Source organism: Proteus sp. G2300, from assembly GCF_009915965.1.
In the GTDB taxonomy this organism is placed as follows: Bacteria; Pseudomonadota; Gammaproteobacteria; order Enterobacterales; family Enterobacteriaceae; genus Proteus; species Proteus vulgaris.
The window spans coordinates 288,358-346,028 of the sequence record NZ_JAABNK010000023.1 but is presented as its reverse complement, the minus strand read 5'-3'; the positions used below and the strand labels follow the sequence as shown (position 1 = coordinate 346,028).

Here is a 57,671-nt window from a genome sequence, read left to right as displayed (position 1 = left end):
GTAATTTCGAAAGCTACGGACACTTGATTGGTGAATTGACTGAGATGCAACGCAAATTACTTTGCGATCCACAAACTTCAGGTGGTTTATTATTAGCGGTATTACCTGAGGCTGTGCAACAAGTGAAAGATGTCGCTGCTCGTTTTGATATTGAACTAACCTCTATCGGTCAGTTAACTGAGCCAGTGGCAGGAAAAGCGTTGATTGAAGTGATTAACTAACGTAATGAGATTATTTATTGCAGAAAAACCCAGCCTTGCTCGGGCTATTGCCGATGTATTGCCAAAACCGCATAAACGGGGGGATGGTTTTATTCTTTGTGGTGATAACCAGTATGTGACATGGTGTGTTGGTCACTTGCTTGAACAAGCTGAGCCGGATGCATACGACCCGCGGTACGCCCGCTGGTCGTTAGATGATTTGCCTATTATTCCTGAAAAATGGCAACTCAAGCCCCGAGCGGATGTAAAAAAGCAGTTGGAAACAATCAAAACGCTGCTTAAGCAGGCTAAAGAAGTGATCCACGCAGGTGACCCTGATCGTGAAGGGCAGTTATTAGTTGATGAAGTGCTTAACTATTTAAATATCAGCGAAGACCAAAGAAAACAGGCACGTCGTTGCTTAATTAATGACTTAAATCCAGCAGCAGTGACGCGTGCTATTGATAAGCTACGTTATAACCATGAATTTATTCCATTATGTGTATCTGCTTTAGCAAGAGCAAGAGCTGACTGGCTTTATGGTATAAATATGACTCGAGCGTATACACTCTTAGGTCAGCGTAATGGTTATCAAGGTGTGTTATCTGTTGGGCGAGTGCAAACACCTGTGCTTGGTTTAGTCGTTCGCCGTGATGAAGAAATTGAAAATTTTGTTCCCAAAGATTTTTTTGAAGTAAGAGCACATGTTATAACACCAGCTGATGAACGTTTTACCGCAATTTGGCAACCTAGTGAACATTGTGAGCCTTGGCAAGACGAAGAAGGGCGATTATTAAACCGTAAACTTGCAGAGCATGTTGTTAATAGAATTAAAAACAAGCCAGCCAATGTGACGGATTATCAAGATAAACAAGAATCTGAAGTCGCGCCATTACCGTTTTCGCTATCGGCATTACAAATTGAAGCGGCAAAACGCTTTGGTTTAAGCGCACAACAAGTCTTAGATACTTGCCAGCGATTATATGAAACACATAAATTAATCACATATCCTCGTTCAGATAGTCGTTATCTCCCGGATGAGCATTTTGCCGGTCGTCATGCTGTAATTAATGCTATTAGTGTGCATGATGGTAGCCTATTACCGCAAGAAACCTTAGATGTTGATAAAAAAAACCGTTGTTGGGATGACAAAAAAGTAGATGCACACCATGCTATTATTCCGACAGCAAAAACAGGTAATATTTCGTTAAATGAAAATGAAAAAAATATCTATTATCTCGTTGCTCGCCAATATTTAATGCAATTTATGCCTGATGCCGTTTATCGTAAATGCGTGATTGAACTTGATATTGAAAATGGCAAATTTATTGCTAAAGCACGATTTTTAGCTCAAGCAGGTTGGCGTGTATTATTAGGCGCCAAAGAACAAGATTCGGAAAATGATGGTTCTGCCTTGCCTATAGTAAAAAAAGGTGATGAGCTGTTGTGTGAAAAAGGTGAAATTGTTGAAAAGCAAACACAACCACCAAGACCTTTTACTGACGCAACATTGCTTTCAGCAATGACAGGCATTGCACGATTCGTCCAAGACAAAGAATTAAAAAAAATTCTAAGAGCGACAGATGGATTAGGTACTGAAGCGACAAGGGCAGGTATTATTGAATTACTGTTTAAACGCGGTTTCTTGCAAAAGAAAGGGCGTACTATTAATTCAACGCCAGCAGGTAGAGCATTGATCCATGTATTACCCGATATGGCAACTTTGCCAGATATGACAGCACATTGGGAATCGATACTCACACAAATTAGTGAGAAGCAGTTTAAATATCAAGATTTCATGATGCCATTAAATAATACATTGGTAGAGCTAATTACTCAGGCAAAACGTCGTCCGAATATTCAAGCTTTCAGAAATCTTCCTGCGCCAGCGCATAATAAAAAGCGCAAGACAGCAACTAAAGGAAGCAACAAAGCAAGCGTCACAAAAAATAAAGTGCAGAGTAAAGAAGTAACGACTGACAATTAAGTCATTAATAAAAAGCACTTCCTTTATTATTTAAGGAAGTGCTTTTTTGAATAATGATTAAATACGATTAGAGTTTAAATTCAGCCCATACTGGTGCGTGATCGGACGGTTTTTCCATTCCACGAATATCATAATCAATTCCTGTTGAAATACAATTATCTGCTAAACAACGGCTTGCTAAGAGTAAATCGATACGTAATCCACGATTGTCATCAAATCCTTTAGAACGATAATCAAACCACGAGAATTTATCCTCTGCTTCAGGATGTTGTTGGCGGAAAGTATCTGTTAATCCCCAGCCCATCAATGTTGCCAGCCATTCACGCTCTTCAGGTAGAAAAGAACATTTTCCTGTTTTTAACCAGCGTTTCATATTATTTTCGCCGATACCAATATCTTTGTCTGTTGGGCTAATATTCAAATCACCCATAATAAGGACTGGAGATGCAGGATTTAAGCGGGTGGTCAGATAATTTTGCAGGTCTGCATAAAACTTTTCTTTTGCCGGAAATTTTATTTCATGATCACGGCTTTCACCTTGAGGAAAGTATCCATTCATTACGGTGAGTAATCCTGCTGGTGTTTCAATATCAGCCATGATCATTCGGCGTTGTGCATCATCGTCGTCGTCAGGGAAGCCTTTACGTACAGCAATGGGTTTTGCTTTTGTTAATAAGGCAACGCCATAGTGCCCTTTTTGACCATGATAAAAAACATGGTAACCCAAAGCTCCCACCGTTTCTAATGGGAACATATCATCATGAACTTTTGTTTCTTGAAGTCCGATAACATCAGGTTGGTGTTTTTCTATGATAGCTTCAAGTTGGTGAGGGCGAGCACGTAATCCATTAATATTGAAAGAGACAAATTTCATGTGACTGTAACCATTTATATATTGAATAATAGGATGCTTTATACTATCAGGATCATAAAATAAATGTAAGTAATTCACTTAAGTCATCCCATCGCTTATCAATAGAAAAATAAAAACCAAATAAAATAAAGATGGGTTAAAGAAAATACGATAAATTAATAAAAACAGTTAATGGTATAACAAAAAATATTAATTAAATAAAGTGGAAACATAAACTAATCTTTGATAGAAGAATGTAATTATTATTATTCTTTATATGTGAAGGATAATGACATAATAAAAATAACATTATAGTTATAAATTGTATTCATTAAAAGGAGGTAAGAGAATATTTATATAAAGCTATTTTTATAAAAAATTAATTTTTAAATTAATTAATTTATATTTTATTTACATTAAATGAATTAATGAAATTATTTTGTTCAACACAGCAAAGGAATGGTGAATTATGTTTTTTTCTCGTAAATTAGAAGCCTTTATGGCCGTGGTTGAAAATGGTTCATTAAGTAAAGCGGCTCGCGTAATGAATCGAACGACACCTCCAGTTGCTAAGTCTATAAAAGACTTTGAGGCAGTATTGGGAAAGCGTTTGTTCAAACGCGAGAAGTTTGGTATGAGCTTAACGCAAGAAGGGCTCGAGCTTTATAATGATTTAAAATCACTGTATCTTCAGGAAAAAGAGATAACTAAAAAACATATCTCAGGTATTATTAATAATAGTATTCATGTTTATTATGATTGGGGAAAAAGCCAGTATTTAACACAGTTTTATCAGGCCGCTAATAAAAATTATTCCCATATAAATATAGTGCGATTCTCAAAAGAAAATTTTGATGAAATACCTGATTATGATGGAAATACATTAATATTAAGCTCCGAAAAAATTATTAGTGAAAAATTTAGTCTTATTCATAAAATAGACAATAAATATTTAGGTATTTGTTGTCAGAAAGCGCTTGCTGATAGCGTTAATAATAATCTTGATAGACTCTTAAGTAAAAATATTTGGTTATGTGATCCTGCATTATACAAAACAGCAAAAATAAAAAAATTAGAGAATGAAATAAGAGAGGAGGGAAAATCCGTTTGTGTTAGAATAATGGATGATCTTAATTGTTGTTTACGTTTTATTCAGACGCACCATTCTCTTTTATTCACAGATGAAAATCCATTGAAAGATGAGTATGACGGAGAACTCTGTTTTATTCCCTTAACTCAGCCTGCAATACTGTACAGCTGTTATATTTATAAATCTAAGTATCATTCAAGTGTATTGAATCGTTTTATTGATCTGATTGAGAAAATGGTATAGAGAAGATTTTAGAAGATGAAGCAAAGAAGAGATGGTGGTGGGAGAAGGATTCGAACCTTCGAAGTCTGTGACGGCAGATTTACAGTCTGCTCCCTTTGGCCGCTTGGGTATCCCACCAACATTAAATTGTTCTGCTGTCCGTGACAGCGGGCGCAATAATACCAAATACCGAAGATCTGTAAAGCGCTATTTTACTAAAAACAGACTGACTGCTGTAAAAATGTGCGCATTGTTCAGGTTTTATGCTCTATCATGTTGATTTTAAGTAAAAACGTGAAAATTAAGAGAAGATAAAATAAACCGCGATATGTTTTGTATCGCGGTTTATTTTTAGATAACCATGATATCTTCAATATTAATGGTTTGAAGACTTATAAAATAATTGTTCTGTTACCATACACGAAGACACGTTGTGAAAGCACCCAATATAAAGCATGGCTAAGGACATTTTTCTCAACATCACGACCTGCTCTCATCATATCTTCTGCTGAGAAGGTGTGGTCAACGTTAATCACGTTCTGTGTGATGATTGGGCCTTCATCTAAATTATCATTTACATAGTGAGCGGTAGCACCAATAATCTTCACACCACGCTCATAGGCTTGATGATAAGGGCGAGCACCAATAAAGGCAGGTAAGAATGAATGGTGGATATTAATAATTTGATTTGGAAAATTTTGTACAAATGCAGGTGTTAATACACGCATATATTTTGCAAGCACGACATAATCTGGTTTGTATTGATTGATTTGTGCAATTAATTTCTCATCGTGCTGGTCGCGGGTTAAACCTTCATGACTGACTAGATGGAAAGGAATATCAAATTGTTCGACTAGATGTTTTAAAGTGTCATGATTACCAATAACCGCGGCAATTTCTACATCCAGATCACCAAATGCGCTCTTCATTAATAAATCGCCAAGGCAATGTGCTTCTTTGGTCACCATAACCACAATGCGACGACGACCTGCGGTATTTAATTCACGCTGGGAACCTTGTGGTAATGCATCATCTAAATCAGCAAGAAAAGTCTCATCATTAAAGATGCCTTCAAGCTCAGTTCGCATAAAAAAGCGACCCGTGCGATGATCAACAAACTCACTATTTTGAACAATATTTAATTGATGTTTATAACAAATATTGGTGATTTTTGCGATTAGGCCTTTTGCATCAGGGCAAATAGTACGGAGTATTTTTTTTTGAGTATTTTGGTGTTGCATGTATGGATAAATCCTTTCATTTACTTCAATGTTTGCAGTTATCTGATGTTATTTTCACAACATTTTTTGTATTTACGTCCTGAGCCACAAAGGCAAGGATCGTTTCGTTCTACTTTGGGTTTTATGCCGTCAATATAAAACCAACAGTCGTCTATTTTTAAAAAACGTGAGCGTTCGTGTAGGTATTGTTTATCATCGGCATTTCTTTCAATAAAGCAAGCCGAGAATTCAACATAAGCTTCATTTTTTGTAAGATCTTCTTGAGTAGAAATAACATTCAGGCCAAGCCACTGCGTATTTGGAAAGCCGGCAACTAATTCATCGTGTAAAGAAGCTACTCGACAAGAGGGATGCCATGTCTTTATTAAGTACTCAGCCTTATGTTTAACAAAAGCACTGTAACGTGAACGCATTAAGGCCTCAGCTGTAGGGGCATTTTTTTGATCTTGGTGATAAGGTTCGCAGCAATCACGATAGAATAATTGACTATTACAGGGGCATAAACTTGACAAAATAATGTCCTAACTCTGGTTATCTGTATGACGGTTTCCCATTGATAGAAAAAAGTAACGATTGGGAATAATTAACGTCAATGTTGAACTAAACTAGTAATGTATCGCTAATTAATCGGCATGTGAAACGATAGTTGCTGGAGTAACCAATGAATAAAGCTTTAGTGGGTAAAAAAATCTTGATAATTGATGATGAGGTTGTTTTTCGCACTATGCTGACGGAATATTTCTCACATGAGAAAGCCTGTGTCTATACAACAGATAATGGTAGCCAAGCACTATCTTTATTAGATAAGGGATTATTACCTGATCTTATTTTATGTGATATTCGCATGCCAGTTATGAATGGCCCTACTTTTTTATGTCACCTTGAACAGCGTAAACTTGCTATTCCTGTTATTGCTATTTCATGTACAGATAATATGGCTGAAGTCGATGATATGTTGCGCTTAGGGGCACAAGAAATTTTTCTTAAGCCAATAACACATCTTGATAAATTAAAACAAAAAGTTATTGAAGTATTATGTCCTGGCTTTTTTGAATCGGTATTAATAGAAGGCATACATTTAGAACCTCTTTGGAATAGCTTACGAAAAGAGACACATTATATTCAGTCATTCATAAAACAGATGCAACCTCAGGTTAAGCAAATTGTGGCAGGATATTGTGTTAATTATCGTCAGTTAAATGATATTGCTAAAATGGGATTGTTATTTGATATTGCAGCCTTATCAGAAGATCAACTTATTTTTTATTGTGTTGATATATCACGAGACGATGAAAATGGGCTTTTAGTCGCTTTACTTTTAAGAGTGGTATTTAATGATGTATTAAAATCATCAGAAAAAAATCGCGCACTTCCAAGTATGTATAACATGCTGAATAAACTTAATAAAATGCTGAATGAAATAGGTGTGAAAGGGCAATTTCCTATCGCTTTAGGGTATTATCATACGCAGAAAAAAATATATTATTGGCATCAGCAGGATTACGAGCTGAAATAAAAACAGAAAGTAAAAAATTCGAATTGAATAGCGGTGTTCCCTTAGGTACTTTGCAACTTTTATATATTAATCAAATAAAATGTGAAGGAACAAATTGGCAATGTAAAATTTGGGATAACACAAATCAGATTAAATTAATGTTTTCCCCTATCTATAAAAGTTAAATTTAGATTAAATAAATACAGAATATCGTGCATATATTAAACATAAATGAAGAACTATCTCAATTAAGCGGTAGGGCTCTGTTTATCATTAGATATTAGCTGGTATACTCTGGCGATTATTTTTAATGTACCCATTCATATATGAAAATAGAACGGTACGAATTGCAGGAGAAGTATCATGTCATCAGCAGTGCGTAAAGTAAGAAAAGCGGTGATCCCTGTTGCTGGTTTAGGGACAAGAATGTTACCTGCAACTAAGGCAATTCCAAAAGAGATGTTGCCTGTGGTTGATAAACCACTTATTCAATATGTGGTTAATGAATGTATTGCTGCAGGTATTAATGAAATTGTTCTTGTCACACATTCTTCTAAAAACTCTATTGAAAACCACTTTGATACCAGTTTTGAATTAGAAGCTATTTTAGAAAAACGGGTTAAACGTCAGCTACTAGAAGAAGTACAAAGCATTTGTCCAAGCCATGTTACTATCATGCAAACTCGTCAAGGGATAGCAAAAGGATTAGGCCACGCTATTTTATGTGCCAAACCTTTAATTGGTGATGAGCCTTTTGCAGTTATCCTGCCCGATGTCATTTTAGATAGATACAGCGCAGATTTAACCAAGGTTAACCTTAAAGAGATGCTTTCTCACTTTGAGCATTCCGGTGCCAGTCAAATTTTAGTTGAGCCAGTGCCTGAAGATGAAGTGTCTAATTATGGTATTGTGGATTGCATGGGAGAACATTTATGCCCAGGTGATAGCAAACCAATTACGCGTGTTGTCGAAAAACCGAAAAAAGAAGATGCGCCTTCGAATTTATCTATTGTGGGGCGTTATGTGTTATCTGAAAGTATTTGGCCATTATTAGCAAAAACTGCGCCAGGTGCTGGCGATGAAATTCAGTTAACAGATGCAATTGCGATGCTGATTGAAAAAGAAGCCGTTGAGGCTTATCACCTACAAGGGAAAAGCCACGATTGTGGTAATAAATTAGGGTATATGAAAGCATTCGTAGAATACGGAATACAGCACGAAGAGTTTGGTGAAGATTTCGCACAATGGTTAAAATCATTAAATGAGGCTAAGTAATCATCATTTTGTAAGGTGTTTTTTATCGTCTGGTTATTGTGAAAGTATTGTGTGCCATCGATAGATGATCTTGTGAGAAGTGCTAGATAAAGTGATAGTAAGAGATTAAGGTATGGCTCAATGCATTAAGTATTGAGCCATACTGATTTTTGTAAAGTATGATGATGTTAAGCGTTATGATGTTTAATCAAGGTGATATTAAGCATGATAACGTTGACGTGAATAATAATTAATTGGGTTATTTGAGTGATAATATGAAAATATTAGTAACAGGTGCTGCGGGGTTTATTGGCTCTCATTTAAGTCAGCGTTTAATTGAAATGGGTTATCATGTTGTTGGAATAGATAATCTTAATGATTATTATGATGTACGCTTAAAAGAAGCTCGATTAGCTAAATTACAACAGTTAGAAAAATTTGAATTTGAGAAAGTTGATATCGTTGATTCAACAAAAGTGGCTCAATTATTTGCTACTCATCAGTTTGATCGTGTTATTCACCTAGCTGCTCAGCCTGGCGTTCGTTATTCGATTGAAAATCCAATGGCCTATATTGATGCAAATATTGTTGGTCATATTAATATATTAGAAGGGTGTCGCCATAATAAAGTCGGACATCTTATCTATTCTTCTTCAAGCTCTGTATATGGTTTGAATCAAAAGCAACCGTTCTCAACGGAAGATAGTGTTGATCATCCTGTCTCATTATATGCAGCGACCAAAAAAGCCAATGAGCTAATGTCTCATAGTTATTCACATTTATACCAATTACCCACAACTGGATTACGTTTCTTTACCGTATATGGACCTTGGGGACGTCCAGATATGGCATTATTTAAATTCACAAAGGCAATGCTTGCTGGTGAACATATTGATGTTTATAACGGTGGAAATATGACACGTGATTTCACTTATGTAAGTGATATCGTAGAGTCCGTCGTTCGTTTAATTGATATTGTTCCTAAAGCGGATGAAAACTGGACGGTGGAAAAAGGCGAAACATCGTCCAGTTCAGCACCTTATAAAATTTATAATGTAGGTAATGGGCAACCAACAAAACTAATGGATTTTATTAAGGCAATTGAAAAGTCATTAAATATTAAAGCAAAATTGAATTTAATGCCGATGCAAGATGGTGATGTACTTTCTACCTGTGCCGATTGCCAAGACTTATCACAGGCTACCGGTTTCTCACCCAATACAAATGTAGAATACGGTGTGAAACAGTTTGTTGATTGGTATTTAAGCTATTATAAAAATTAATGTTGTTGGTTTAATTGAACCCAATAAAAAAAGGAGTTATAAAAAGCTCCTTTTCTCATTATAAATGAAAGTCAATAACGTAGTTATCTCACCCTCTATTTTTTGTTCCTGCTTTATATAAAAACAACATCAGCACATATTAAAATTAAACGCTTGTTTAATATAAGCGGTCAAACACGAAAATACCCTTTTAAATATTTAAAAGGGTATTTCAAATAGAGTATTGACTTAAATTAGATAAGGAAATCGTCTAATGATTTGCCTTCTTCGTCAATTGCACGTTTGATTACAGCTGGTGTACGACCTTGGCCTGTCCAAGTTTTAGTTTCACCATTTTCATCAACATAAGAATATTTAGCTGGGCGAGCGGCACGTTTAGCGCGTCCAGTTTTATTAACAGCACTTGCTTCAAGTAAATCTGTTGGATCAATACCGGCTTCTTCTAACATTTCACGGTATTTTTGTAATTTCTGAATACGCTCTTCTTCAGCTGCTTTTTCTAATGAGAATTCTTCACGACGCTCATTAACGACAACTTCGAGTTTTTCCAGCATTTCTTCTAAAGTTTCTAAAGAAGTTTCTCTTGCTTGTGCGCGGAGAGTACGGATGTTATTTAATATTTTTAAAGATTCGCTCATTTTCCTGGTCTCAAATAAATGTTGTTGGCTGATGTAATACTAATAATAGATTGCTATTTAAATTTCTGCAATACCTAAATACAAACCTTACGTAAAATTTCTTTTTTTTTAAACTATTATCTCGACGAAAAAAATAATAAATGTTGAGGTATCTTTAGTCAATAAAGGAAATATGAGTAAGTAGATGCATCTTTTAACTGATGATAGCGCTAATGTAAAAGAATAGAAAGCTTTGTTCATTTTTTTATAATAACGGACTTTTTTCTAAAAATGAGTTGGGGTTAACTTTCATACTTTAATAAATGTATATCAAGACGTGTTTTAATATGTTAAGTACTTATTAAAGCTATTTATTTTTTAAGCAAAAATTAGCATTAACAATGACTCTCATCTTTGAATGGTATATCTAGAATAAAAATAAAGGCAATAAATACTTGTTATTGATAACTTGTAGATTGTTTATGTTAGACTGTCGCCCGTGAAAATAAACGCTATTTAAGGAGAGAGCTGATGGCTCAGCTTTACTTTTATTATTCAGCTATGAATGCTGGAAAATCAACATCTTTATTGCAATCCTCTTATAACTATAATGAGCGAGGAATGCGTACATTGATTTTCACGGCAGCGATTGATACACGTTTTGCAAAGGGGAAAGTGAGCTCAAGAATCGGTTTAAGTGCAGATGCATTGCTTTTCAGTGATGATATGAATATTCGCGATGTTATCGTTGCTGAGCATAACAAACAAACTATTCATTGTGTATTGATTGATGAATGCCAATTTTTAAGTAAGGCTCATGTAGAACAACTTTGTGAAATAACAGACAGCTATGATATTCCAGTTCTTACTTATGGCTTAAGAACCGATTTTAGAGGCGAATTATTTACAGGTAGTGCTTATTTATTAGCTTGGGCAGATAAGCTCGTGGAGCTTAAAACGGTGTGTTACTGCGGTAGAAAAGCAAATAAAGTATTACGCTTAGATGATAAAGGAAATGTGTTGAGTGATGGTGCTCAAGTTGAAATTGGCGGAAATGAAAAATATGTTTCAGTTTGTCGTAAGCATTATACTCAAGCAACGCTAAAAGGAAGTATCGAGCAAAAGTAACCTTTCTCTTCACCCTCTTTTGCGTATTTATAATGATAAAAGAGGGATTAAAATAAGTATTCAAATAAAACTTTATATTACGAAATACTAAAAAATGTTTATCTGTTTTTTAAATTTAGCCAAATTATTGGCTTTTTTTATATCAAACGAGGGGCAGCTTGATTTCCTTATGTAAAGAAATATCCTTTTTTTAAGAGGAGATTTATTTATTTCATAGATTTCATTATCATTAATCAAAAAAAACATAATCAAATATACGTAGGTTGCCTATTTTGTGATGCTGATATTGTTTTTGACAAATGATAAGACGTAAAAACATTTGATACTCTAGTGTTATTCATAGTTTAATAAAATTGAATAAAGATAGTTATAGTAGGAGGTGAATCTATTTCTTTTATCTATGGTTAACAGAGTGAAACATTTATACTGTGTCTTATTGATACTGCTTATTGGTTTGGTTGAATCATTATCTAATAAATAAGCTGCCTTTCTCTCTGGATTTTAATACCAGAAAGGATCTGCATTTTTTATACTCCATAAGGAGTATGTTTCCTAGTGTAATGTACAAATAGCGACCTTTTATCAGGTTATTACTTTAATCAAAACACATACAATATTTTGATAATATTTTATTGAAATTATGTACATTATAAAATGAATATTATTAATGTCGTTGATGTGGGAATATTTTATATCAATATTTTTTTATCGTTATTTAAAAGCTAAACGGATCAAAATGATTCACCTTTCTCCTTTTCTAAAGAGAATAAAACTTACTATGAACGAAAAAACGATAATCTTGGTTTTAAAAACCGTTGTTTATATTTACCTGATTAAGACAAATTAGTTTGAAATGAAATAATTATGCTAACTAATGAAGAGGGTGAGGAGTTAGACGGGCGCTGTAATCCACATAGAGCGTTTTTTTTGAAGGTAAGTAATGTAAATGGGTGAATGAAAGAGAAAAGGGCTTAGCGTCTCAATGAAGGCCATATAGGGTTAAATAAAGTAAGCTCCATTCTTTATTAAAAGATAATACCCACTTTTTAGGCGTAAATACGTATATTTCGTGATTAAAAAACCACCAGTGCATATCTGATTACAAAAGCTAAGATGATAGAAAAGTGAGCAGATATAAAGAGAAAATAATAGCAATAAAAAAACCCAGCATTTAGGCTGGGTTTCTATTAACAATAAATAATCGATAATTTGAGGATCAAACTAACACAGTGTATCTCGATTATTTTTTACTGCTTTTTTTAGCAGGTTTTGATGCTTCTTTTACTTCCACAACAGGATGTTCATTAAATTCACGACCGTAATAAGAATCTAATAACAGTTGTTTCAGTTCAGAAATCAGTGGATAGCGTGGGTTAGCACCAGTACATTGATCATCAAATGCATCTTCAGATAACTTATCAACTCTTGCTAAGAAATCACTCTCTTGGACACCGGCTTCACGAATAGAAGCCGGTATGCCTAATGAAGATTTCATTTCTTCTAACCATGCTAATAGTTTTTCAATCTTAGCCGCAGTACGATCGCCAGGTGCTGAAAGTTCTAAGTGGTCAGCAATTTCTGCATAGCGACGGCGTGCTTGAGGACGGTCATATTGGCTAAATGCAGTCTGTTTTGTTGGGTTGTCATTTGCGTTATAACGAATCACGTTTGAGATTAATAACGCATTAGCTAAACCATGAGGAATATGGAACTCAGAGCCTAATTTATGCGCCATTGAGTGACAAACACCTAAGAATGCGTTAGCAAAAGCAATACCAGCAATAGTTGCAGCATTATGCACTCGTTCACGAGCTACTGGGTTTTTAGCCCCTTCATGATAACTTGCTGGCAGATATTCTTTCAGTAATTTCAATGCTTGTAGTGCTTGTCCGTCAGAATACTCGTTCGCTAATACAGAAACATAAGCTTCTAATGCGTGAGTCACGGCATCTAAACCACCAAATGCACACAATGATTTCGGCATATTCATAACAAGGTTTGCGTCAACAATGGCCATATCTGGTGTTAATGCATAGTCTGCTAATGGGTATTTTTGGCCAGTTTCATCATCCGTTACTACTGCAAAAGGTGTGACTTCAGAGCCTGTACCCGATGTTGTGGTAATAGCGACCATTTGTGCTTTGACACCCATTTTCGGGAATTTATAGATACGTTTACGGATATCCATAAAGCGTAATGCTAATTCTTCAAAGTGTGTTTCTGGATGCTCATACATAACCCACATGATTTTAGCCGCATCCATTGGTGAACCACCACCTAATGCGATGATCACGTCAGGTTTAAAGCTGTTCATCTGCTCTGCGCCTTTACGCACAACGCTTAATGTTGGATCTGCTTCAACTTCAAAGAAGACTTCTGTTTCAACACCAAATTTTTTCAGTACACGAGTAACTTCATCAACATAACCGTTATTGAATAAGAAACCGTCAGTGACGATAAAAGCACGTTTCTTACCGTCAGTCGCGATCTCTTCCAGTGCGATAGGTAAACAACCACGGCGGAAGTAAATAGATTTAGGAAGTTTATGCCACAACATATTTTCTGCTCTTTTCGCCACGGTTTTAGTGTTGATAAGGTGTTTTGGTCCTACGTTTTCAGAAATGGAGTTACCACCCCATGAACCACAACCTAATGTTAGAGAAGGAGCAAGTTTAAAGTTGTATAAGTCACCAATACCACCTTGAGATGCTGGAGTATTGATTAAAATACGAGATGTTTTCATCTTGTCGCCGAAGTAGGCAACATGTTCAGGGCAGTTATCTTGGTCTGTGTATAAGCAAGAAGTATGACCGATACCACCCATCTCAACTAATTTTTCAGCTTTTAGTACTGCATCTTCAAATGATTGAGCATGATACATTGCTAATAGTGGAGATAATTTCTCGTGAGCAAACGGCTCTGCTTCTGTTGTTTCTTTTACTTCACCAATTAAAATTTTGGTGTTTACTGGTACTTCAATGCCGGCCATTTCAGCAATTTTTGTTGCAGGTTGACCCACAATAGCTGCGTTTAAGTTACCGTCTTTTAAGATGATATCTTGAACTGCTTTTAATTCTTTACCTGTCAGCATATAACCGCCGTGAGTAGAGAAACGCTCACGAACTTGTTTATAAATGCTGTCAACAACGATAACAGATTGCTCTGATGCACAAATTACGCCGTTATCGAAAGTTTTAGACATTAAGATTGAAGCTACGGCACGTTTGATATCCGCAGAGTCATCAATAACAACTGGCGTATTACCTGCACCAACACCGATAGCTGGTTTACCAGAACTATACGCTGCTTTAACCATGCCTGGACCACCTGTCGCTAAGATCAGGTTAATATCATCATGGTGCATTAATGCGTTAGATAGAGCGACTGAAGGCTCATCAATCCAACCGATAATATCTTTTGGTGCGCCTGCTGCGATAGCCGCATTTAAAACGATTTCTGCAGCGCGATTTGTCGCTTCTTTAGCGCGTGGATGTGGCGAGAAAATAATACCGTTACGTGTTTTTAAGCTAATTAATGCTTTAAAAATTGCAGTAGAAGTCGGGTTAGTTGTTGGTACGATACCACAGATGATCCCAATAGGTTCAGCGATGGTCATTGTGCCGTAAGTCAGATCTTCTGATAAGATCCCGCAGGTTTTTTCGTCTTTATACGCATTATAGATATACTCAGAAGCAAAGTGGTTTTTAATCACTTTATCTTCGACGATACCCATACCAGACTCTTTCACAGCTAATTTTGCTAGAGGGATACGGGCGTCAGCGGCCGCTAATGCAGCAGCGCGGAAAATTGCATCAACTTGTTCTTGAGAGAAGTTAGCAAATTCACGTTGAGCTTTTTTTACACGAGCAACCAAATCATTGAGTTCAGTAACGTTAGTTACAGACATAAAGAGACTCCTGATAAAATGTTAAATTTTTTAAGCAAATTAGCCGTTTTGATCATCATTAATAAGAATAGTCTAGATAGATGACAATGTACTTATTTCAGTAATAATAATTAGAAGCCTTAATTTGCTTAAAAAACTTAAAAAAAACAATAATAAACGTAAATATATTTTCGAAGACACTCTCTTTTTCGAATGATAACAGCTTACCATCTTTCTAATTAATTAACGTGATTTAAATCACAAAATTGACAAGCTGACACCTTTCAGCAAGCCACTTAATGAGAATGATAATCATATGCAAAAAATCATCAACGATTTTTTTGTTGTATTCAATATTTCGATATAAAATTAAACCACTAGGTTTTTCTCAGTTTACAAGAGAATATTTTAGGTAAAAACTTGTTAACTAATAGAATTAACTGGTTTATTGATTTAAAGTAACGCGGATTTTTTAGGGTTACTCTATCTTTTATAGAATAATTCGCATGTTTATTAGCCAAGAAGGGGCTTTTCATGGGGTCACTGCTGGATTTATCCGGTTATATTAAATTTTTTGTTGGTCTTTTTGCGATTGTAAACCCGATTGGTATTTTACCTGTCTTTATTAGTATGACGAGTTATCAAACTGATGCAGGGCGAAACAAAACAAACTTAATTGCAAATGGCTCCGTTGCAATTATTTTGGTTTCTTCTCTATTAATCGGTGATTCTATACTGAGTATTTTCGGTATTTCTATCGATTCGTTTCGTATCGCGGGAGGTATGCTGATTGTTACTATTGCGATGACGATGATAAATGGGCGTTTAGGGGAAGATAAACAAAACAATCAAGAACGAAATGAATCTGCAGTACGTAGTAGTGTTGCTGTTGTGCCTTTAGCATTACCCTTAATGGCAGGGCCTGGAGCTATTAGTTCTTGTATTGTGTGGAGTTCTCGCTGGGAAGGTTTTACTAACTTTTTAGGATTAGCTGCAACCAGTATCTTTTTTGCATTCTGTTGTTGGTTGCTTTTTCGTAGTGCAACATTATTAGTGAAATACTTAGGGCAAACGGGAATTAACGTGGTAACCCGTATAATGGGATTATTATTAATGTCCTTAGGTATTGAATTTATTGTGACCGGCTTGCGTTCTATTTTTCCAGGCTTGTTAGTTTAAATATTGTCAACACAGTCGTATTTTTAAAAATCGCAGTATTTTATTGAATACTGCGATTTTTTATGTTTATAAAATCACTTTTTTCATGTTAATCAAGACGATGAATGCCTTTTGATAACGCTTCTCTATCATAGTGTTGCGTTAATTCGCCATTTTCCATTAATGCGGCTCTATCAGACATATGAGCGATAACATCCGCATCATGACTTACTAATAAATAAGTCATATTATGTTGTTTTTTTAGTGTATTAAGAAGATTTAAGATCTCGGCTTGTACTGACATATCTAGTGCTGAAGTCGGCTCATCTAAAAGCAATAACTGAGGTTGGAGTAAAAGGGCTCTCGCAATAGCGACTCGCTGACGCTGTCCGCCAGAAAGTTGATGAGGATAGCGATTTATCACATCAGCAGATAAACCGACTTGGGCTAATGCTTGTTCAATTGTACTGTTATCAAAAGGAATGTGATGAATTTTCAATGGCTCAGAAAAAGCGCGCTTAATACGGTGTTGAGGGTGTAAGGATGCGTAGGGATCTTGAAATACCATCTGTACATTACGGCGCAAAGCACCTTGAAAATGCTGTTGTGGTTTAATTATTTGCCCTAAAAGTGACATGTTACCTTGCCAATGAGTTAATAATCCGGCAATCACACGTAAAACGGTCGATTTTCCACAGCCAGAACGACCTATTAAGCTAAAGGTTTCACCTTGTTGGACATGTAAGTTGATCCCTTTCACCACCTGTTTTGCTCGTTTGCCTTGCTCAAACTGAACGTGTAAATCATGGATATCAATTAGCATGATGTAGCCCCTTGAAACTAAGCGTTCTATCTAATACTGGCAATTGCGAGCCATAAGTGCTCGCATTGGGTCTACATGTCCAAAGTGTGCGTGTATAAGGGTGCGTAGCTGTAGGCAAGGCTTTTGCACTGAGCTCATCCACTTGTTCTCCTTGGTACATCACCATAACGCGTTCGCAGTATTCCGCAACAAGAGGCAAATCATGACTAATGAGCAGTAAGCCCATCTTACGTTGTTCACATTGAGTGGTAATGAGTTCAAGAATTTGATGACGTAATTGAGCATCAAGTGCAGATGTCGGTTCATCGGCGATTAAAATCGTTGGATTATTAATTAGTGCAATAGCAATCATAGCCCGTTGCCCCATTCCTCCTGATAATTCACCTGGATAGCGGTAAATACTTTGTTCCGGTAAGCCAACAGATAATAGTGTTTCGATAATCAATTGACGTCTATCTTGACGTGAAAGCGCTTGATGGCGTTTTACCGTTTCTTCTACTTGCTGATAAATCGTTTTTACAGGATTTAATGCGTAACGGGGATCTTGCAATACCATTGATAGGGTATTACCTCGAATGTTATTCCATTGGCGAGATGAAAAATTCAATAAATTATTTCCCTGCAAGTTGAGCTTTTCGGCACTGACTTTTCCTGGCTGACGAACAAGTCCCATTAATGCGCGTGCGGTCATTGATTTTCCTGAACCGGATTCACCCACCAAAGCTAAACGTTCTTGACCTAAAGTGAAAGAGACATGATTAACAACTCTCGCAGTCGGATAATCAATACAGAGTTTTTTCACTTCGATTAAAGGCGTCTTATTCATGGGTATCTCCTAATACATCCCGAAGCCCATCACCTAATAAATTAAAGGTGAGACTACTAATTAAAATTGCAGTACCTGGAATAGCGGCTACCCACCATTGGTCAAAAATAACAGGCATACCTTCCGCAATCATCGCCCCCCATTCAGCCATAGGTGGTCGAGCGCCTAATCCAAGAAAACCCAAACCTGCAGCGGCAAGAATAATGACGGCCAAATTAAGTGCTAAACGTACAATGGCAGACGGTAAGCACAGGGGTAAAATATGTCCCCATAAAAGCCGAACACCTTTAATACCCATCATTTCAGCTGCAGCCAGGTAATCGCTATTGCGCAAGTGTTGAATTTCACTACGAGATTGTCGCGCATAAGCAGGCCATGCAGTTAAAGCCAGCGCTAAAGCACCATTTAATAAGCCTGGGCCTAACATTGCCACAAACGCAAAAGCTAAGATCAATGAGGGCATAGACATCACAACGTCAGTGAATCGCATTAAAATACGTTCAGTCCATCCACCGTAATACCCCGATAAAATTCCGACCAATAATCCTAATGGTAAGGTGATAAGTGCTACAAGACCCACTAAACCTAGCATCGGGCGCGTGCCATAAATAATACGAGAAAGAATATCTCGCCCATAATTATCTGTACCTAACCAGTGTTCAGCATTAGGTGCTAATAAGCGTTGAGCTGCATGTTGCCAATTTGGATCATAAGGGGCTAACCAAGGGGCAAACAGGGCGATAATTAACAATAATATGAGTAACGATAAACCTATAAAAGCTGAAGGCGATCGCACTATTTTTCTTAAAAATGGGGAAGACATTAGCGAAGCCTCGGATCAGTCAAACGAATAACAATATCTGTCATATTATTAATAAAGACAAAACATAAACCTATAACTAACGTTCCACCCATAATGGCAGTAGTATCGCCAGCAAAAAGTGCAGTGGTAAGATATCGACCAATACCCGGCCAAGAGAATACGGTTTCTGTTAGTACCGCACCTTCTAACATGCCAGTGTAAGACAGGGCGATAATCGTCATTAACACACCGCGAATATTAGGCAGTACGTGATAAAAAAGAATACGTAACTCACCAATACCTTTTGCTCTCGCTAAGGTGACATACTCTTTATTCATTTCGTTTAAACAGGCCGAGCGTGTTAATCGAGTAATCGAGGCTAAAGCAAAATAGGCTAATAAAGAGACGGGCAAAATAAGATGCGACAATGCATTTAAAAAGGCGTCTTTATCACCTGCTAATAAAGTGTCGATTAATGCAAAGCCCGTTACAGGCTCAATCGTAAATTGATAGATATCGTCTAAGCGCCCAGGACCTGCAGTCCATTGTAATGTGGCATAGAAAATAAGTAGCAAAATCAAACCTAGCCAGAAAATAGGAACTGAGCTACCTAATAGCGTCAAAATGCGTAAAACAAAATCGAGAGGTGTACCGACAAAACGAGCACATAATACGCCAAATAAAATGCCCAAACTGGCACCAATGATCAATGCAACGGTTGCTAATTCCAGTGTGGCGGGGAAAGTCGCTAATAAGTCATCAAACACAGGTTGTCCTGTCGAGGTTGCAGTTCCTAAATCCCCTTGCAATAGTGCTTCAACATAATGAAAAAACTGCATGTAGAGCGGTAAATCTAACCCTAACTCATGTTTGACTTGGTTATAGGTTTCAAGGCTTGCATGATCACCAACAATTTGCAGAACAGGATCAACCGGAGAAAGTGCAGAAAGCGTGAAAGTAATCACAAGAAGCCCAAGAAGCGTGAGTACTAATGTCAATATTCCTTGAGCAAAAGTCATTAACTGACCTTTTAGACGAATAGGTAACGTCATAGCAGTATTCATACAACAATAGCCTAGTGAAATGGCAAAAAATAGACCATCCACAGTAACATGACTGTGGATGGTTTCAGGAAGAAATATTATTTGGTCACTTTATCGTAATAGACCATATCTGCATTTAGACCTTGAGCATAACCTTTAACATTATCGCGCATCACAATTTGGTTTTTACCTTGATCGATAAAAACATAAGGTGAGCTACGTTGTAACTCTTTTTGCATTTCAGTATAGAGTGATTGACGTTTTGTCTTATCAGCTTCATTAAGTGCCACCAACGTTTGTTGGCTTAATTCAGGAATTTTCCAGCCATTTAGCCAAGCAACGGTATTGGATTGTCCATCGTTATAAGCAAAGGCGCTCGCATTAGAGTGCGCATCAAAATAATCAGGGATCCAAAAACGAATGGCCGCTTGGTGCTGTTTAGCGCGTACACGGCTATACACTTGGCTGCCTGCTGCAGGTAATAAATCAACTTGTACACCCGCTTGAGCAAAGCTTGCTTGAATGGATTGCGCCACAGTAATGTAAGGAACTTTGTTCTCAACATCTAACGTAAAACGTGCATTAGTAATGCCAGCTTTGGCTAAAATTGCTTTGGCTTTTTCGGGATCAAAAGTAAAAGGATTATCTTTTAATGCACCAGGCAAACCTACAGGCAAGAAGCTTTGGTGAATAAAATACTGACCACGCATTAAATCTTCAGTAATGCCTTTGTAGTCAATTAAGTAGCGGGAGGCTTCCCAAAATGCTGGGTTACTGAGAGCTGGATTGCCACTGGCGGTATTAAAAGCCATATAGACTTGTTCAGCAGAAGGGATATCTAAGATTTTGATACCCGATTTTCCTGCTAGTGCGGCGGTTTGGTCTGTTCCCAGTCCTCGAGCAATATCTGCATCGCCTTTTTCAATCAGTAAACGGCGGGATGCTGGGTCAGGGACATTTTTAATAATGATATTTGCCATTTTAGGCGCGCCCGTTGGAGAAAGGGGATTAGCTTCTAATACAATGGCTTGACGTGGTTGGTAAGCTCGCATCTTATATGCGCCACTTCCTGCTGAGTTCATTTTCAGCCAGCTATTACCAAAGTCATTATTTTTAACATGAGCAGAAACCAGCTTTTCATCAACAATAGAAGCAATTGGGGTTGAGAGGATATTGAGCACAACATCAGGGCTGACATCGGCGGTCCAACGCACTTCTAATTCATTATCACTGACTTTTTTCAGTAATGAATTAATGTTATCTGCTTTCCAACCTAAGACATTTAGAATAAAGGCAGGTGATTTATTCATTGTGATTGCACGCTGATAAGAGAAGATAATATCTTCAGGGCGCACCGGATTACCAGACGCGAATTTTGCATCGGGTTTAATTTTAAATATGATCGTTTTTTGTTCAGGGGTCGCTTGCCAACTTTCAACTAAAATCGGCTCATTAATTTCGGGGTTATCACGATTAGGCTGAACAATACGCTGATATAAACTTGGTACAGTCTGAATGCTAGAGAGTTCATTACTTTCAGCGGGGTCTAGGCTGACAATATCATCAAGTCCTTGTACCACAATTAATGTATTGGCTGGTGTGGCTGCAAATGCTGGTATGGAAAGGGCACCCACAACGAATAATGATAATAATTTTGCTTTCATAAGACGCTCCCTGAAACGGTGTCGCTAAAATCGTTATGTCAATAACTTATTAGTTATTACTTTGTGAAATTAACTTAGGCAAAACGTGACCGATGCGCAAAGTTTTAATTACGCTTACATATAACGCTTCGTTATAAGCAATCAAGATTAATTATGGTGGAAGAATAATTAACCGCAAGAATATGAGAGCGGAATACTCCTTTAGTAGTAACTGATTGACTATTAAGTTGTAGTAGCTGAATTGATTAAGCTGTATTTGATATTCATCAATATCCCTTATGAGTAGTTTCGTATTTTAGCTTTAGAAATCTTTAAATCTGAGGCAAAAATGAGCAAGAAAACACTCGCAATCATCGGTAACGGTATGGTGGGGCACCGTTATATCGAAGAGTTGATTGATAAAGGTGGCAATGAAGAATTTAATATTGTTGTCTTTTGTGAAGAACCTCGCGTTGCATATGATAGAGTCCATCTCTCCTCTTATTTTTCACATCACACCGCTGAAGAGCTCTCCTTAGTTAAACAAGGTTATTATGAAAAACACCAAATAGAAGTATTAATTGGTGAGCGCGTGATAACCATTAATCGTGACGAAAAAGTGGTACACACTAATACCGGACGTTGTGTCAGTTACGATAAATTAGTGATGGCAACAGGCTCTTATCCGTGGGTTCCTCCAATTAAGGGAAATAACTCGCCGGACTGTTTTGTCTATCGAACTATTGAAGATTTAAACGCTATTGAATCTTGCGCACGTATTAGTCGTAAAGGGGCGGTGATTGGTGGTGGGTTGTTAGGTTTAGAAGCAGCCGGTGCGTTAAAAAGCTTAGGTATTGAAACTCACGTTATCGAGTTTGCTCCAACCTTAATGGCAGAGCAGCTGGATACATTAGGTGGTGAGCAACTTAAGCGAAAAATAGAGCGTATGGGGGTAAAAGTGCATACCTCTAAAAACACCCAAGAAATATTATCAACTGGGGAAAGCGCGCGTAAAACACTGCAATTTGCAGATGGTACTTCTCTTGAAGTTGATTTTATTGTGTTTTCCACAGGTATTCGCCCGAAAGATAAATTAGCTCGTCAGTGTGATTTAGATATTGCACCACGAGGTGGCATAGTTATTAATGATTATTGCCAAACAACAGATCCTGATATTTATGCTATTGGTGAATGTGCATCTTGGCAAAATAAAACCTTCGGTTTAGTGGCGCCTGGCTACAAAATGGCGCAAGTTGCGGTCGATAATTTATTAGGCCATCACTCTGTTTTTCAGGGTGCTGATTTAAGTGCAAAATTAAAACTTCTCGGTGTCGATGTCGGCGGTATTGGTGATGCTCATGGGCAACAAGCAGGGTGTCGTAGCTATATTTATCTGGACGAAGGTAAAGAAATTTATAAACGCCTGATTGTTAGTGAAGATAATAAATATCTATTAGGTGCTGTATTAGTGGGTGATACCGAAGATTATGGCAATCTTTTACAACTATCACTCAATACCATTGAATTGCCAGAGCATCCAGACTCTTTGATTTTACCTGCACATGCTGGAAGTAAGCCGGCAATAGGTGTTGATTCATTACCTGAAACAGCGCAAATCTGCTCTTGTTTTGATGTAACAAAAGGCGACATTATTCAAGCAATTGAACAAGGTTGTCATACAGTCGCTGCCATTAAAGCGGAAACCAAAGCGGGTACAGGATGTGGTGGCTGTATTCCTCTTGTGACTCAAGTCTTAAATGCAGAATTAGCCAAACAAGGTATCGAAGTTAATCATCATCTTTGTGAACATTTTCACTATTCACGCCAAGAGCTTTATCACCTAATTCGTGTTGAAGGACTGAAAAGCTTTGATGAGTTATTGAAAAAACACGGTCAAGGCTATGGTTGTGAAGTGTGTAAACCAACCGTCGGTTCATTGCTTGCTTCATGTTGGAATGATTATATCTTGCGTGACGATTTAGTCTCTCTGCAAGATACTAATGATAACTTTCTCGCCAATATGCAAAAAGATGGGACTTATTCCATTATTCCACGCTCCCCTGGGGGGGAAATTACCCCCGCCGGCATTATTGCTATTGGGCAAATCGCTCAAGAATACAATTTGTATACCAAAATTACTGGATCGCAACGAATGGCGATGTTTGGTGCGCACAAACAGGATTTACCCGCTATTTGGGAAAAACTGATAGCGGCGGGTTTTGAAACCGGCCACGCGTATGCGAAAGCACTGCGAATGGTAAAAACATGTGTAGGCAGTAGTTGGTGTCGTTTCGGTGTTGGTGACAGTGTCGGTTTGGGCGTTGCACTAGAGCATCGTTATAAAGGCATTAGAACACCTCATAAGATGAAATTTGGTGTGTCAGGTTGTACTCGTGAATGTTCTGAAGCACAAGGAAAAGATGTCGGTATTATCGCCACAGATAAAGGCTGGAACCTCTATTTTGGTGGAAATGGTGGTATGAAACCTCGTCATGGAGATCTTTTTGCTTCTGATCTCGATGAAGAAACCTTAGTGCATTATATCGACCGTTTTATGATGTTTTATATTCGCACTGCCGATAAGCTGCAACGTACCTCTGTGTGGTTAGATAATTTAGAGGGCGGTATTGAATATTTACGTGATGTCATTATTAACGATAAATTAGGCTTAAATGCGCAGTTAGAAAAAGAACTTAACGCTTTACAAGAACGTGTTGCTTGTGAATGGAAAGAAACCGTTGATTCCCCAAAAGCATTAAAACGTTTTGCCCACTTTATTAATAACCCAATGCCTGATCCAACAGTGCAAACAGTAAAAGAACGATTTCAGCATCGTCCCGCACGTTTACATGAACGTATTGATATCAAACTGATAACTGAGGAGGCGCAATCATGAGCCAATGGATAGCTGTTTGCCAATTAGATGATATTACTCCGGGAACGGGTGTTTGTGCGCTGGTGGAACAAGATCACGTTGCTATCTTTCGCCCTTATTCTGATGCGCGTTTATATGCATTAAGCAATATTGATCCCTTTGCACATTCCAGTGTTTTATCTCGAGGATTAATTGCTGAACATGAAAACGAGTTGTATATCGTTAGTCCGCTAAAAAAACAGCATTTTCGTTTAGTTGATGGTTTTTGTCTTGAAGATGCGTCGTTTTCAATTGCGCATTTCGAAGTCAAGGTTGAAGACAATACAGTAAGCGTTCGTACTCGCCAGTAATTTAATAAATAGGGGAGTGAATATGGATTATTTTCCAATATTCTGTCAGCTCAAAGATAAACCGTGTTTATTAGTGGGTGGCGGTGAGATTGCTGAGCGTAAAGCCAGGTTGCTTATGGCAGCGGGGGCGATTATTTCTGTTGTCGCGCCTTCGTTTACTGAGCAGTTTATGCAATGGCACGCGGAGCAAAAACTAAACTGTATCACAGGGGGATTTGTTGCTGATTATTTGTTGGATAAATGGCTTGTTATTGCCGCAACAGATAGCGAGAAAGTGAATCAACAGGTTTTTCAAACGGCGACAGAAAAACAGATATTTTGTAATGTGGTTGATTCACCAGAGCAAGCCAGCTTTATTATGCCGTCTGTCATAGATCGTTCCCCTATTGTGGTGGCAATTTCATCGGGCGGAAAAGCACCTGTATTAGCCCGCATTTTGCGAGAAAAAATTGAGCAACTCCTCCCACATTATCTTGGCGCGCTAGCACAACTTGCCGGAAAATTACGCAATCAAATAAAACAGCGTTTTTCATCGATGAGTGCAAGACGTTATTTTTGGGAGCAGTTTTTTGCGGATAAATCATTACAAGCTGAAATAGAAGCACAAAGAAACGACGGTATCCAGCAACGTATTAGCGCACTATTATCTGAAAATCAGCAACCTCAAGGCAGTGTTGTTTTAGTCGGCGCTGGACCAGGTGATGCAGGCTTAATGACCATTAAAGGATTACAGCAGTGTCAACAAGCTGATGTGGTGGTTTACGATAGATTAGTGTCTGATGAAGTAATGGCATTAGTTCGTCGAGATGCACAACGTATTTATGTGGGTAAGCAAGCCGGTTTCCATTGTGTTCCTCAAGATGAAATAAATCAAACTTTGATAAAAGAAGCGACGGCGGGCAAACGAGTTGTGAGATTAAAAGGCGGAGATCCTTTTATTTTTGGTCGAGGGAGTGAAGAATTAGAAGCCTTGATTGAACATCATATCCCATTTTCAGTGATCCCAGGTATTACGGCAGCATCAGGTTGTACGACTTATGCAGGTATTCCTCTAACCCATCGAGATTATGCTCAAAGTGTTCGCTTTATTACGGGGCATGGAAAAGGCTTAAATGAAGCAGAGTGGCAATGTATTGCGCAAGAGAATCAGACATTGGTGTTTTATATGGGATTAAGCAAAGCCTATTATATTCAGCAAATGTTACTTAGCCAAAACGTGTGCACGACGATGCCTGTCGCTATTATTGAAAAAGGGACATTGACAACACAAAAAGTGATAATTGGTCAATTATGTCAATTGGCAGAGATGGCGGAAACAATGGAAAGCCCGGCACTCATTATCGTGGGGGAAGTTGTTAAATTGCATGAGAAGCTACAATGGTTTCAATCGAAATTGGCTAAATAGCTGAAAAAAATTGAAGTTATCATTTAAAAATTAAAAACCTCTTTAATATTTGATATGTATATTAAAGAGGTTTTTTTTATCTAATGCATAGAAATATAAATGAAAATATTTTTTAATTTCATTTCAATTAAACAATTAGATTAAAATTTAAAAATAAATAATAAAAGTGAATATTTAATAATCTATGGTAATTTTTAGGTTGGAATTATTATTCAATTTAAAGCTCAATTTACCGCTATTTTTAATTAATTTCGAACTGAAACTCTTTACTTATAAAGCATCATAAAGTTCTGCGAGTTGGATAAAATCCTTCCTGATTATATTAATTCTGTGAGCTACGTAGGTTTTCTATCTATAAAACTTGCGTGATGTTAATTAAATGTTTATTTGTTGTTTTACCTCTTGTGATATTTATTTTTTATTTTTCTAAGATAGAACCTTTGAGGGCTAAATAAAGTTAAGTGATAAGAATACCGCATTAATTGACAAAATTTACGATAAGTGTAAAAAAGAAGCGTGTTGTTATCACTTTTTATCTTGTCTATATCTTAAAACACATAAGGGTAGTCATTATTACAATCAAAATTTAACAACGACGCAAATCGTTAATTGAGCGGCCCCGCTATAAATTACTGTTTATTAGGAGAGGTATCCATGAAAAATAAAGCTGTGTTAGCGACGATGTTTCCGATTAGTATTATATCACTTGCCTTAACCTCTTTTTTTTCTCATGCAGTGACTCTTCCTGAAGGCACTATTCTGGCAAAACAACAACATATTGTTATTAATAATGGTACAGAGGTTTCGTCGCTTGATCCGCACAAAGTAGAAGGCGCACCTGAAGGTAATATTATTTTAAATTTATTAGAAGGGCTGACTTATGTTGGGCCTAATGGTGAGAGCATACCTGGTGTTGCACAGCGTTGGGAAACGAATGACAACAAGGCGTGGAAATTTTATTTGCGAGAAGATGCCAAGTGGAGTGATGGCACACCAGTGACAGCCGAGGACTTTGTTTACAGTTGGCGTCGCTTGGTTGATCCTAACACGGGGTCACCTTATGCCAGTTACCTTGAATATGCTTATGTTGAAAATGTTGCAGATATTCTTAGTGGTAAAAAATCCCCTGATACATTAGGTGTGAAAGCAATAAATCCTCATACCTTACAAGTGAATTTAACACAGCCAATCCCTTATTTGATTGATATGTTGAGTCACACGTCATTAAAACCTGTTAAAAAAGAAATTGTTGAAAAATATGGTGTGAATTGGACTCGACCAGAGAACTTTGTCGGTAATGGTGCTTATGTCATTGATAATTGGGTTGTGAATGAAAAGGTCACTTTAAAACGAAATCCGCTTTATTGGGATAATAAAAATACCATTATTGACCAAGCGATCTTTTTACCAATAAATTCAGAAACTAGTGATATTAATCGTTATCGTAGTGGTGAAATTGATATTACCAACAGCGCGATCCCGCCTGTTCTTTATAAAAAAATGAAACAAGAACAGCCTGAGAATTTACACGTTACACCTTATCTCTGTACTTTCTATTATGAACTCAATAATAAAAAAGCCCCTTTTGATGATGCACGAGTTAGGGAAGCCGTGAAATTAACGCTTGATAGACAAGTGATTGCCGAGAAAATAATGGGACAAGGGCAAATACCTGCTTACTCTTTTACACCATCGTTTATCGGGAATGGCAATTTTAAGCCACCTAAATGGGCATATTGGACACAACAACAACGTAATGAAAGGGCGCGCGAGTTATTAAAAGAGGCTGGGTTTGACAGCAAAAATCCGCTGACTTTCACACTGCTTTACAACACATCTGATCAAAATAAACAACAAGCGATTGCAGCTGCATCCATGTGGAAGAAAAGTATTGGCGCCAATGTTACGTTACAAAATCAAGAATGGAAAACAGCGCTTGAAAATCGTAATCAGGGTAATTACCAGGTCGCGAGAGCGACATGGTGTGCGGATTATAATGAACCAACCTCATTTTTAAACTCATTTCTTTCAAAAAGTAGCCTAAATACTGTTTTTTATGAAAACAAAGCGTATGACGACACATTAAATAATGCGTTGAATGCTGTTGATAAAAGTGCTCGCCATCAACTCTATCAACACGCTGAAGCCTTGCTAGATAAGGATTCTGCGATAGTGCCTGTTTATTATCGGGTCAGTGTTAGGTTAGTTAGTCCAAAAGTAGGTGGTTTTACAGGTAAAGACCCCTTTGATTATACGGACTTAAAGCGCTATTTTATAAAGGCAGATAACTAAAACTGGTAAGTTATGGGTATTCTATAGCAATATCTGATTTTAATTATCGAAAAGCAATTTTAATAAAGTACGACCCAAAAGTACTACACAAAAATATTACGGCATAAAAAATTATAATGTTATCAAACAAATATGTATTGATAGCAAATAAGCAATATTGATTTATTTTTTGTAAAAACAATAAATTGTGCGAAACGTTCCAAAAGCACAATGTAGCATCACAGAACGGTTGTTATACAACCCGCTCACTAACTGGGAGTAATTTATAAGATGAGAAGTTTAACTAAAAAGAGTGCGTTGGCGATTGCAATTGGTGCAATTTTTGGATTATCAACGCTAGCAGCACAAGCTGCTGTTGTGCCTGATGGGGTGAAATTAGCTGAAAAACAAGTGCTGGTACGTAATAACGGCTCTGAACCACAGTCACTTGATCCACATAAAATTGAAGGTGTACCAGAATCTGCATTAGCGCGTGATCTTTTCGAAGGGGTAACTATTGTTGGCCCTGATGGCGAAATTTTACCAGGCTCTGCGACTAGCTGGGAAAATAAAGATTTTACTGTTTGGACATTTAAAATTCGTGAAGGCGCTAAATGGTCAAATGGTGAGCCCGTTACAGCACAAGACTTTGTGTATAGTTGGCAACGTTTAGCGGATCCTAATACAGCTTCTCCTTATGAAAGTTATCTGCAATATGCGCATATTGTCAATATTGACGATATTATTGCAGGTAAGAAAAAGGCCACAGAATTAGGTGTTAAGGCATTAGATAACAATACATTAGAAGTGACATTATCAGAAGCGGTGCCTTATTTACCAAAATTATTAGCTCACTCCTCCATGTCACCCGTTAACCAAAGAGTGATTGAAAAATTTGGTGAAAAATGGACACAACCTGCTAATTTCGTCGGCAACGGCGCTTATAATTTAAAAGACTGGACAGTCAACGAACGTATTGTTTTAGAACGTAGCCCAACATACTGGGATAACAAAAATACCGTTATTGATAAAGTTACGTTCTTACCTATCTCATCAGAAGTGACTGATGTAAACCGCTACCGTGCGGGCGAAATCGATATGACATATAGCAATTTGCCGATTGAATTTTTCCAAAAACTGAAAAAAGAGATCCCCGATGAATTGCGTATAAGTCCGTATTTATGCACGTATTATTATGAAATTAATAATGAGAAAGCACCGTTTGACGATCCGCGTGTTCGAGAAGCACTTAAGCTCTCAATGGACAGAGATATCATCACTTATAAAGTGAAAAACCAAGGTGATATCCCTGCTTACGGTTTTACCCCACCATTTACTGATGGCATAAAAGAGAATAAACCTGAGTGGTTTGCTACTTGGACCCAAGAGCAACGCAATGAGAAAGCTCGTCAATTGTTAGAAGAGGCGGGCTATAACAAAGCCAATCCGCTGAAATTTAAGCTTTTGTATAACACGTCTGATCTTCACAAAAAAGTGGCGATTGCCGCATCTTCAATTTGGAAGAAAAACTTAGGTGCAGAAGTGTCTCTTGAAAACCAAGAGTGGAAAACTTTCTTAGATACGCGTCACCAAGGCACTTATGATGTTGCTCGTGCCGGTTGGTGCGCAGATTATAACGAACCTTCTTCATTCCTGAACATGATGCTGTCTTACAGCAGTAACAATACTGTTCACTATAAAAACACAGAATTTGACGCATTGATCAAAGAGTCTTTACGTGTGAAATCTGATGATGAACGTGCTGCTATTTATCAAAAAGCAGAAGGCGTATTAGATAAAGATTCCGCTATCGTTCCACTTTACTACTATGTAAACACCCGCTTAGTGAAACCTTATGTGGGGGGATATTCAGGTAAAGATCCATTAGATAATTTACATACTAAAGACTTGTACATTATTGCTAAGTAATCGGGCGAGGCCTTGTCTTTTTAAGGCAAGGTCTTTTTATCGTCACGCCTGAATAGGTTTGTGTTATAGGAACGGGCAATGCTCAAATTTATTTTTCGTCGCTTTTTAGAAGCGATACCGACTCTATTTATTCTAATAACGATTTCGTTTTTTATGATGCGCTTAGCGCCGGGTAGCCCGTTTACGGGTGAAAGAAAACTCCCGCCTGAGGTAATGGCAAATATTGAAGCGAAATACCATTTAAACGATCCCATTTATAAGCAATATTTCGATTATTTAATTCAGTTATCGAAAGGGGATTTAGGGCCTTCTTTTAAATATAAAGACTACAGTGTAAACACCTTAGTCGGTAAAGCATTCCCTGTATCAGCTAAATTAGGGTTGTCGGCATTTATTTTTGCCGTGATTTTAGGCGTGGGGGCAGGCGTGATAGCCGCACTGAATCAAAACACCAAATGGGATTATACCGTCATGACTTTTGCCATGACGGGGGTTGTCATACCGAGTTTTGTTGTTGCGCCACTGCTTGTGCTTATTTTTGCCATTACCTTAAGGTGGTTGCCTGCAGGGGGCTGGAATGGTGGTGCGGTGCAATACATGTTGTTACCAATGATTGCATTATCACTCTCTTACATTGCCAGTATCTCGCGTATTACCCGTAGTTCAATGATTGAAGTGTTACACTCAAACTTTATCAGAACGGCAAAAGCGAAAGGCTTGCCGATGAAAAGAATTGTACTGCGTCATGCTTTAAAACCTGCATTGCTACCTGTTATCTCTTATATGGGGCCGGCATTCGTCGGGATTATTACGGGCTCTATGGTGATTGAAACTATCTTTGGATTACCGGGTATTGGACAACTTTTCGTTAATGGTGCTTTAAACCGTGATTATTCATTGGTATTAAGTCTAACAATTATCGTAGGGGCATTAACGATTTTCTTTAATGCGATTGTCGATATTTTATATGCCGTTATTGATCCGAAAATTCGTTATTAATAGACACTGGAGCGCGTTATGTTATCACTGAAGGAAAACAGCGAAGCTCTGGGGAATTTCTCGGAGCAGCTAGATATTGAAGGTCGTAGTTTATGGCAAGATGCTCGCCGTCGTTTTATGCACAATAAAGCCGCGATCACGAGCCTTGTGTTACTTTTCTTTATTTTATTATTTGTTATTTTTGCCCCGATGCTATCGCCCTTTGTTTATGACGATACTGATTGGGAAATGATGTCAATGGCACCTGACTTTGCTTCTTCTCACTATTTTGGTACTGACTCATCTGGGCGTGATTTATTAGTACGTGTTGCGATTGGTGGTCGTATCTCATTAATGGTTGGTATTGCGGCTGCTTTTGTTGCGGTTATTGTCGGCACACTTTATGGCGCAATGGCAGGTTATATTGGTGGGCGTGTTGATTCAATCATGATGCGTTTACTCGAAATCTTAAACTCATTCCCATTTATGTTCTTTGTTATCTTATTGGTGACATTTTTTGGTCAAAATATCTTACTGATTTTTGTTGCGATTGGTATGGTCTCTTGGCTAGACATGGCACGTATTGTAAGGGGACAAACTTTAAGTCTAAAACGTAAAGAGTTTATTGAAGCGGCATTAGTTTGTGGTGTGTCATCACGTAATATCGTGTTAAAACATATTGTACCTAACGTGTTGGGCGTGGTTGTGGTTTATGCCTCGTTATTAGTGCCTAGCATGATTTTATTTGAATCCTTCTTAAGCTTCTTAGGATTAGGTACACAAGAGCCGTTAAGTAGTTGGGGGGCACTATTAAGTGATGGTGCAAACTCAATGGAAGTTTCTCCTTGGCTGTTACTTTTCCCAGCTTCGTTCTTAGTTGTCACCCTGTTTTGCTTTAACTTTATCGGTGATGGCTTACGTGACGCATTAGATCCGAAAGATCGTTAAGGAGAACAAAATGACAAATACAACAAACAAGTCGTTATTAAGTGTTAAAGATCTCAGCGTCACTTTCGGTACCGCAGATGGTGACGTCACCGCAGTTAATAAACTAAATTTTGAATTATCAGCAGGTGAAACCTTAGGTATTGTTGGTGAATCGGGTTCAGGTAAATCACAAACGGCTTTCGCCTTAATGGGATTATTAGCAAAAAATGGTCGCACAGCGGGTAGTGCTAACTTTAATGGGCGTGAGATCTTAAATCTTCGTCAAAGCGAATTAAATAAAATGCGCGCTGAAGAGATATCCATGATATTTCAAGATCCCATGACATCACTTAACCCGTATATGAAAGTTGGCGCACAGCTTATTGAAGTGTTGATGTTACATAAAGGCATGAGTAAAAATGATGCTTATGCAGAATCAGTGCGTATGCTAGATGCAGTAAAAATGCCTGAAGCCCATAAACGAATGAGTATGTATCCTCATGAATTCTCAGGTGGGATGCGCCAACGTGTTATGATTGCTATGGCATTACTGTGTAAGCCAAAACTTTTAATTGCTGATGAACCGACAACTGCACTGGATGTGACAGTCCAAGCGCAGATCATGACACTACTAAATGAGCTTAAAAATGATTTAAACACTGCAATTATTATGATCACCCATGACTTAGGGGTTGTTGCGGGAATTTGCGATAAAGTATTGGTGATGTATGCAGGACGCACCATGGAGTATGGAAATGCGCGTGATATTTTCTATCAACCTTCACATCCTTATTCTATCGGGTTGCTACAAGCTGTTCCGCGTTTAGATGGCGAAGATGAGCGCCTAGCGACCATTCCAGGTAATCCACCTAATTTATTACGCTTGCCAAAAGGTTGTCCGTTCCAACCACGCTGTCAGTATGCAACAGAGCAATGTTTGACGAATGAGCCTGAATTAGCGCAATTTGCACAAGGGCGATTACGTGCCTGTTTTAAAGCGGTGGAGGAATTGGTATGACGCAAGCCACATTACAAGATAGAAAAGTTATCCTTGAAGTGAATGATTTAAAAGTCTATTTCGATGTTCAAGATAATAAACAGTGGTTTTGGAAGGCGAAAAAAAGCTTAAAAGCCGTCGACGGTGTCACACTACGTTTATATGAAGGTGAAACTCTCGGTGTTGTTGGTGAATCAGGTTGCGGTAAATCGACTTTTGCACGAGCTATTATTGGTTTAGTCAAAGCTTCAGGTGGGACGGTCTCTTGGCTAGGTAATGATTTGCTAGGAATGGGCAATAAGCAATGGCGAGATATTCGCCAAGATATCCAGATGATTTTCCAAGATCCACTGGCTTCCTTAAATCCAAGAATGACGATTGGGGATATTATTGCTGAACCTCTTAAAACTTATCACCCTAAAATGAAACAGGCGCAGGTAGTTGAAAAAGTCAAAGCAATGATGATGCGAGTTGGATTATTGCCAAACTTAATCAACCGTTATCCTCATGAATTCTCAGGTGGGCAATGCCAGCGTATTGGTATTGCGCGTGCATTAATTCTAGAGCCTAAATTAGTGATTTGTGATGAGCCTGTTTCTGCATTAGACGTATCAATTCAAGCACAGGTTGTTAACTTACTTAAAGATATTCAAAAAGAGATGGGATTATCTTTGATTTTTATTGCGCACGATCTTGCTGTAGTAAAACACATTTCAGATCGTGTCTTAGTGATGTATTTAGGGCATGCAGTGGAATTAGGCACCTATGATGAGGTTTATCATCATCCATTACATCCTTATACCAAAGCATTAATGTCAGCAGTACCTATCCCTGATCCTGATAAAGAACGCAATAAGCATATTGATTTATTAGAAGGGGAGTTACCTTCTCCAATTAATCCGCCATCAGGTTGCATCTTTCGTACACGTTGCCCAATGGCTGATGAAGAATGTGCCAAAACACGCCCTTTATTAGAAGGGAGTTTCCGCCATGCCGTCTCTTGCTTAAAAGTGGATCCGCTTTAAGATTTCACTTATTTAAATTTGGCTACCACTACCAATGCCTGATATTTATCAGGCATTTTTCTATTAATAAAAAATTAAAATTTAATATTAGGATCATTTTTTGTATATCGAAATAACTATGTGAATTATATCACTGAGTCATATTTTCAATGTAATAGCTTATTGTTGACTATTTCATTGATATTCTGTTTTTTTTAGGAAAATTATGAAAAAAGTGCATAAAAACGCCCTTGATAGTATTTTCAAGCGCGTTATTTTCATCAACTGCTAATTAATCATTAAATCAGACTAAATCCAACCTTTAGTTCTAAAGGCTTTTAATGTAGTGACGAAATATCTCATCTCTTCGGGTGTGCCTAACGTTAAACGGCTCCAACCCAAAGCGGGTGGAAATTCACGTCCAACCATTATGTTCGCGTCTTTCATTCTATTTTGATAGGTTTTCACATCACCTTTAACTTTATGGAATATAAAATTGGCATGAGAAGGTGCGTATTCAATATCCAGCTCTTTTAAGACATCAACTACCATTTGGCGTGAAACATCAATCGACTTACGGCTATATTCCACATAGGCTTTATCTTTTAATGAGGCTAATGCGGCAACGGCACCTGCAGTATTAGTATTATCAATGGAAACAAACACATCAACATCCGCAACAACGTCAGGAACAGCAACACCATAACCCACACGAAGTCCTGCTAATGCATAAATTTTTGAGAAAGTACGAGCGACAATCAGATTTTTATATCCTGCTTCAACTAACGTAATTGCACTGGTAAATTCAGGTGTTGAAACAAACTCAGCGTATGCTTCATCAATGATAAAAAAGACATTCTCTTTTGCTGATTTTATCCAATGGGTTAAAGCTGCAGTTGGCGTCAACATTGCTGTTGGATTATTCGGATTACACAGATATACCATGCTGATGCCATCAAATTCTTGAGCTTTTTTTTGCATGGTTTCTAAATCAAAAGCTAATGTTTTATCAACAGGGATTTTAACGATTTTTACCCCTAAAGGTTCTGCATAAAGCTCTGCATAGTTAAACGTGGGATCAGGAACAATCAGTTGAATTGCTTTACCTTCTTTTTGTGCTTTGTTCGCAACATATTGCACTGCTGCTTGAATTGTCTCAGATGAGCCATTTCCTAAAGAAATATGCTTGTCTGAAAGTTTAAATTCTTTTCCTAACTTATTAATTAACTTGCTACGAGCATCATCTGGATATCTAAATGCATTAGGTAAGGCATTAATAATGGCCTGTTTAGCTTTTTGTGACATACCTAATGAGTTTTCATTGAAATTAAGCAGTAACGGATTTTCTGCATTAAAAACCAATTTATTTTTTAGTGTTTCATTGGCATAAACTGAACTCACAAAAGGACTTAATGATAATCCGCTAATAACTAGGCTTGATGATGTTAAAAATGACCGACGATTCATGTTATGTTTCCCAAGTAAATTATTCTATGTTTTATTAGTTCACATAGATTACTAAAAAAAAGAAAGAAGTAAATAAATATGATAAAATTATAATTATTTATTCATCTTATTTTTTGGGAACAAACAAATAGTTGAATGACTTTGAGATAAAATTACGATTACCTTTGCAATTCTTCAGTCTCTATTGCACATTTTTCCGCTTCAGCAATGATCCAGTTTTTAAATTTATCTTGCTTTGAGTTAGGCATAATTTCACTGGGTGAGAGTAAGTAATAGCTTGAACCATCATTAACAAAGCCGTGTGTGGCGATAAGCTGTTGATCTTTTAATTCATCTTGTACCATAAGAAAAGAGGCTATCGTCGTACCTAATCCCGCTAGAGCCGCCTGAATAGCCAGATAAAAATGTTCATACTGACTGGTACTGGTATAAGCAAATGTCATACCCGAATATTGATACCAATCTTGCCAAGCTTGAGGGCGCGATAGAGTCGTTAATTGGTTATTTACATGATGGATATTATTAGGCTTTATGACAGCTCCAATTTTTTCATCACACACTTTTTCTGCATAAATATTCTTATTCCATAAAAAATCATCCCGTCGAAAGGCCAAATCAACTCCTTCTTTATTAAAATCAATTGCACCTCCCGCGGCAACTAGGTGCAACGTGATTTCAGGATGTAATGCATAAAAGTGAGAAAGGCGAGGAATAAGCCATTTCATGGCAATAGTCGGTTCACATGAAACCACTAATACGGGATTATTTAAAGGTGAACGAAGATGTGTAACCGCGTCTTCAAGCTGTTCAAATATTGAAGAAGTTGTTTTATATAAATATCGTCCTGCTTCATTTAAATAAACTGCGCGATTACGGCGTTCAAATAAAGGAATACCTAATTCATCTTCTAATAATCGGACTTGTCGGCTTACCGCACTGTGTGTGACATGAAGTTGCTCTGCGGCACTGACAAAACTGCCCGTTTGTGCGGCACTATTAAAAAAACGTAAGGATGTTAAAGAGGGCATTTTCATAAAAGTAAGCCATAAAGTAAGTAATAAAATAGACGATGAAAACTTACAGATATATTGCAAGATAAATCGCTTTTTATTTTTAGTCAAATTAGCAAAATAGATTGTCTTATGGTGGATTAAATAGATTTTTTATTAAAATAAGAACCTATTTTATGTCACTTTTTATTACTTATAATTAACTCGAAAGTGAGAATAAGGAAAACAATGAGTGAGCTAATTGCTGTAGCGGTGATCACAATATTGGCAGTTATTAGTCCTGGGCCTGATTTTGCTATGGTGACAAAAAATAGTTATTCCTATGGTGTGAAAGTTGGACTTGTTACGGCGATTGGTATTGCGATTGGTGTTCAGATTCATGTTTTTTATACTGTATTTGGTGTTTCTTTTATTATTACAGGATCCCCAATACTCTTTTTTATGATGAAGTTATTCGGTGTGGGGTATTTAATTTATTTAGGCTTTAAATCATTAACCAATAAAACGCAATTAACGATTGAAAATGCGATAAATTCAGCCCCTAGTGCGTATCAGGCATTATGCAGTGGTTTTCTCACTAATGCACTAAATCCTAAAACAATGCTATTTGTTATTGCGCTTTATACACAAGTGGCTAATTTAAGTCACCCGCTCTGGATAAACCTTTCTTATGGCATGTTTATCTCTGTTGCACATTGGGTTTGGTTTAGCTGTGTTGCGTTATTTTTCTCTACGCCTTTATTACGAACAAAGATACTTTCGCATCAAAAAATCGCAGATAAAATGATTGGCGTATTACTCATTCTTTTGGGCGTTGGATTGCTGTTTATTTCAGTGAAATAAAAATATATCTAATAAAAAAAGGAGATCACATAATGATCTCCTTTTCTTTATTTTCAGTTACTATTTAGTTTGATTCAGGGAAAGTTAGTGTTGTTCCCGGTGCTTCACGACTAAGATGAATAAAATTTAAGTGTTTTTCATATTGGTCTAAAATATCCGTGATCACCTGCTCTTTGGTGTAATCCATTAAGTCATTACCTTGTGTACCTTCCCATAAATAGGTTTCTAAACGGTAATAATCTGATTTACCTCGGCGAGCACGATAGGTAAATGCGGGTACTGAATATTTTTGTGGCCAAATTTGATAAATAAAATTCTGTTCTTGATCGAGATCGACCACAAGCTCCAAATGATGTAAGCGTTCATTATCTTCAATTGGGTAAGAATTGAATTCGACTTTAGCTCCACGTAATAAAAGCTCTTTAGCAACATCTTGCATTGCTGGCATACAGGTTAAATCTAACATGCGTTGTGTATAGGTTGTTCCTGGGAAGTTCATAACCCGCCCTAAACGCTGTTTCCAATTCATCGTGGTATTACCATAAAGTGGCGCAGGTGCATTGGTGTTTAGAGAACTAACACGTCTAAAATCTTCGACTTTTAATGATTTATAAAGCCCTGCCATAATAAAAAAAATAACAAAACTGAAGGGCAATCCCATGATAATTGTTGTGTTTTGTAATGCCGAAATACCATCGGCCATTAACATACCTAATGTTAACAATCCAATGGCAATAGACCAAAAAATACGAAGCCAGTTGGGTGCATCGTTATTAACATGACTTAATTGAGAGGTGAAATTACCTAATACTAATGAACCGGAATCGGCTGAGGTGACATAAAATAATAGCCCCGTAATTGTAGCGACAGAAGCCGTTAAACCAAAACCGGGGTAAAGTTCTAATAAGGAATAAAATCCTTTTTCAGGTGCTTCTAATACTGTTTGTGCTAGTTCTTTATTGCCGTGGATCACTTCATATAATGCGCTGTTACCAAAAATAGATAACCATAACAGTGTAAAAACAAAGGGAATAATTAATGTGCCTATGACAAACTGTCGAATAGTTCGTCCTCTTGAGATCCGTGCTAAAAATAGACCAACAAAAGGTGACCATGCAACCCACCAAGCCCAGAAAAATAGTGTCCAGCTATTCATCCAATCTGTTGGTTTATCAAATGCAAAGCTATTTAACGTCATCCCTAAGAAACGATTAGTATAATCACCGACATTTAATACCAATGCATTTAATAAAAATTCAGTATCACCTGCAAATAAGATAAATAAAATAAGTCCCAAGGCGAGTAATACGTTCAGTTCAGATAAAATTCTGATCCCTTTATTGACACCTGATGTTGCCGAAATAACCGCCATAATAACTGATAATAGAATTAATCCTCCTTGAACACCCAACCCTTGAGGTAAATCAAAAAGAACTTTTAGACCATAATTAAGTTGTACAACACCAATACCTAATGTTGTTGCAATACCAAAAATAGTTCCTAATACAGCAGCGATATCAACAGTATGACCAATTGGGCCATAAATACGATTTCCAAAGATAGGATAAAGTGCAGAACGTATAGTCAATGGTAAATTGTAACGATAACTAAAATAGCCTAGTGCAATACCAATAAGTGCATACATAGACCAGCCCGTCAGGCCATAGTGGAATAAAGTCCACACCATCGACTGACGGGCTGCTTCTATTGTTTCACCTTCGCCAGTTGGCGGTAACATATATTGTGTAATGGGTTCTGCCACAGAGAAAAACATCAAATCAATCCCAATACCTGCTGCAAATAACATTGCAGACCAACTTAAAACACTAAATTCAGGTTTTGATTGTTCAGGTCCTAATTTGATATTTCCAAAACGAGAAGTGGCAACAAAAATAACAAAAACAATATATAACGTTGCTGCCAATAAATAGTACCAACCAAAGGTTTTTGATACCCATCCCAGTGTTGCCACAATCCATGTATTTGCTGTTTCTGTCATGAGAATCGTGAAAAAAGAAAACGCTAAAATTAGCGTTGCTGAAGCGAAAAAAACGACAGAGTTTAGCTTGTCTTTCTGGGGTTTTTTTGTGCTGTTAAGAGTTGTCATCAGAAATTCCAAAAATTTATTTATCTAAAAGTTAAAAGTTGCATTCTTTGTTAACTAATTGAATTAGTTGCAAAGATTCAAATTTTCACAATGTCCTCCCATGTTTATTTGTAAACTAATTGTGATAAACAATAGTTAATATTGATTGAATGTTCAATTAAAAAAACGTTTAATAAATGTGTTCAATGTATTTTTTAGGTCTTTAAAACATGCCGAAGATAGGAATGCAGTCGATACGTAAACAGCAATTAATCCAAGCGACGTTAGCAGTCATTAATGAGGTTGGAATGCAAGAGGCGAGTATCGCATTGATAGCTCGAAAAGCCGGTGTTTCTAACGGCATTATTAGCCACTACTTTCGTGATAAAAATGGATTATTGGAAGCTGCCATGCGCCATATTCAATATCAATTAGGTTTTGCGGTGGCGATACGCTTAAGAATGTTAAGTGATGCAACACCTAAACAACGCATCCAAGCCATTGTTGAGGGTAATTTTGATACCACTCAAACCAGTGAAGCTGCGATGAAAACATGGTTAGCGTTTTGGGCAAGTAGTATGCATCAGCCTAATTTGAATCGTCTACAAAAGGTCAATGATAAAAGGCTTTATTCCAATTTAAGTTACGAGTTTGGGCGTGTTCTTGCTAAAGATCAAGCTCGTTTGGCTGCAAAAGGGTTAGCCGCATTAATTGATGGCTTATGGCTACGAAGTGCATTGAGTAATGTCCCTTTTTCTCTTGATGAAGCTAAAACCATTACCAATGAATATATCGATATGCAACTTGCAAATCGGAGCCCAATAAAGACCTAAAAAAACCAATAACAAAGGAGAAACTATGCCAAACCCACCGTTACAGAAACTTTATATTCATGGTGGATATGTTGATTGTGCACAACCGGAATGTGAGCAATTTGAAGCGATTAATCCAGCTAATGGCGAAGTGATCGCACATTTACAGTCCGCGAGTGAAGAAGATATCAATTGGGCCGTTGAAAGTGCTAAACAAGGACAAAAAATATGGGCCGCAATGACAGCAATGGAACGCTCTCGAATTTTACGACGTGCTGTTGATATTTTGCGTGAACGTAATGATGAATTGGCTCATTTAGAAACCTTAGACACAGGCAAACCGCTATCTGAAACACGCTATGTTGATATTGTGACGGGAGCTGATGTTTTAGAGTATTACGCAGGTCTGATCCCAGCCCTTGAAGGGGAGCAAATTCCGCTTAGGGAAACCGCTTTTGTTTATACGCGACGTGAGCCTTTGGGAATTGTTGCTGGGATTGGTGCTTGGAATTATCCCATTCAAATCGCGTTGTGGAAATCGGCACCTGCACTTGCCGCGGGTAATGCGATGATCTTTAAACCGAGTGAAATGACTTCACTTACGGCATTAAAATTGGCTGAAATATACACCGAAGCGGGATTGCCGAAAGGGGTTTTTAATGTTGTTACAGGAAAAGCCAATGTAGGACAGTGGCTAACACAACATCCTGATATTGCTAAAGTTTCCTTTACTGGTGGAATTGAAACCGGTAAGAAGGTGATGTCAAATGCCTCTGCATCAAGTTTAAAAGAAGTGACAATGGAGCTTGGTGGAAAATCGCCTTTAATTATTTTTGATGATGCAGATTTAGATACCGCCGCTGATATTGCGATGATGGCGAATTTTTATAGTTCAGGGCAGGTGTGTACTAATGGTACTCGTATTTTTGTTCCTGAAAGATTAAAACCTGCATTTGAAGCGAAAATTACAGAGCGCGTATCACGTATTAGGATCGGTTCTCCTCTTGAAATGGATACTAATTTTGGTCCATTGGTCAGTTTTCCTCATCTTGAAAAAGTCTTGAATTATATTGAGTTAGGTAAAACTCAAGGGGCGAGATTACTTTGCGGTGGTCATCGTCTATTGGAAGGCAATTTGGCTCAAGGCGCTTATGTTGCCCCTACCGTTTTCACAGATTGCACTGATGATATGAAAATCACGCAAGATGAAATTTTCGGCCCTGTGATGAGTATTCTCAGTTATCAAACTGAAGATGAAGTGATTTTACGCGCAAATAATAGCGTTTATGGTTTAGCTGCAGGTCTTGTCACCAAAGATCTCACAACAGCTCACCGTGTTATTCACCAATTAGAAGCTGGTATTTGTTGGATTAATACATGGGGAGAGTCTCCAGCAGAAATGCCAGTGGGTGGCTATAAACATTCTGGCGTAGGGCGTGAAAACGGGCTTGTTACATTACAGAATTATACTCAAATAAAATCAATTCAAGTTGAACTTGGGGAGTTTTCATCCGTTTTTTAATCCATTCTTTTTTTAATGACTGAAACAGAGGAGATAACAATGGTCTATGACTACATTATTATCGGTGCTGGTTCAGCCGGTAACGTTCTTGCTACCCGCTTGACAGAAGATCCTGAAGTTACTGTGCTGCTCCTTGAAGCTGGAGGTCCGGACTACAGGTTCGATTTTCGCACACAAATGCCAGCGGCATTAGCTTATCCGTTACAAGGTAGGCGATATAACTGGGCTTATGAAACTGAGCCTGAACCCTATATGAATAACCGACGAATGGAATGTGGTCGTGGTAAAGGGCTTGGTGGATCATCATTAATCAATGGTATGTGTTATATTCGCGGTAATGCGATGGATTTTGATGGTTGGGCTAAATTACCCGGTCTTGAAGAGTGGGATTATTTAAGCTGTTTGCCTTATTTTCGTAAAGCTGAAACACGTGATATTGGTGCTAATGATTACCATGGTGATAAAGGGCCCGTAAGCGTGACTACGCCGAAAAAAGGCAATAATATCTTATTTCAAGCAATGATTGAGGCTGGTGTACAAGCGGGATATCCAAGAACGGTTGACCTTAACGGCTATCAGCAAGAGGGTTTTGGCCCGATGGATAGAACCGTCACACCTAAAGGTCGTCGAGCAAGCACAGCAAGAGGCTATCTTGATCAAGCCAAAGTACGTAAAAACTTAACGATTGAGACTCATGCGACAACAGATATCATCGAATTTGAAGGTAAAAAAGCCGTGGGTGTTCGTTATTTTTCAGGAGAAAACACCACACCTCATCGTGTCAAAGCCAATCGAGAAGTCTTACTTTGCGCTGGTGCAATTGCTTCGCCTCAAATTTTGCAACGTTCGGGGGTGGGGCCTGAAAAGGTATTAAATGAATTTAATATTTCACCTGTACATGTATTACCGGGTGTTGGGGAAAATCTGCAAGATCATTTAGAAATGTATTTGCAGTATGAATGTAAAAAACCTGTTTCACTTTATCCTGTTTTAAAATGGTATAACCAACCTAAGATTGGTGCGCAATGGTTATTTCAAGGAACAGGTATAGGTGCAAGTAATCAATTTGAAGCTGGGGGATTTATTCGCTCTAGCGAAAAATACGCGTGGCCTAATATTCAATTCCACTTTCTGCCCGTCGCCATCAATTATAATGGGACCAATGCCGTAGATATTCATGGTTTCCAAGCACATGTGGGATCGATGCGTTCACCTAGTAGGGGGCGAGTAAAATTAGCATCTACAGATCCTCATCAACATCCAAGTATCTTGTTTAATTACATGTCCACAGAACAAGATTGGGAAGAGTTTCGTGCAGCAATTCGGATCACACGAGAAATAATGGCACAACCTGCATTAGATCCTTATCGTGGAGAAGAAATTAGCCCTGGGAAACACATTCAAAGTGATGAAGAACTTGATGCTTTTGTTAGAGAACGAGCAGAAACGGCATTTCACCCTTGTGGTACTTGTAAAATGGGTACAGATGAAATGGCGGTTGTTGATGGGGAAGGTCGAGTACATGGTATTAAAAACTTAAGAGTTATTGATGCATCTATTATGCCTTTAATTATTACAGGTAATTTGAATGCGACTACCATTATGATGGCAGAAAAGCTAGCTGATAAGGTAAGAGGAATAGCACCTTTACCTAAAAGCGAGGCTGACTATTACGTTGCAGGTGATCAACCTGCGAGAAAAATAAATTTAAACGCCTAATTTACTGGTTATAAAAGAGGAATGTAAATTCCTCTTTTATATTTTTATCACTGTCTTTTTTCTATAACTATAAATATTGTTTATGTAAGTGATGCGTGTATAGGTGAAAAATGTTATTAATTTCTATCATAAATATTTCTAAATAAAATTACTTTATAAGACATGTTCAAAATAACGAGATAAATTCAAGTAAGACAACGATTTTTCTCCTATATTTGTGATGAAAGTCAACTCTCCTTAAATGAAGCATTCCATTAATTATAATAAACAGACGACGAAAACGTTTGCATAATATTTTTATGTAGATAGAATTCGTCAGATTTTTTTGGCCTGGTGAAATTAATAGGGGGTTAAAGTGTCTCAGGACAACAATTATAGTCAGGGCCCTGTGCCCATATCCGCAAGAAAGGGTGGATTAGCGTTAACCTTTGTGATGTTGGGATTAACGTTTTTTTCAGCCAGTATGTGGACTGGCGGCGCTCTTGGTACTGGTCTCTCCTTTAATGATTTCTTCCTCGCAGTTCTAATTGGTAATCTTCTTCTTGGTATCTACACCGCATTTCTTGGTTTTATTGGTTCAAAAACGGGTCTCACTACACATCTCCTCGCGCGTTACTCTTTCGGTATTAAAGGTTCTTGGCTTCCCTCATTTTTACTCGGTGGTACTCAGGTGGGTTGGTTTGGTGTGGGGGTGGCAATGTTCGCCATTCCGGTAGGAAAAGCCACAGGTATTGATATTAATCTCCTTATCGCCATTTCCGGCATCTTAATGACCATCACTGTATTCTTCGGTATTTCTGCGCTCACTGTTCTCTCTATCATTGCTGTTCCCGCTATAGCCATCCTCGGAAGTTACTCTGTTTATCTTGCGATACATGATTTGGGGGGGCTTTCGACATTGATGGCAGTAAAACCTGCCCAACCATTAGATTTTAATTTAGCACTAGCGATGGTTGTGGGATCCTTTATTAGTGCGGGTACATTAACTGCTGATTTCGTGCGGTTTGGACGCAATCCTAAAGTTGCGGTGGTTGTCGCCATTATTGCCTTCTTCTTAGGAAATACCTTGATGTTTGTCTTTGGTGCTGCGGGCGCGGCTTCACTGGGAATGGCTGATATTTCTGATGTTATGATTGCACAAGGATTATTGCTTCCTGCAATCGTGGTGCTGGGGTTAAATATCTGGACAACGAATGACAATGCGCTATATGCATCAGGATTAGGTTTTGCCAATATCACCGGTTTATCAAGTAAAAAGCTTTCAGTGATAAACGGTATTATCGGTACGTTGTGTGCATTATGGCTTTATAATAATTTTGTCGGTTGGTTAACCTTTTTGTCTGCTGCAATTCCACCTGTAGGTGGCGTTATTATTGCAGATTATCTGATGAATAAGGCACGCTATAACACCTTTCATGTTGCTACAATGCAATCGGTTAACTGGGTAGCGCTACTTGCTGTCGCTATCGGAATTGTTGCAGGACATTGGTTACCGGGTATTGTACCTGTTAATGCTGTATTAGGTGGAGCAATAAGTTACGCTGTGTTAAATCCAATATTAAATCGTCGTACAGCGCGACAAGCGGAGATAAGTCATGCTGGGTAAAAATATCGAACAAATTAATCATGCTCGTCTTGCTGGAAAAGACGGTTTGTGGCGCATTACGCTAAAAAACAACAAAATTAAAGCAATAGAACCACAACCTGAAAATAATTTTCATCCTGAAGCATTAGATGCACAGAGTGGCTTAGTTCACGCTCCTTTTGTTGAACCTCATATTCATTTAGATACAACTCAAACCGCAGGGCAACCGAATTGGAATCAATCGGGAACATTATTTGAAGGTATTGAGCGTTGGGCTGAAAGAAAAGCACTGTTAACTCATGATGATGTTAAACAACGTGCATGGCAAACACTTCAATGGCAAATTGCTAATGGTATTCAGCATGTTAGAACCCATGTGGATGTTTCTGATGCTTCACTCACTGCATTAAAAGCCATGTTAGAAGTGAAAGAAGAAATTAAACCTTGGGTTGATTTACAAATCGTTGCTTTCCCTCAAGAAGGTATTTTGTCTTACCCTAATGGCGAAGCTTTATTAGAAGAAGCATTAAAATTAGGCGCAGATGTTGTTGGCGCTATTCCTCATTTTGAATTTACACGTGAATATGGTGTTGAATCACTCCATAAAACCTTTGCGTTAGCACAAAAATATGATCGTTTAATTGATGTTCATTGTGATGAAATTGATGATGAACAATCACGTTTTGTTGAAACTGTTGCGGCGTTAGCTCATAAAGAAAATATGGGTTCACGAGTGACAGCAAGTCATACAACCGCTATGCATTCTTATAATGGGGCTTATACTTCACGTTTATTCCGATTGCTAAGAATGTCAGGTATTAACTTTGTGGCAAATCCTCTGGTGAATATTCACTTGCAAGGCCGTTTTGATACCTATCCAAAACGTCGAGGTATTACTCGCGTAAAAGAGATGTTAGAAAGTCATATCAACGTCTGTTTTGGCCATGATGATGTTTTTGATCCTTGGTATCCATTAGGTACGGCAAATATGCTCCAAGTCTTGCATATGGGGTTACATGTTTGCCAATTAATGGGTTATGGTCAAATTGATAATGGATTACAGTTAATTAGCCACAACAGTGCTAAAACATTGGCTTTAACGGATTATGGTGTTGAAGTAGGAAACAGTGCAAACTTTATTATTCTGCCAGCAGATAATGGATTTGATGCTTTACGTCGCCAAGTGCCAGTACGTTATTCAATTCGCCAAGGTAAAGTCATTGCACAAACAGAGCCTGCAAAAACAGAAATTATGTTAGATAAGCCAACTCGAATTACTTACAAATAATTATTAATTTATATTAATAATGGATCAGTAAATAATAACTGATCCATTATCTCCGAATTTTCTATCGCCAAATATAATCCCAAAAGGCAAAAATAATCACAGGGGTAGCAATCACATCTGCCACAAGAGTGATCGGGGTAATGATAATATTGTCAGCTAAATTACCAGGTTTAAATGAGTCGCTCTTTTCATAAGTATACAGTTCGACTTTATATTTTTCGTTTAATATTCCTTTCAATGTTTCAGGCATTTCCATAACGGCTTTCTGAAATACATATCCTTTAATAGGTATTGCTTTAAATCCTAAATCTTTTATTACTTCTTAAACATTTAAATCGATTATCTGCACATTTCCCTGCAATCATGCGCTATAAAAAAGCCCATGTATTGGGAATACCTGATAATTATCGCTTTAACGCTCCGGCATTAATTGAACTTCTCGAACAGAAAGTTCAGCCTTATTTGTTGATGGAAGCAAGGGTTTTAATTAAGCAACTGATTTTCATTGATAAAATGCTCAGCTTGAAAGATAAGGCTGAGCGTTTTTTTATATTTGTTGTCTTTATTGATTGTTTTTTCTGATCAAAGCCGCTAATTGTGCAAGCTCTTCATCACTTGCACGTTCAAAATCGTGAGATGAAAGATAACCAGGATATTTATCAAAGAAAATCTTCTGCTTATTTTCAATGGGCGTCCATTTCGTCATATCACCTGTGCCATGCATTGGGCTAAGTTTACTATGAACATGATCAACACCAAATCCTTCAAAAAACATTCCTGAACGAGAAACATCGGGAAATGTTTTATCTAAGATCTTAGCGACTTTTTTGGTCGCAATAACGAGTAAGGCTAAAGCTTCGTCACTTAAGTCAAACGCATAACTTGGATAGTGTTTTTTAGGAATAACAACAGTAAAGCCTTTGGTATTAGGAAATATAGAGAGGAAAGCGAGATGGTGATCATCTTCCCAAATTTTATGGCAAGGTGCTTTTCCCGCAACAATTTGACAGAAAATACAGTTATCCATAGTAGTAGCCCCATAATAAGATTACTCGTCATACTTCAAGTTGTAGCATTGTTGGGCGGTATTCATCGCAATTACCGCCTATCTGTAATTTGAATTATTCAGAGCATAAGATGGTTAAAGTAGGTTTCTTTCAGCTAAATCAAGTGCAAAGTAAGACAGAATTAAATCCGCACCCGCACGTTTAATTGAACCTAAAGTTTCCATTACCACCCGATCTTCATCAATCGCACCTGCTAATGCCGCAAATTTAATTTGTGCATATTCACCGCTGATTTGATAAGCCGCTAAAGGTAATAACGTACGTTCACGCACATCGCGAATAATATCTAAATAAGCACCTGCGGGTTTTACCATCAGCATATCAGCGCCTTCTTGCTCATCAATTAATGATTCACGAATTGCTTCACGGCGATTCATTGGATTCATTTGATAGGTTTTGCGATCGCCAATTAAGCGTGATCCTGCCGCATCACGGAAAGGACCATATAATGCAGAAGCGAATTTAGTAGAGTAAGAAACAATACCTGTGTCGCTAAATCCCGCTTTATCAAGTGCGACACGAATGGCCGCAACTTGTCCGTCCATGGCGGCTGATGGTGCAATAAAATCAGCACCAGCTTGTGCGGCTGCAACAGCTTGAAGCCCTAAATTATAGATAGTTTCATCATTATCAACATGTTCTCCATGTAAAACACCACAGTGACCATGTGACGTATATTCACAAAAACAGGTATCAGACATCACAATCATTTCTGGTACGGCATCTTTACAAATACGAGACATACGAGAAACTAAGCCATCACTTTTCCAAGCATCACTCCCAGTTTCATCAAGGTGATGAGATACCCCAAAAGTCATAACAGTTTTAATGCCTGCTTTTGCTATACGTTCAATTTCATAAGCTAGACGCTTTTCAGGAATACGAACAACACCCGGCATACTTTTAATAGGTTGATAATCATCAAGCCCTTCTTCTACAAATATAGGTAGAGCAAGGTCATTCTTAGTTAGTGTTGTTTCTTGAAAGAGTGCGCGCAGGTTTTCTGACTGGCGTAGTCTTCTTAATCGCTGGATGGATTGTTCGTTGCTCACAATATCTCCTTTTTATGGCCAGTGCTAATAAGTATTTACTAAAGTATTATAAACCTTAATATCTATAGATAATAGATACGCTATAGTTGCTAACTTATCTGTTCGTCATGATATTGTTTATATACTTCAAGTCGCAGTGTTGTTGACTACGTTTACTCGCACTTGTCGTATGCTCCTAGCGACTTATTCACTTGTCACCTAGCCGTCTGCAAATTATTTAGAATATAAAAAATAGAAGAATAAGTGATGGGAGAGGGAAAAGAAAAAAGAGCAGGATAATCTCTACTCTTTATATTGATTGTTATTCATGTTGCTGATGAAATAATTATTTTTTCTGCTCTTCTAACGCGGAGGTCAATTGAATTTTACAAGCGGCAACAATTTGAGTTAGACCTTCTTGAAATTCTGCTCGAGAGCCAATTTCAGCTTTTGCGTCACGTAAAGAATTAACAACTTCGATAGTACCTTCAGTAAATTGTGCTTCAGTCGCTTCTAATTTTGCAAAATCAAATTTCTTTGCATTTAAAGAGGCTACTGCATCTTTAGCAATTTTCTCTGCTGGCTCTTTTGTATCATAAGCTTTAATTGAGATATCTTTAAAGGTATCACAGTAATCATCAGCCATTTTTGTTGGGTTAGCAAAAGCAACAGCGGGCAATAATAGCAGAGATAAGAGAAGTGGTTTCATTTTAGCCTCATGTTTATTTTTTAGTACATACTTATTAAGTGTAACATATAAACAGGGAGGACGATAAATCAGAATAAGTGTAAAAATATAAAATGTTAAATTTTTTAATCCGGAAGAATCTAAATTTATTGCTATAATTGTGTTTAAGGACAATAAGCTAGCCGTTCATTTATTAATTAGTTTTTATATTTGGTAATAAATAAAATAACGTAATTGTAGTGATATTAGGATTTATCTTTATTTTGGTTAATGAAAAATAGTAGTTTAAATGTAAAAAAGAGTAAAGTCATAATTTATTAACATTAAGAACAATGTCATTCACTGCATCTTATTGCTTGATTTATAATCAATGTGGTTAGGTTGGTTAGGTTGGTTAGGTTGGTTAGGTTGGTTAGGTTGGTTAGGTTGGTTAGGTTTTTGATCTTATTCCTTGATTTAAATAACATTAAAAATATTTAACAAAAAAATGTTATTCATATAATTAGCTAAAAATAACGAAAAAACAAAATCATTATCATTTATAAAATATGAAAACATTTTTAATAAGAGAAATAATAAGAAAGATGATGCGAAAAAATCCCCTCTATAAAGGTAGAGGGGTAGCTAAATGAATAAAGAATGGTTTATTTCGAGACTGAGTATATAGGAATTTAAAACTAATTTTTGTTTATTTGTGCAGCACAAAAAGTTCAGAAAATAGAATAAAAATATGTACTAGTACCCAATCCAAAATAAATCAATTATTGGCGATAAACAGTTTTAATTTGGCTAATAGTATTACGGAATGTTTCTGCTTGTTTTTCGTCATCAACTTCTGCAATAGCGCGCTCAATATTCAAAATAATACGTCCAGCATCAGCTTGGCCTAATGCTTTTAACATATAAGTGACAAGCGTTTTTAAACAAGCCACTTCTTCTGCCAATGTTTCAACATCTGCTTGTGTTTTAAATTTTTCGTTCATTATCTACTTCCTTTGTCTTTAATTGGCTCATAACATTAAATTAGGCTGATAGAATAGCAAAGTCTTGACGAGGGATGAATAGTATAGCTTCAAGCATTTTATAAGATTGAGCCTGTTAGTGTGGCAATTAAGTAAAATAATACGCTCTCTCATTGATTTACTAAAATCGCGCTATACTTTGCATATCAATCGAGAACGAGGCGCAGTAAATTTATTGTGATTAATAATAAGAAAAAAGCAGGAAATGGTGAAGGAGCATAAGATGAAAAAAGAGCAACTATTACATGCAATAACACATTATCCAGTGCTTTATCAGCGTAAAACAGGAAATACACATAAAGGCACGTTTGGAACAATCGGTATTATTGGGAGTGCTGAAGGAATGAGTGGTGCCATCGTACTCGCGGGTAAAAGCGCATTAAAAGCGGGGTGTGGAAAAGTTTTCCTTGGTTTTGCGCAATCACAATTGCCTCTTCCTTTTATTGATAGTGCGCCAGAACTCATGCTAAAAACAGCGTCTGCGTTAGTTGATAGGCAAGATATTTCTGCTTGGGCGATTGGTTGCGGGTTGGGATTGTCAGCAAATTCTGAAAATATTTTATTAAATATATTAGCCCAACGTGATGAAAACCAACCTTATGTTTTTGATGCTGATGCGCTAGTGTTGATGGCAAAATTAAAATCACAAATCTCACTTAATCAACATTGTGTATTAACACCCCACCCTAAAGAGGCTGCTATCTTGCTTGATTGTACGCTGAGTGATATTCAAAATAACCGAGTACAAGCAGCTAAAGAAGTCGCAAAACTTTACCATTGTTGGGCAATTATCAAAGGACAAAATACGGTTATTACTTCCCCTAAAGGTGAAATAACAATCAATACTACGGGTAATAGTGGATTATCCACAGCAGGAAGTGGTGATGTATTAACTGGTATAATGGGCAGCTTTTTAGCACAAGGAATGGCAATGTCCGATGCGGTTAAAAGTGCAGTTTGGATACACGGTATTGCTGCTGATATTTTAGTTGAAAAAGGCATTGGACCGATAGGATTAACGGCTTCAGAGTTGATTAATACTGTCCGTGATGTGCGTAATCAAATATGGAGGCTAACACAGCAACATAATGCCGATTATTTTGAATAAGATCTTTTGTTTTTTCGTATAACGTATTAATAATTAAAGTAGGTTTATATTAAGATTAGATTGTTTTTAGTTAATTCACTCACAGTAATCTTTGGGTTATTGCGGTAGGATTAAGGCAAATGGAGTGTTGAGAGGGGTTATTATGTATAAAACGATTTTAGTACCTATTGATATTGTAGAAGAAGAGTTAACCAGTAAAGCGGTACGACATGCGGTATATTTAGCAAAAGAAACAGGGGCTAATTTACATTTAATTCATGTTCTTCCTATCTCTTCGGCAATCATTAATGCTTATTCACTGGGTTATCCAGAAATTAAAGATAAAGCGACAGTGAAAGCAGAAAATGATATGCAAATGTTGGTAGATTCGGTGGATTTACCTGCTGAAAAGGTCGCTTATACGGTTACTTTTGGTTCACCTCGTGATGAAATTTTAGTTACAGCAAAAGATATTCAAGCCGACTTAATTGTTATTGGCTCACGTAGACCTAATATCAGTACCCATTTATTAGGTTCAACAGCTGCGGGCGTAGTTCGTTACGCGGAAATTTCAGTGTTAGTTGTTCGTTAATATATTCATTAATATGCTGTGAGTATTCCTCATGGCATATTCTTTTGCGTAGTATATCTTATTTATTTAATAAGCCATTTATTGAGTAAACACTCTATAGAGTGAATAATAATGGAAAAATTTACCCAAGAACTTTTAAGTCTCGATCATTTTATTCTACGCATCTTACGCTATTATGTAATAGGCTCTATTTTCTTTTTCTTAGGATTATTACCTGGTGTATTAGGTTTTTATTTGATTGAAGGACATACTTTTATGGAATCCTCATTAAATGCAATATCCATGTTAAGTGGTCAACCAGTAGAGCCTGCACCTGCAACCCCAACAGGGCGCTTTTTTATTGCAATTTATGGTTTGTTTCTTCAGTGTGTTTTTATTTTATCAATTGGGCTTGTTGTCACACCTTTTATTCACCGACAATTGCATAAATGGCATCTTGAGGAAGATTAAATAAGCAAGCTATGGGGTTAACGCTACAATAAAAACAGACAATAATCTGATAATGAGGAGTTACTATGTACAAAACAATTCTAGTACCTGTTGATATTTCAGAAGATGAGTTAACGACGAAAGCCTTACAACACGCTGTTTATATTGCCAAACTAGAAGGTGCAAAGTTGCATCTTTTTCATGCAATTCCTGATATTTCACGCTTTTCTATTAGCTATAGTTATCACTATGATATGTTGAGCTCTTTTGCTAACAAAGCACTTGAACGTGTACAAGAACAACTGCAAGAATTAGCTAATGGTATTGATCTACCTAATGAACAAGTAGAGTATTCAGCCGTATTTGGCTCTGCAAGAGATAAAGTTTTAGAGTTAGCTGAAAAAATTAATGCTGATTTGATTGTGATTGGTTCACGTCGTCCAAGTATTTCAACGCACTTATTAGGTTCAAATGCATCAGGTATCGTTGCTTATGCTAAGCAATCTGTTTTAGTTGTTCGCTAATATTTTTCATAAAGTAAAAAATAGCAAAAGCCTCTAACTTATTTAGGGGCTTTTTTACTTTAGTTTATAAAAAATTATTTATCATTTTGGATATACATTTTCACCTCAATACTAGATAAAAAATATAGATAGGGCGCAGTTGTTCATTAATGCGGTTTTTATTTAAACATAAAGGAACTCATTGATTGAGAATGATAGTCATTCTAAAGTGAGGACTGTTGTTTTTAAATTAGAGACAAATATTATGTTGAATAACCCAAATTTTATTGTCATGGATGTTGAAAAATTTCCTATTGTAACCATGAAAATATTTCCAGAAACGTTGGAAGATGCCAATAACTGGATTGCTGAAATGAATGTTGTATTAAACGAAGAACAAAAATTTGTATTAGTTTATCCATCTATTAATAAAAAAGAGAAAGAGCATAAAAAAGAAGATATGGAAGGAATGAAAGCGGTAAGGCGTTGGCTAAAAGAGGGTAAGGCCCTGCTTAGTGAATATTGTGCGGGTATGATAATGACAGCCAACCCTCAAAAAGAGGATAAAGAGCAATTGATGCCATTATCATCTGTTATTTCTGCCGTTTATGGTGTTCCCGTATTTGTTGCAGAAACGCTGGATGCATCTTATGTTAAAGCAAATGAGTTAGTTGAATAATTAAATTTTATTATAAAATGACGTAATAGATTACTTTAGGTGCTAATTTTTTTGGTACCTTTATTATTTTATATGTACGTCATTCTTAAATTTTCAGCGTTGTTGACGGCGTCTATTTGCTCGAGTTATATACTATTGTATGCTCTTAGATACTCATTCATTTGTTGCTTAACGGTGTCTTAAATTATTTAAAGTACATATTATGTAACGGTTTTTCTAAAAAGACACATTTCCCTAATAAGTTTATGAGTAAACAAACATTGATCTATCTACAGCCTTAAATATTTTATTTGTTCATAATAGTCTTGAAAGATAATAAAGCGAAAAATAGGCGATGTTGATAAACTTTATATTAGCAATGGCTCGTTTTTGATTAAAACTAAGGCATGGTATGGACAATGAGATAATGGCTGAATGTTCGGCCATTTCAGAAGATAAACAGCGTGAAATTACAAAATTATGTATTCAAACAGCTTTGTTGCTATTGCAACATGGTGCTGAAAGTATGCTGGTTGAGCAACTCTCAACTCGTTTAGGTTTGGCGTTAGGTGTGCACCAAGTTGAAAGTGCAATTTCTGCTAATGCAGTGGTATTAACCACCATTGTTAATGGGCATTGCCAAACATCAACACGCAAGATAGTCGATCGTGGCATTAATATGCATGTTGTGACAGAAGTTCAGCATATTGTGATTTTGGTTGAACATCATCTTGCCGATATTCATGAAGCAAGAAAACGCTTTGAGCATATAAAACCATTACGTTATCCACGTTGGGTGATTATTTTTATGGTTGCCTTATCTTGTGGTTGTTTCTCTAAATTAAATGGTGGAAATTGGGATGGTTTTTTAGTCTCTGCTATTGGTGGGGGACTTGGTATGTTTGTACGACAAGCATTGACTCATCGCCAAATGAATCCATTAATTAATTTTTGTATTACCGCTTTTGTTGCCACATCTGTTTCAGGTTTATTATTAAAACTTTCTTACTTTCAAACAACTGCAACTATTTCAATGGCAGCCAGTGTTTTATTACTCGTCCCCGGATTTCCTTTAATTAATGCTGTTGCTGATATGTTTAAAGGCCATGTTAATACAGGATTAGCACGCTGGGCGATGGCCACGATGCTGACATTAGCGACTTGCTTAGGGGTTATTTTAGCGATGGCAGTATGGGAGTTAAGAGATTGGGCATAATAACGATTATTCTTACCCTTATTGAAGATATGATTTTAGCTGCTATTCCAGCAGTCGGCTTTGCAATGGTTTTTAATGTACCTTTGCGAGCCTTAAAATATTGTGCATTATTAGGGGCTATAGGGCATGGCTCACGTACTGTATTGATTATGAGTGGAATGAATATTGAGTGGGCAAGCTTCTGTGCTGCAATTTTAGTCGGTTGTATTGGTATTCAATGGTCACGCTGGTGGCTTGCTCATCCTAAAGTCTTTACTGTTGCGGCGGTTATCCCAATGTTTCCCGGCATTAATGCTTATATCGCGATGATCTCTGTGGTGAAGTTAACACAAATCGGCTATAGCGAGGAGATTTTTGAAGCTTTAGTTACTCATTTCCTTAAAGCTTCATTTATTGTCGGTGCGCTCTCTATCGGGCTATCCTTGCCGGGTTTGTGGCTATATCGCAAGCGTCCGAGTGTCTAATTTTTTACATCGCGTGTTGTAGTGAATTTAACGTAATATCCAGTTCATTTTTATCAGAAATAATAATTTGAATGCGTAATTTATTTTCAGACTCTAAACTTGCATGCGCTTTAACATCTTCGTTATTCGCGTGCTTTTTTGTTATCTCAACTAATTCATCCATCAAATTCAGCATATTCTCATTCATTTTTCAATTTCTCCAAATCAGTGATGGACTAAACCATAGCAAATCCCTTTTGCGTTAATGTCGAGAATAACGGCTTTTTCTATCACCATTCACGCTTATTGTTTTATTTTTTATATAAAAAATAACAAGAAAGATTACCCAAAATAAATTTAAAAAAGGTAATATAAATAAAAATAAAAATAAGATTATCAGTTGATTATTAAAGATAATTCTTATTTGATTTAGTAAAATAAAGCGTAAGGCAGATACCACTTTGAGAAAAATATTACACTATACCGCGGTTGTGTTGGGTTTATTTGTTTTTACATTAAATGTTCAAGCACAAGCTCCAGACAATTTCACAAAAGCAAAAGAGATAGCAAAAGAACGTATTTATTATGATCAAAATCAAAAATCACAAGGAACGATTTATTGTGGCTGTGATTGGGAATGGGTGGGGAAATCAGGTGGTCGTGTCGATTTAGCCAGTTGTGGCTATCAAGTAAGAACACAACAAACAAGAGCAGCACGTATTGAGTGGGAACATATTGTTCCTGCATGGGTGTTTGGGCATCAGCGTCAATGCTGGCAAAATGGAGGAAGAGCTAATTGTGTGAAAAATGATCCTGTGTTTGGCAAAATCGAAGCCGATTTACATAATTTAGCACCGTCTATTGGCGAGGTTAATGGTGATCGTAGTAACTTCAGTTTTGGACAATTATCCGCTCAAGCGCCTTACCAATATGGTCAATGTCGTAGTCGTGTTGATTTTGCTTCACGTACCTTTGAACCTCGTAATGAAGTGAAAGGCCAAGTAGCAAGGGTCTATTTCTATTTACATGACCGCTATAATCTCTCAATGTCACGTCAGCAACAACAATTATTAATGGTTTGGGATAAGGCTTATCCGCCAACGGCATGGGAAAAAGAGCGTGATAATCGTATTGCTCGTGTCGTTGGATATCATAATCCTTTTGTGACAGGTGAAGTAAAATGGCAATTAGGGCATAAAAATAGTGGTGCTGGATTATTTGTAACAAATAATGCACCCGTCACTAAAGCCAAAACTGAAACACCTAAACAAGCAAATGCATCATTATCTGAAAGTATTAAGGGTAATATAAATAGCAAAATTTATCATTTTGCCCATTGTTCTGGCTATAAAACCATGTCAGATAAAAATGCCGTTTTCTTTAAAACGGAAAGTGAAGCGATGAAGGCAGGATATCGTTTAGCAAATAATTGCAAACAGCCTTAAGGGCATTATTTAGATTACATCCAACGACGAACGTGGCGACAATATTGTTGCCACGCTTGTGGAAATAACTCACTTAAGATTTTCTCTTCACGTACTATCGTATAGCGATCTGTTATAAAGTAAAACGCAATCGCCGCACCTAAAAATCCCCAATTACCAAAAATAAAAAACAGCCCAATACTGATATCCAAAAAACCGAGATACATAGGATTACGGCTAATTTTATAAGGGCCTTCAGTGACTAATTGCTTTGGTGTGTGATTAGGGTTAGGAGAAGTTTTTTGTTTAATAAAAAATGAAAGGCAATAAAAAAGCCAGATCCCAGAAGTCGTAATAGTGAGTAAACCTAAATAAAAAAAGAACCCCATTTTCAGAGTACCAGAATGAAGTTCAAAACCAATAAATGGAATGAGGTTAAGCAATAACCAATAAATAAAAGGCAATCGTAAGAAATTCATTTACTCCCCCTAAAATAACGTCTATTGTTATTTTTATGTTAAGTCCACTTGTTATAAATGATTTTAGTATTGAAAATATTTTTATTTTGTCATTATACTGTCATAAAGCTTCGATAATTTTCACTCTAACTCCATGATGGGGAATATGAATGACAGAAGCAATGGATAAATCTCGTTACTTACAGAAAACTGGCAACAACCGAGCATTAATGTTCAGGATTGTGGCCGGTTTTTTTGTTTTCTGCGACTAAATAGAGTCTAAAGGGGACTCATGGTAAATGAATAAGTGACCAATAAAAGATGTCGATGACTTTTTGAAGACTAACAAGGGTAAATACCACTATGAGTAGACAAAAAGCAGCAACACGTTTACGCCGAGAAAATAAACGTACTTCACGTAAAGAACAACGTAA

The 57,671-nt window shown here is 37.2% G+C and carries 53 protein-coding genes and 1 tRNA gene (2 of these 54 only partly in view); 33 read left to right on the top strand and 21 right to left on the bottom strand.

Features of this window, described 5'->3' with window-relative positions:
- Nucleotides 1-221 carry the 3' portion of a selenide, water dikinase SelD gene (gene selD, locus GWI97_RS13080; protein ID WP_036936362.1) on the top strand. 823 nt of this gene lie to the left of the window's left edge, so the window shows 221 of its 1,044 coding nt (coding positions 824-1,044); its start codon lies off the left edge, out of view; its stop codon occupies nt 219-221.
- Nucleotides 222-225: 4 nt separating this feature from the next.
- Nucleotides 226-2,187, top strand: a complete 1,962-nt coding sequence (locus GWI97_RS13075; protein ID WP_036936365.1) for a DNA topoisomerase III — start codon at nt 226-228, stop codon at nt 2,185-2,187.
- A gap of 67 nt (nt 2,188-2,254) precedes the next feature.
- On the opposite strand, the gene xthA is transcribed toward GWI97_RS13075, so the two are convergent.
- Nucleotides 2,255-3,061, bottom strand: coding sequence for an exodeoxyribonuclease III (gene xthA / locus GWI97_RS13070; protein ID WP_036936368.1), 807 nt, complete (start codon nt 3,059-3,061; stop codon nt 2,255-2,257).
- 448 nt (nt 3,062-3,509) lie between these two features.
- Here xthA and GWI97_RS13065 point away from each other — a divergent pair, with 448 nt between their 5' ends.
- Nucleotides 3,510-4,373, top strand: coding sequence for a helix-turn-helix domain-containing protein (locus tag GWI97_RS13065; RefSeq protein WP_036936371.1), 864 nt, complete (start codon nt 3,510-3,512; stop codon nt 4,371-4,373).
- Nucleotides 4,374-4,405: 32 nt separating this feature from the next.
- Here the strand turns inward: GWI97_RS13065 and GWI97_RS13060 are convergent.
- From GWI97_RS13060 to GWI97_RS13050, 3 genes are all read right to left on the bottom strand, one after another.
- A tRNA-Tyr gene (locus tag GWI97_RS13060) sits at nt 4,406-4,490 on the bottom strand.
- A gap of 254 nt (nt 4,491-4,744) precedes the next feature.
- Nucleotides 4,745-5,593, bottom strand: coding sequence for a formyltetrahydrofolate deformylase (gene purU / locus GWI97_RS13055; RefSeq protein ID WP_036936372.1), 849 nt, complete (start codon nt 5,591-5,593; stop codon nt 4,745-4,747).
- Nucleotides 5,594-5,631: 38 nt separating this feature from the next.
- Complete coding sequence (locus GWI97_RS13050) at nt 5,632-6,105, bottom strand: YchJ family protein (RefSeq protein ID WP_161752016.1); 474 nt, start codon at nt 6,103-6,105, stop codon at nt 5,632-5,634.
- A gap of 149 nt (nt 6,106-6,254) precedes the next feature.
- On the opposite strand from GWI97_RS13050, the gene rssB reads away from it, so the two are divergent.
- From rssB to GWI97_RS13035, 3 genes are all read left to right on the top strand, one after another.
- Nucleotides 6,255-7,109 (top strand): two-component system response regulator RssB, encoded by an 855-nt coding sequence (gene rssB / locus GWI97_RS13045; protein ID WP_237585391.1) that lies wholly within the window; start codon nt 6,255-6,257, stop codon nt 7,107-7,109.
- 342 nt (nt 7,110-7,451) lie between these two features.
- The gene (gene galU, locus GWI97_RS13040; protein ID WP_036936381.1) at nt 7,452-8,363 is read left to right on the top strand and encodes a UTP--glucose-1-phosphate uridylyltransferase GalU; all 912 of its coding nucleotides are present in this window, start codon (nt 7,452-7,454) and stop codon (nt 8,361-8,363) included.
- Between the two features lie 254 nt (nt 8,364-8,617).
- A complete protein-coding gene (locus GWI97_RS13035; protein ID WP_036936384.1) occupies nt 8,618-9,625 on the top strand; it encodes an NAD-dependent epimerase in 1,008 nt (335 codons plus the stop codon).
- 233 nt (nt 9,626-9,858) lie between these two features.
- On the opposite strand, the gene hns is transcribed toward GWI97_RS13035, so the two are convergent.
- The gene (gene hns, locus GWI97_RS13030) at nt 9,859-10,263 is read right to left on the bottom strand and encodes a histone-like nucleoid-structuring protein H-NS (protein ID WP_036936387.1); all 405 of its coding nucleotides are present in this window, start codon (nt 10,261-10,263) and stop codon (nt 9,859-9,861) included.
- A 510-nt stretch (nt 10,264-10,773) separates the two neighbouring features.
- On the opposite strand from hns, the gene GWI97_RS13025 reads away from it, so the two are divergent.
- Nucleotides 10,774-11,370, top strand: coding sequence for a thymidine kinase (locus GWI97_RS13025; RefSeq protein WP_036936390.1), 597 nt, complete (start codon nt 10,774-10,776; stop codon nt 11,368-11,370).
- A 1,240-nt stretch (nt 11,371-12,610) separates the two neighbouring features.
- Here the strand turns inward: GWI97_RS13025 and adhE are convergent.
- Nucleotides 12,611-15,277, bottom strand: coding sequence for a bifunctional acetaldehyde-CoA/alcohol dehydrogenase (adhE, locus tag GWI97_RS13020; protein ID WP_036936393.1), 2,667 nt, complete (start codon nt 15,275-15,277; stop codon nt 12,611-12,613).
- Nucleotides 15,278-15,790: 513 nt separating this feature from the next.
- Here adhE and GWI97_RS13015 point away from each other — a divergent pair.
- A complete protein-coding gene (locus GWI97_RS13015) occupies nt 15,791-16,435 on the top strand; it encodes a YchE family NAAT transporter (RefSeq protein ID WP_036936397.1) in 645 nt (214 codons plus the stop codon).
- Nucleotides 16,436-16,523: 88 nt separating this feature from the next.
- On the opposite strand, the gene GWI97_RS13010 is transcribed toward GWI97_RS13015, so the two are convergent.
- The 5 genes from GWI97_RS13010 to GWI97_RS12990 form a co-directional block, all read right to left on the bottom strand.
- Nucleotides 16,524-17,237 carry an ABC transporter ATP-binding protein gene (locus GWI97_RS13010; protein WP_036936400.1) on the bottom strand — a complete coding sequence of 238 codons (714 nt, stop codon included), beginning with the start codon at nt 17,235-17,237 and terminating at the stop codon, nt 16,524-16,526.
- The gene (locus GWI97_RS13005) at nt 17,227-18,063 is read right to left on the bottom strand and encodes an ABC transporter ATP-binding protein (RefSeq protein ID WP_036936403.1); all 837 of its coding nucleotides are present in this window, start codon (nt 18,061-18,063) and stop codon (nt 17,227-17,229) included. The genes GWI97_RS13010 and GWI97_RS13005 overlap by 11 nt, the downstream gene beginning before the upstream one ends.
- Entirely contained in the window at nt 18,056-18,886 is an 831-nt protein-coding gene (locus GWI97_RS13000; protein ID WP_036936408.1) for an ABC transporter permease, read from the bottom strand. The genes GWI97_RS13005 and GWI97_RS13000 overlap by 8 nt, the downstream gene beginning before the upstream one ends.
- Entirely contained in the window at nt 18,886-19,929 is a 1,044-nt protein-coding gene (locus tag GWI97_RS12995; protein WP_036936411.1) for an ABC transporter permease, read from the bottom strand. Before GWI97_RS12995 ends, GWI97_RS13000 begins: the two co-directional genes overlap by 1 nt.
- Before the next feature lie 77 nt (nt 19,930-20,006).
- Nucleotides 20,007-21,572: an ABC transporter substrate-binding protein gene (locus GWI97_RS12990; protein WP_036936414.1), complete on the bottom strand. Its 1,566-nt coding sequence runs from the start codon at nt 21,570-21,572 to the stop codon at nt 20,007-20,009.
- A 328-nt stretch (nt 21,573-21,900) separates the two neighbouring features.
- On the opposite strand from GWI97_RS12990, the gene nirB reads away from it, so the two are divergent.
- The 9 genes from nirB to oppF all read left to right on the top strand — a co-directional run bounded on the left by nirB (nt 21,901) and on the right by oppF (nt 34,308).
- The gene (gene nirB, locus GWI97_RS12985) at nt 21,901-24,447 is read left to right on the top strand and encodes a nitrite reductase large subunit NirB (protein WP_036936417.1); all 2,547 of its coding nucleotides are present in this window, start codon (nt 21,901-21,903) and stop codon (nt 24,445-24,447) included.
- Entirely contained in the window at nt 24,444-24,776 is a 333-nt protein-coding gene (nirD, locus tag GWI97_RS12980) for a nitrite reductase small subunit NirD (RefSeq protein ID WP_036936420.1), read from the top strand. Before nirB ends, nirD begins: the two co-directional genes overlap by 4 nt.
- A 22-nt stretch (nt 24,777-24,798) precedes the next feature.
- On the top strand, nt 24,799-26,181 hold the full coding sequence (gene cysG / locus GWI97_RS12975) for a siroheme synthase CysG (protein WP_036936423.1): 1,383 nt from the start codon (nt 24,799-24,801) through the stop codon (nt 26,179-26,181).
- 654 nt (nt 26,182-26,835) lie between these two features.
- Nucleotides 26,836-28,473 (top strand): ABC transporter substrate-binding protein, encoded by a 1,638-nt coding sequence (locus tag GWI97_RS12970; RefSeq protein ID WP_161752015.1) that lies wholly within the window; start codon nt 26,836-26,838, stop codon nt 28,471-28,473.
- Between the two features lie 270 nt (nt 28,474-28,743).
- Nucleotides 28,744-30,381, top strand: a complete 1,638-nt coding sequence (oppA, locus tag GWI97_RS12965) for an oligopeptide ABC transporter substrate-binding protein OppA (protein WP_036936428.1) — start codon at nt 28,744-28,746, stop codon at nt 30,379-30,381.
- Between the two features lie 78 nt (nt 30,382-30,459).
- On the top strand, nt 30,460-31,380 hold the full coding sequence (gene oppB / locus GWI97_RS12960; protein ID WP_023581988.1) for an oligopeptide ABC transporter permease OppB: 921 nt from the start codon (nt 30,460-30,462) through the stop codon (nt 31,378-31,380).
- Between the two features lie 18 nt (nt 31,381-31,398).
- The gene (oppC, locus tag GWI97_RS12955) at nt 31,399-32,307 is read left to right on the top strand and encodes an oligopeptide ABC transporter permease OppC (RefSeq protein ID WP_036936432.1); all 909 of its coding nucleotides are present in this window, start codon (nt 31,399-31,401) and stop codon (nt 32,305-32,307) included.
- A gap of 10 nt (nt 32,308-32,317) precedes the next feature.
- Complete coding sequence (locus GWI97_RS12950; RefSeq protein ID WP_036936435.1) at nt 32,318-33,304, top strand: ABC transporter ATP-binding protein; 987 nt, start codon at nt 32,318-32,320, stop codon at nt 33,302-33,304.
- Nucleotides 33,301-34,308, top strand: a complete 1,008-nt coding sequence (gene oppF, locus GWI97_RS12945) for a murein tripeptide/oligopeptide ABC transporter ATP binding protein OppF (protein WP_036936438.1) — start codon at nt 33,301-33,303, stop codon at nt 34,306-34,308. The genes GWI97_RS12950 and oppF overlap by 4 nt, the downstream gene beginning before the upstream one ends.
- A 288-nt stretch (nt 34,309-34,596) precedes the next feature.
- On the opposite strand, the gene GWI97_RS12940 is transcribed toward oppF, so the two are convergent.
- Together GWI97_RS12940 and GWI97_RS12935 are read right to left on the bottom strand one after the other, a co-directional pair.
- Nucleotides 34,597-35,754: a pyridoxal phosphate-dependent aminotransferase gene (locus tag GWI97_RS12940; RefSeq protein WP_036936441.1), complete on the bottom strand. Its 1,158-nt coding sequence runs from the start codon at nt 35,752-35,754 to the stop codon at nt 34,597-34,599.
- 158 nt (nt 35,755-35,912) lie between these two features.
- Nucleotides 35,913-36,788 carry a LysR family transcriptional regulator gene (locus tag GWI97_RS12935; protein WP_052038490.1) on the bottom strand — a complete coding sequence of 292 codons (876 nt, stop codon included), beginning with the start codon at nt 36,786-36,788 and terminating at the stop codon, nt 35,913-35,915.
- A 204-nt stretch (nt 36,789-36,992) separates the two neighbouring features.
- Here GWI97_RS12935 and GWI97_RS12930 point away from each other — a divergent pair, with 204 nt between their 5' ends.
- A complete protein-coding gene (locus tag GWI97_RS12930) occupies nt 36,993-37,607 on the top strand; it encodes a LysE family translocator (RefSeq protein WP_161752014.1) in 615 nt (204 codons plus the stop codon).
- A 64-nt stretch (nt 37,608-37,671) separates the two neighbouring features.
- Here GWI97_RS12930 and GWI97_RS12925 read toward each other — a convergent pair whose 3' ends face one another.
- Nucleotides 37,672-39,714 (bottom strand): choline transporter, encoded by a 2,043-nt coding sequence (locus tag GWI97_RS12925; RefSeq protein ID WP_036936445.1) that lies wholly within the window; start codon nt 39,712-39,714, stop codon nt 37,672-37,674.
- A gap of 209 nt (nt 39,715-39,923) precedes the next feature.
- Here GWI97_RS12925 and betI point away from each other — a divergent pair, with 209 nt between their 5' ends.
- The 5 genes from betI to GWI97_RS12900 all read left to right on the top strand — a co-directional run bounded on the left by betI (nt 39,924) and on the right by GWI97_RS12900 (nt 46,619).
- On the top strand, nt 39,924-40,526 hold the full coding sequence (gene betI, locus GWI97_RS12920; RefSeq protein ID WP_036936447.1) for a transcriptional regulator BetI: 603 nt from the start codon (nt 39,924-39,926) through the stop codon (nt 40,524-40,526).
- 25 nt (nt 40,527-40,551) lie between these two features.
- On the top strand, nt 40,552-42,027 hold the full coding sequence (gene betB / locus GWI97_RS12915) for a betaine-aldehyde dehydrogenase (protein WP_036936450.1): 1,476 nt from the start codon (nt 40,552-40,554) through the stop codon (nt 42,025-42,027).
- Between the two features lie 39 nt (nt 42,028-42,066).
- On the top strand, nt 42,067-43,746 hold the full coding sequence (betA, locus tag GWI97_RS12910) for a choline dehydrogenase (protein ID WP_161752013.1): 1,680 nt from the start codon (nt 42,067-42,069) through the stop codon (nt 43,744-43,746).
- Nucleotides 43,747-44,101: 355 nt separating this feature from the next.
- The gene (codB, locus tag GWI97_RS12905; RefSeq protein ID WP_036936455.1) at nt 44,102-45,352 is read left to right on the top strand and encodes a cytosine permease; all 1,251 of its coding nucleotides are present in this window, start codon (nt 44,102-44,104) and stop codon (nt 45,350-45,352) included.
- Nucleotides 45,342-46,619, top strand: coding sequence for a cytosine deaminase (locus tag GWI97_RS12900; protein ID WP_036936457.1), 1,278 nt, complete (start codon nt 45,342-45,344; stop codon nt 46,617-46,619). Before codB ends, GWI97_RS12900 begins: the two co-directional genes overlap by 11 nt.
- 61 nt (nt 46,620-46,680) lie before the next feature.
- Here GWI97_RS12900 and GWI97_RS12895 read toward each other — a convergent pair whose 3' ends face one another.
- Nucleotides 46,681-46,875, bottom strand: coding sequence for a hypothetical protein (locus GWI97_RS12895; protein ID WP_052038491.1), 195 nt, complete (start codon nt 46,873-46,875; stop codon nt 46,681-46,683).
- Between the two features lie 107 nt (nt 46,876-46,982).
- Between GWI97_RS12895 and GWI97_RS18235 the strand changes: the two genes are divergently transcribed.
- Nucleotides 46,983-47,201: a hypothetical protein gene (locus tag GWI97_RS18235; protein WP_192940832.1), complete on the top strand. Its 219-nt coding sequence runs from the start codon at nt 46,983-46,985 to the stop codon at nt 47,199-47,201.
- Here GWI97_RS18235 and GWI97_RS12885 read toward each other — a convergent pair.
- From GWI97_RS12885 to GWI97_RS12870, 4 genes are all read right to left on the bottom strand, one after another.
- Nucleotides 47,182-47,646, bottom strand: a complete 465-nt coding sequence (locus tag GWI97_RS12885) for an HIT family protein (protein ID WP_036936459.1) — start codon at nt 47,644-47,646, stop codon at nt 47,182-47,184. The two genes, GWI97_RS18235 and GWI97_RS12885, sit on opposite strands and share 20 nt — an antisense overlap.
- 114 nt (nt 47,647-47,760) lie before the next feature.
- On the bottom strand, nt 47,761-48,738 hold the full coding sequence (gene hemB, locus GWI97_RS12880) for a porphobilinogen synthase (protein WP_036936461.1): 978 nt from the start codon (nt 48,736-48,738) through the stop codon (nt 47,761-47,763).
- Between the two features lie 325 nt (nt 48,739-49,063).
- Entirely contained in the window at nt 49,064-49,426 is a 363-nt protein-coding gene (locus GWI97_RS12875) for a hypothetical protein (protein ID WP_036936463.1), read from the bottom strand.
- A 740-nt stretch (nt 49,427-50,166) separates the two neighbouring features.
- On the bottom strand, nt 50,167-50,388 hold the full coding sequence (locus GWI97_RS12870; protein WP_036936466.1) for a DUF2594 family protein: 222 nt from the start codon (nt 50,386-50,388) through the stop codon (nt 50,167-50,169).
- Nucleotides 50,389-50,650: 262 nt separating this feature from the next.
- Between GWI97_RS12870 and GWI97_RS12865 the strand changes: the two genes are divergently transcribed.
- The 7 genes from GWI97_RS12865 to GWI97_RS12835 all read left to right on the top strand — a co-directional run bounded on the left by GWI97_RS12865 (nt 50,651) and on the right by GWI97_RS12835 (nt 55,376).
- Nucleotides 50,651-51,535: an NAD(P)H-hydrate dehydratase gene (locus GWI97_RS12865; protein WP_036936468.1), complete on the top strand. Its 885-nt coding sequence runs from the start codon at nt 50,651-50,653 to the stop codon at nt 51,533-51,535.
- A gap of 142 nt (nt 51,536-51,677) precedes the next feature.
- Nucleotides 51,678-52,106 (top strand): universal stress protein, encoded by a 429-nt coding sequence (locus tag GWI97_RS12860; protein ID WP_036912874.1) that lies wholly within the window; start codon nt 51,678-51,680, stop codon nt 52,104-52,106.
- 111 nt (nt 52,107-52,217) lie between these two features.
- A complete protein-coding gene (locus GWI97_RS12855; RefSeq protein ID WP_036936471.1) occupies nt 52,218-52,556 on the top strand; it encodes a hypothetical protein in 339 nt (112 codons plus the stop codon).
- A gap of 65 nt (nt 52,557-52,621) precedes the next feature.
- Nucleotides 52,622-53,059, top strand: a complete 438-nt coding sequence (locus GWI97_RS12850) for a universal stress protein (RefSeq protein ID WP_036936473.1) — start codon at nt 52,622-52,624, stop codon at nt 53,057-53,059.
- Between the two features lie 244 nt (nt 53,060-53,303).
- Nucleotides 53,304-53,717: a hypothetical protein gene (locus GWI97_RS12845; protein ID WP_087802587.1), complete on the top strand. Its 414-nt coding sequence runs from the start codon at nt 53,304-53,306 to the stop codon at nt 53,715-53,717.
- Nucleotides 53,718-54,108: 391 nt separating this feature from the next.
- The gene (locus GWI97_RS12840; protein WP_036936476.1) at nt 54,109-54,912 is read left to right on the top strand and encodes a threonine/serine ThrE exporter family protein; all 804 of its coding nucleotides are present in this window, start codon (nt 54,109-54,111) and stop codon (nt 54,910-54,912) included.
- Nucleotides 54,903-55,376: a threonine/serine exporter gene (locus tag GWI97_RS12835; protein WP_082239461.1), complete on the top strand. Its 474-nt coding sequence runs from the start codon at nt 54,903-54,905 to the stop codon at nt 55,374-55,376. The genes GWI97_RS12840 and GWI97_RS12835 overlap by 10 nt, the downstream gene beginning before the upstream one ends.
- A gap of 4 nt (nt 55,377-55,380) precedes the next feature.
- Here the strand turns inward: GWI97_RS12835 and GWI97_RS12830 are convergent, their stop codons facing one another.
- A complete protein-coding gene (locus GWI97_RS12830; protein WP_036912881.1) occupies nt 55,381-55,563 on the bottom strand; it encodes a hypothetical protein in 183 nt (60 codons plus the stop codon).
- A gap of 253 nt (nt 55,564-55,816) precedes the next feature.
- On the opposite strand from GWI97_RS12830, the gene GWI97_RS12825 reads away from it, so the two are divergent.
- The gene (locus GWI97_RS12825) at nt 55,817-56,800 is read left to right on the top strand and encodes an endonuclease (RefSeq protein WP_036936481.1); all 984 of its coding nucleotides are present in this window, start codon (nt 55,817-55,819) and stop codon (nt 56,798-56,800) included.
- A gap of 14 nt (nt 56,801-56,814) precedes the next feature.
- On the opposite strand, the gene GWI97_RS12820 is transcribed toward GWI97_RS12825, so the two are convergent.
- The gene (locus GWI97_RS12820; RefSeq protein ID WP_036936483.1) at nt 56,815-57,258 is read right to left on the bottom strand and encodes a methyltransferase family protein; all 444 of its coding nucleotides are present in this window, start codon (nt 57,256-57,258) and stop codon (nt 56,815-56,817) included.
- Nucleotides 57,259-57,600: 342 nt separating this feature from the next.
- Here GWI97_RS12820 and phoH point away from each other — a divergent pair, with 342 nt between their 5' ends.
- On the top strand, nt 57,601-57,671 hold the start of the coding sequence (gene phoH, locus GWI97_RS12815; RefSeq protein WP_036936486.1) for a phosphate starvation-inducible protein PhoH. Its footprint extends 715 nt past the window's final position; the window shows 71 of its 786 coding nt (coding positions 1-71); it begins with the start codon at nt 57,601-57,603; its stop codon lies off the right edge, out of view.

Excerpts from the sequence above, each read along its gene's own strand:
- GWI97_RS12970 (WP_161752015.1), top strand. The coding sequence starts at position 26,836 with ATGAAAAATAAAGCTGTGTTAGCGACGATGTTTCCGATTAGTATTATA.
- GWI97_RS12865 (WP_036936468.1), top strand. The coding sequence starts at position 50,651 with ATGAAAAAAGAGCAACTATTACATGCAATAACACATTATCCAGTGCTT.
- nirD (WP_036936420.1), top strand. The coding sequence starts at position 24,444 with ATGAGCCAATGGATAGCTGTTTGCCAATTAGATGATATTACTCCGGGA.
- GWI97_RS12860 (WP_036912874.1), top strand. The coding sequence starts at position 51,678 with ATGTATAAAACGATTTTAGTACCTATTGATATTGTAGAAGAAGAGTTA.
- GWI97_RS12935 (WP_052038490.1), bottom strand. The coding sequence starts at position 36,788 with ATGAAAATGCCCTCTTTAACATCCTTACGTTTTTTTAATAGTGCCGCA.
- rssB (WP_237585391.1), top strand. The coding sequence starts at position 6,255 with ATGAATAAAGCTTTAGTGGGTAAAAAAATCTTGATAATTGATGATGAG.
- GWI97_RS12845 (WP_087802587.1), top strand. The coding sequence starts at position 53,304 with ATGTTGAATAACCCAAATTTTATTGTCATGGATGTTGAAAAATTTCCT.
- GWI97_RS13075 (WP_036936365.1), top strand. The coding sequence starts at position 226 with ATGAGATTATTTATTGCAGAAAAACCCAGCCTTGCTCGGGCTATTGCC.
- betB (WP_036936450.1), top strand. The coding sequence starts at position 40,552 with ATGCCAAACCCACCGTTACAGAAACTTTATATTCATGGTGGATATGTT.
- oppB (WP_023581988.1), top strand. The coding sequence starts at position 30,460 with ATGCTCAAATTTATTTTTCGTCGCTTTTTAGAAGCGATACCGACTCTA.
- GWI97_RS12855 (WP_036936471.1), top strand. The coding sequence starts at position 52,218 with ATGGAAAAATTTACCCAAGAACTTTTAAGTCTCGATCATTTTATTCTA.
- oppF (WP_036936438.1), top strand. The coding sequence starts at position 33,301 with ATGACGCAAGCCACATTACAAGATAGAAAAGTTATCCTTGAAGTGAAT.
- GWI97_RS13025 (WP_036936390.1), top strand. The coding sequence starts at position 10,774 with ATGGCTCAGCTTTACTTTTATTATTCAGCTATGAATGCTGGAAAATCA.
- GWI97_RS13065 (WP_036936371.1), top strand. The coding sequence starts at position 3,510 with ATGTTTTTTTCTCGTAAATTAGAAGCCTTTATGGCCGTGGTTGAAAAT.
- GWI97_RS12990 (WP_036936414.1), bottom strand. The coding sequence starts at position 21,572 with ATGAAAGCAAAATTATTATCATTATTCGTTGTGGGTGCCCTTTCCATA.
- GWI97_RS12840 (WP_036936476.1), top strand. The coding sequence starts at position 54,109 with ATGGACAATGAGATAATGGCTGAATGTTCGGCCATTTCAGAAGATAAA.
- GWI97_RS13035 (WP_036936384.1), top strand. The coding sequence starts at position 8,618 with ATGAAAATATTAGTAACAGGTGCTGCGGGGTTTATTGGCTCTCATTTA.
- galU (WP_036936381.1), top strand. The coding sequence starts at position 7,452 with ATGTCATCAGCAGTGCGTAAAGTAAGAAAAGCGGTGATCCCTGTTGCT.
- GWI97_RS13015 (WP_036936397.1), top strand. The coding sequence starts at position 15,791 with ATGGGGTCACTGCTGGATTTATCCGGTTATATTAAATTTTTTGTTGGT.
- GWI97_RS12995 (WP_036936411.1), bottom strand. The coding sequence starts at position 19,929 with ATGAATACTGCTATGACGTTACCTATTCGTCTAAAAGGTCAGTTAATG.
- GWI97_RS12875 (WP_036936463.1), bottom strand. The coding sequence starts at position 49,426 with ATGAAACCACTTCTCTTATCTCTGCTATTATTGCCCGCTGTTGCTTTT.
- xthA (WP_036936368.1), bottom strand. The coding sequence starts at position 3,061 with ATGAAATTTGTCTCTTTCAATATTAATGGATTACGTGCTCGCCCTCAC.
- purU (WP_036936372.1), bottom strand. The coding sequence starts at position 5,593 with ATGCAACACCAAAATACTCAAAAAAAAATACTCCGTACTATTTGCCCT.
- GWI97_RS12930 (WP_161752014.1), top strand. The coding sequence starts at position 36,993 with ATGAGTGAGCTAATTGCTGTAGCGGTGATCACAATATTGGCAGTTATT.
- betI (WP_036936447.1), top strand. The coding sequence starts at position 39,924 with ATGCCGAAGATAGGAATGCAGTCGATACGTAAACAGCAATTAATCCAA.
- GWI97_RS12885 (WP_036936459.1), bottom strand. The coding sequence starts at position 47,646 with ATGGATAACTGTATTTTCTGTCAAATTGTTGCGGGAAAAGCACCTTGC.
- GWI97_RS12900 (WP_036936457.1), top strand. The coding sequence starts at position 45,342 with ATGCTGGGTAAAAATATCGAACAAATTAATCATGCTCGTCTTGCTGGA.
- adhE (WP_036936393.1), bottom strand. The coding sequence starts at position 15,277 with ATGTCTGTAACTAACGTTACTGAACTCAATGATTTGGTTGCTCGTGTA.
- GWI97_RS12925 (WP_036936445.1), bottom strand. The coding sequence starts at position 39,714 with ATGACAACTCTTAACAGCACAAAAAAACCCCAGAAAGACAAGCTAAAC.
- GWI97_RS18235 (WP_192940832.1), top strand. The coding sequence starts at position 46,983 with ATGCGCTATAAAAAAGCCCATGTATTGGGAATACCTGATAATTATCGC.
- cysG (WP_036936423.1), top strand. The coding sequence starts at position 24,799 with ATGGATTATTTTCCAATATTCTGTCAGCTCAAAGATAAACCGTGTTTA.
- GWI97_RS13000 (WP_036936408.1), bottom strand. The coding sequence starts at position 18,886 with ATGTCTTCCCCATTTTTAAGAAAAATAGTGCGATCGCCTTCAGCTTTT.
- GWI97_RS13005 (WP_036936403.1), bottom strand. The coding sequence starts at position 18,063 with ATGAATAAGACGCCTTTAATCGAAGTGAAAAAACTCTGTATTGATTAT.
- nirB (WP_036936417.1), top strand. The coding sequence starts at position 21,901 with ATGAGCAAGAAAACACTCGCAATCATCGGTAACGGTATGGTGGGGCAC.
- GWI97_RS12940 (WP_036936441.1), bottom strand. The coding sequence starts at position 35,754 with ATGAATCGTCGGTCATTTTTAACATCATCAAGCCTAGTTATTAGCGGA.
- oppC (WP_036936432.1), top strand. The coding sequence starts at position 31,399 with ATGTTATCACTGAAGGAAAACAGCGAAGCTCTGGGGAATTTCTCGGAG.
- GWI97_RS13010 (WP_036936400.1), bottom strand. The coding sequence starts at position 17,237 with ATGCTAATTGATATCCATGATTTACACGTTCAGTTTGAGCAAGGCAAA.
- hns (WP_036936387.1), bottom strand. The coding sequence starts at position 10,263 with ATGAGCGAATCTTTAAAAATATTAAATAACATCCGTACTCTCCGCGCA.
- betA (WP_161752013.1), top strand. The coding sequence starts at position 42,067 with ATGGTCTATGACTACATTATTATCGGTGCTGGTTCAGCCGGTAACGTT.
- GWI97_RS12850 (WP_036936473.1), top strand. The coding sequence starts at position 52,622 with ATGTACAAAACAATTCTAGTACCTGTTGATATTTCAGAAGATGAGTTA.
- oppA (WP_036936428.1), top strand. The coding sequence starts at position 28,744 with ATGAGAAGTTTAACTAAAAAGAGTGCGTTGGCGATTGCAATTGGTGCA.
- GWI97_RS12830 (WP_036912881.1), bottom strand. The coding sequence starts at position 55,563 with ATGAATGAGAATATGCTGAATTTGATGGATGAATTAGTTGAGATAACA.
- GWI97_RS12950 (WP_036936435.1), top strand. The coding sequence starts at position 32,318 with ATGACAAATACAACAAACAAGTCGTTATTAAGTGTTAAAGATCTCAGC.
- GWI97_RS12820 (WP_036936483.1), bottom strand. The coding sequence starts at position 57,258 with ATGAATTTCTTACGATTGCCTTTTATTTATTGGTTATTGCTTAACCTC.
- GWI97_RS12870 (WP_036936466.1), bottom strand. The coding sequence starts at position 50,388 with ATGAACGAAAAATTTAAAACACAAGCAGATGTTGAAACATTGGCAGAA.
- GWI97_RS12895 (WP_052038491.1), bottom strand. The coding sequence starts at position 46,875 with ATGGAAATGCCTGAAACATTGAAAGGAATATTAAACGAAAAATATAAA.